This window comes from Pseudomonas sp. OV226 (assembly GCF_003148705.1).
GTDB lineage: Bacteria > Pseudomonadota > Gammaproteobacteria > Pseudomonadales > Pseudomonadaceae > Aquipseudomonas.
Window position 1 is genome coordinate 1 of sequence record NZ_QGGS01000028.1, and the last position, 56,506, is coordinate 56,506.

At 59.1% G+C, this 56,506-nt stretch carries 54 protein-coding genes and 1 pseudogene (1 of these 55 cut by a window edge); 30 read left to right on the forward strand and 25 right to left on the reverse strand.

The genetic code is table 11. The features are described from left to right. From C7534_RS28685 to C7534_RS28705, 5 genes and pseudogenes are all read right to left on the reverse strand, one after another. Positions 1-143, reverse strand: a pseudogene (locus C7534_RS28685) (peptide ABC transporter permease); the annotation flags it as partial. A 74-nt stretch (positions 144-217) separates the two neighbouring features. Beyond that, positions 218-1,813 carry an ABC transporter substrate-binding protein gene (locus C7534_RS28690; RefSeq protein WP_109787847.1) on the reverse strand — a complete coding sequence of 532 codons (1,596 nt, stop codon included), beginning with the start codon at positions 1,811-1,813 and terminating at the stop codon, positions 218-220. A 78-nt stretch (positions 1,814-1,891) separates the two neighbouring features. Beyond that, positions 1,892-3,304 (reverse strand): OprD family porin, encoded by a 1,413-nt coding sequence (locus tag C7534_RS28695; protein WP_109787848.1) that lies wholly within the window; start codon positions 3,302-3,304, stop codon positions 1,892-1,894. A 170-nt stretch (positions 3,305-3,474) separates the two neighbouring features. Further along, positions 3,475-5,076, reverse strand: a complete 1,602-nt coding sequence (locus C7534_RS28700) for an ABC transporter substrate-binding protein (RefSeq protein ID WP_077430882.1) — start codon at positions 5,074-5,076, stop codon at positions 3,475-3,477. Positions 5,077-5,382: 306 nt separating this feature from the next. Then, positions 5,383-7,008, reverse strand: coding sequence for an ABC transporter substrate-binding protein (locus C7534_RS28705; RefSeq protein ID WP_046026856.1), 1,626 nt, complete (start codon positions 7,006-7,008; stop codon positions 5,383-5,385). Positions 7,009-8,376: 1,368 nt separating this feature from the next. Between C7534_RS28705 and C7534_RS28715 the strand changes: the two genes are divergently transcribed. Beyond that, positions 8,377-8,745, forward strand: a complete 369-nt coding sequence (locus C7534_RS28715) for a DUF6124 family protein (protein WP_077430879.1) — start codon at positions 8,377-8,379, stop codon at positions 8,743-8,745. Between the two features lie 107 nt (positions 8,746-8,852). On the opposite strand, the gene C7534_RS28720 is transcribed toward C7534_RS28715, so the two are convergent. Then, positions 8,853-9,569, reverse strand: a complete 717-nt coding sequence (locus C7534_RS28720; RefSeq protein ID WP_109787849.1) for an SIMPL domain-containing protein — start codon at positions 9,567-9,569, stop codon at positions 8,853-8,855. 242 nt (positions 9,570-9,811) lie between these two features. Here C7534_RS28720 and C7534_RS28725 point away from each other — a divergent pair, with 242 nt between their 5' ends. From C7534_RS28725 to C7534_RS28740, 4 genes are all read left to right on the forward strand, one after another. Then, positions 9,812-11,074: an ATP-binding protein gene (locus tag C7534_RS28725; protein WP_109787850.1), complete on the forward strand. Its 1,263-nt coding sequence runs from the start codon at positions 9,812-9,814 to the stop codon at positions 11,072-11,074. Next, a complete protein-coding gene (locus C7534_RS28730; protein ID WP_046026852.1) occupies positions 11,067-11,627 on the forward strand; it encodes a response regulator transcription factor in 561 nt (186 codons plus the stop codon). The genes C7534_RS28725 and C7534_RS28730 overlap by 8 nt, the downstream gene beginning before the upstream one ends. A 98-nt stretch (positions 11,628-11,725) precedes the next feature. Then, the gene (locus tag C7534_RS28735) at positions 11,726-13,453 is read left to right on the forward strand and encodes an ABC transporter ATP-binding protein/permease (protein ID WP_109787851.1); all 1,728 of its coding nucleotides are present in this window, start codon (positions 11,726-11,728) and stop codon (positions 13,451-13,453) included. A gap of 188 nt (positions 13,454-13,641) precedes the next feature. Then, positions 13,642-14,391 (forward strand): FadR/GntR family transcriptional regulator, encoded by a 750-nt coding sequence (locus C7534_RS28740; protein WP_175648959.1) that lies wholly within the window; start codon positions 13,642-13,644, stop codon positions 14,389-14,391. Positions 14,392-14,547: 156 nt separating this feature from the next. Here C7534_RS28740 and C7534_RS28745 read toward each other — a convergent pair whose 3' ends face one another. Next, the gene (locus C7534_RS28745; RefSeq protein WP_109787852.1) at positions 14,548-14,739 is read right to left on the reverse strand and encodes a hypothetical protein; all 192 of its coding nucleotides are present in this window, start codon (positions 14,737-14,739) and stop codon (positions 14,548-14,550) included. Between the two features lie 14 nt (positions 14,740-14,753). Further along, the gene (locus tag C7534_RS28750; RefSeq protein ID WP_109787853.1) at positions 14,754-16,058 is read right to left on the reverse strand and encodes a phospholipase; all 1,305 of its coding nucleotides are present in this window, start codon (positions 16,056-16,058) and stop codon (positions 14,754-14,756) included. A gap of 247 nt (positions 16,059-16,305) precedes the next feature. Between C7534_RS28750 and kdgD the strand changes: the two genes are divergently transcribed. From kdgD to C7534_RS28775, 5 genes are all read left to right on the forward strand, one after another. Next, the gene (kdgD, locus tag C7534_RS28755) at positions 16,306-17,217 is read left to right on the forward strand and encodes a 5-dehydro-4-deoxyglucarate dehydratase (protein WP_046026848.1); all 912 of its coding nucleotides are present in this window, start codon (positions 16,306-16,308) and stop codon (positions 17,215-17,217) included. 61 nt (positions 17,218-17,278) lie between these two features. Further along, entirely contained in the window at positions 17,279-18,724 is a 1,446-nt protein-coding gene (locus tag C7534_RS28760; protein WP_109787854.1) for an aldehyde dehydrogenase family protein, read from the forward strand. Between the two features lie 172 nt (positions 18,725-18,896). Continuing rightward, positions 18,897-20,276: an MFS transporter gene (locus tag C7534_RS28765; protein ID WP_109787855.1), complete on the forward strand. Its 1,380-nt coding sequence runs from the start codon at positions 18,897-18,899 to the stop codon at positions 20,274-20,276. A gap of 11 nt (positions 20,277-20,287) precedes the next feature. Next, complete coding sequence (gene garD, locus C7534_RS28770) at positions 20,288-21,841, forward strand: galactarate dehydratase (protein WP_109787856.1); 1,554 nt, start codon at positions 20,288-20,290, stop codon at positions 21,839-21,841. Positions 21,842-22,022: 181 nt separating this feature from the next. After that, positions 22,023-22,964 carry an AEC family transporter gene (locus tag C7534_RS28775; protein ID WP_109787857.1) on the forward strand — a complete coding sequence of 314 codons (942 nt, stop codon included), beginning with the start codon at positions 22,023-22,025 and terminating at the stop codon, positions 22,962-22,964. Positions 22,965-23,094: 130 nt separating this feature from the next. On the opposite strand, the gene C7534_RS28780 is transcribed toward C7534_RS28775, so the two are convergent. From C7534_RS28780 to gatC, 6 genes are all read right to left on the reverse strand, one after another. Further along, the gene (locus tag C7534_RS28780; protein WP_046026843.1) at positions 23,095-23,475 is read right to left on the reverse strand and encodes a carboxymuconolactone decarboxylase family protein; all 381 of its coding nucleotides are present in this window, start codon (positions 23,473-23,475) and stop codon (positions 23,095-23,097) included. Further along, a complete protein-coding gene (locus C7534_RS28785) occupies positions 23,472-24,533 on the reverse strand; it encodes a calcium/sodium antiporter (RefSeq protein WP_077430877.1) in 1,062 nt (353 codons plus the stop codon). The genes C7534_RS28780 and C7534_RS28785 overlap by 4 nt, the downstream gene beginning before the upstream one ends. A 50-nt stretch (positions 24,534-24,583) precedes the next feature. Continuing rightward, entirely contained in the window at positions 24,584-24,958 is a 375-nt protein-coding gene (locus C7534_RS28790; RefSeq protein ID WP_109787858.1) for a septal ring lytic transglycosylase RlpA family protein, read from the reverse strand. Positions 24,959-25,104: 146 nt separating this feature from the next. After that, positions 25,105-26,550 (reverse strand): Asp-tRNA(Asn)/Glu-tRNA(Gln) amidotransferase subunit GatB, encoded by a 1,446-nt coding sequence (gatB, locus tag C7534_RS28795; protein WP_109787859.1) that lies wholly within the window; start codon positions 26,548-26,550, stop codon positions 25,105-25,107. A gap of 10 nt (positions 26,551-26,560) precedes the next feature. Then, complete coding sequence (gene gatA / locus C7534_RS28800; protein WP_109787860.1) at positions 26,561-28,012, reverse strand: Asp-tRNA(Asn)/Glu-tRNA(Gln) amidotransferase subunit GatA; 1,452 nt, start codon at positions 28,010-28,012, stop codon at positions 26,561-26,563. A gap of 16 nt (positions 28,013-28,028) precedes the next feature. Beyond that, complete coding sequence (gene gatC, locus C7534_RS28805) at positions 28,029-28,316, reverse strand: Asp-tRNA(Asn)/Glu-tRNA(Gln) amidotransferase subunit GatC (RefSeq protein ID WP_046026838.1); 288 nt, start codon at positions 28,314-28,316, stop codon at positions 28,029-28,031. Between the two features lie 211 nt (positions 28,317-28,527). Between gatC and mreB the strand changes: the two genes are divergently transcribed. The 8 genes from mreB to tldD all read left to right on the forward strand — a co-directional run bounded on the left by mreB (position 28,528) and on the right by tldD (position 40,077). After that, positions 28,528-29,565, forward strand: coding sequence for a rod shape-determining protein MreB (gene mreB, locus C7534_RS28810; protein ID WP_002555108.1), 1,038 nt, complete (start codon positions 28,528-28,530; stop codon positions 29,563-29,565). Between the two features lie 142 nt (positions 29,566-29,707). Next, the gene (mreC, locus tag C7534_RS28815; protein ID WP_109787861.1) at positions 29,708-30,841 is read left to right on the forward strand and encodes a rod shape-determining protein MreC; all 1,134 of its coding nucleotides are present in this window, start codon (positions 29,708-29,710) and stop codon (positions 30,839-30,841) included. Beyond that, positions 30,841-31,332, forward strand: a complete 492-nt coding sequence (gene mreD / locus C7534_RS28820; RefSeq protein ID WP_046026836.1) for a rod shape-determining protein MreD — start codon at positions 30,841-30,843, stop codon at positions 31,330-31,332. The genes mreC and mreD overlap by 1 nt, the downstream gene beginning before the upstream one ends. 202 nt (positions 31,333-31,534) lie before the next feature. Further along, complete coding sequence (locus C7534_RS28825) at positions 31,535-32,131, forward strand: Maf family protein (protein ID WP_109787862.1); 597 nt, start codon at positions 31,535-31,537, stop codon at positions 32,129-32,131. A gap of 57 nt (positions 32,132-32,188) precedes the next feature. Further along, on the forward strand, positions 32,189-33,646 hold the full coding sequence (rng, locus tag C7534_RS28830; protein ID WP_109787863.1) for a ribonuclease G: 1,458 nt from the start codon (positions 32,189-32,191) through the stop codon (positions 33,644-33,646). A 75-nt stretch (positions 33,647-33,721) separates the two neighbouring features. After that, positions 33,722-37,525: a YhdP family protein gene (locus C7534_RS28835; RefSeq protein WP_109787864.1), complete on the forward strand. Its 3,804-nt coding sequence runs from the start codon at positions 33,722-33,724 to the stop codon at positions 37,523-37,525. Between the two features lie 242 nt (positions 37,526-37,767). After that, positions 37,768-38,616, forward strand: coding sequence for a carbon-nitrogen hydrolase family protein (locus C7534_RS28840; RefSeq protein ID WP_109787865.1), 849 nt, complete (start codon positions 37,768-37,770; stop codon positions 38,614-38,616). An 18-nt stretch (positions 38,617-38,634) separates the two neighbouring features. Then, positions 38,635-40,077: a metalloprotease TldD gene (tldD, locus tag C7534_RS28845; protein WP_046026831.1), complete on the forward strand. Its 1,443-nt coding sequence runs from the start codon at positions 38,635-38,637 to the stop codon at positions 40,075-40,077. Between the two features lie 61 nt (positions 40,078-40,138). Here the strand turns inward: tldD and yjgA are convergent, their stop codons facing one another. Further along, entirely contained in the window at positions 40,139-40,663 is a 525-nt protein-coding gene (yjgA, locus tag C7534_RS28850; RefSeq protein ID WP_008026892.1) for a ribosome biogenesis factor YjgA, read from the reverse strand. 107 nt (positions 40,664-40,770) lie between these two features. On the opposite strand from yjgA, the gene pmbA reads away from it, so the two are divergent. From pmbA to C7534_RS28880, 6 genes are all read left to right on the forward strand, one after another. Continuing rightward, a complete protein-coding gene (gene pmbA / locus C7534_RS28855) occupies positions 40,771-42,117 on the forward strand; it encodes a metalloprotease PmbA (RefSeq protein ID WP_046026830.1) in 1,347 nt (448 codons plus the stop codon). A 135-nt stretch (positions 42,118-42,252) separates the two neighbouring features. Continuing rightward, positions 42,253-42,660, forward strand: coding sequence for a hypothetical protein (locus C7534_RS28860; protein ID WP_046026829.1), 408 nt, complete (start codon positions 42,253-42,255; stop codon positions 42,658-42,660). Further along, positions 42,641-44,017, forward strand: a complete 1,377-nt coding sequence (locus C7534_RS28865; RefSeq protein WP_109787866.1) for a class II fumarate hydratase — start codon at positions 42,641-42,643, stop codon at positions 44,015-44,017. The genes C7534_RS28860 and C7534_RS28865 overlap by 20 nt, the downstream gene beginning before the upstream one ends. A 27-nt stretch (positions 44,018-44,044) precedes the next feature. Beyond that, a complete protein-coding gene (locus C7534_RS28870) occupies positions 44,045-44,473 on the forward strand; it encodes a hypothetical protein (RefSeq protein ID WP_046026827.1) in 429 nt (142 codons plus the stop codon). Between the two features lies 1 nt (position 44,474). Beyond that, a complete protein-coding gene (locus C7534_RS28875; protein ID WP_109787867.1) occupies positions 44,475-45,086 on the forward strand; it encodes a superoxide dismutase in 612 nt (203 codons plus the stop codon). A 30-nt stretch (positions 45,087-45,116) separates the two neighbouring features. After that, a complete protein-coding gene (locus C7534_RS28880) occupies positions 45,117-46,010 on the forward strand; it encodes a ZIP family metal transporter (RefSeq protein ID WP_109787868.1) in 894 nt (297 codons plus the stop codon). 47 nt (positions 46,011-46,057) lie between these two features. Here the strand turns inward: C7534_RS28880 and C7534_RS28885 are convergent, their stop codons facing one another. From C7534_RS28885 to C7534_RS28930, 10 genes are all read right to left on the reverse strand, one after another. Continuing rightward, positions 46,058-46,333, reverse strand: coding sequence for an HPr family phosphocarrier protein (locus C7534_RS28885; RefSeq protein ID WP_046026824.1), 276 nt, complete (start codon positions 46,331-46,333; stop codon positions 46,058-46,060). Between the two features lie 15 nt (positions 46,334-46,348). Further along, positions 46,349-47,206, reverse strand: a complete 858-nt coding sequence (gene rapZ, locus C7534_RS28890) for an RNase adapter RapZ (RefSeq protein WP_109787869.1) — start codon at positions 47,204-47,206, stop codon at positions 46,349-46,351. A gap of 2 nt (positions 47,207-47,208) precedes the next feature. After that, the gene (ptsN, locus tag C7534_RS28895) at positions 47,209-47,673 is read right to left on the reverse strand and encodes a PTS IIA-like nitrogen regulatory protein PtsN (protein ID WP_046026822.1); all 465 of its coding nucleotides are present in this window, start codon (positions 47,671-47,673) and stop codon (positions 47,209-47,211) included. Between the two features lie 12 nt (positions 47,674-47,685). Then, the gene (hpf, locus tag C7534_RS28900) at positions 47,686-47,994 is read right to left on the reverse strand and encodes a ribosome hibernation-promoting factor, HPF/YfiA family (RefSeq protein WP_046026821.1); all 309 of its coding nucleotides are present in this window, start codon (positions 47,992-47,994) and stop codon (positions 47,686-47,688) included. Between the two features lie 74 nt (positions 47,995-48,068). Further along, the gene (locus C7534_RS28905; RefSeq protein ID WP_109787870.1) at positions 48,069-49,562 is read right to left on the reverse strand and encodes an RNA polymerase factor sigma-54; all 1,494 of its coding nucleotides are present in this window, start codon (positions 49,560-49,562) and stop codon (positions 48,069-48,071) included. 186 nt (positions 49,563-49,748) lie between these two features. Then, entirely contained in the window at positions 49,749-50,474 is a 726-nt protein-coding gene (lptB, locus tag C7534_RS28910; protein ID WP_045061453.1) for an LPS export ABC transporter ATP-binding protein, read from the reverse strand. Then, positions 50,474-51,022, reverse strand: coding sequence for a lipopolysaccharide transport periplasmic protein LptA (gene lptA, locus C7534_RS28915; protein WP_046026819.1), 549 nt, complete (start codon positions 51,020-51,022; stop codon positions 50,474-50,476). The genes lptB and lptA overlap by 1 nt, the downstream gene beginning before the upstream one ends. Continuing rightward, on the reverse strand, positions 51,009-51,581 hold the full coding sequence (lptC, locus tag C7534_RS28920; RefSeq protein WP_109787871.1) for an LPS export ABC transporter periplasmic protein LptC: 573 nt from the start codon (positions 51,579-51,581) through the stop codon (positions 51,009-51,011). The genes lptA and lptC overlap by 14 nt, the downstream gene beginning before the upstream one ends. Positions 51,582-51,588: 7 nt before the next feature. Continuing rightward, the gene (locus tag C7534_RS28925) at positions 51,589-52,113 is read right to left on the reverse strand and encodes a KdsC family phosphatase (protein WP_109787872.1); all 525 of its coding nucleotides are present in this window, start codon (positions 52,111-52,113) and stop codon (positions 51,589-51,591) included. Further along, positions 52,113-53,087: a KpsF/GutQ family sugar-phosphate isomerase gene (locus C7534_RS28930; protein WP_007942750.1), complete on the reverse strand. Its 975-nt coding sequence runs from the start codon at positions 53,085-53,087 to the stop codon at positions 52,113-52,115. The genes C7534_RS28925 and C7534_RS28930 overlap by 1 nt, the downstream gene beginning before the upstream one ends. Before the next feature lie 266 nt (positions 53,088-53,353). Here C7534_RS28930 and C7534_RS28935 point away from each other — a divergent pair, with 266 nt between their 5' ends. From C7534_RS28935 to C7534_RS28960, 6 genes are all read left to right on the forward strand, one after another. Then, positions 53,354-54,163, forward strand: coding sequence for an ATP-binding cassette domain-containing protein (locus C7534_RS28935; protein WP_109787873.1), 810 nt, complete (start codon positions 53,354-53,356; stop codon positions 54,161-54,163). Continuing rightward, positions 54,163-54,960 (forward strand): lipid asymmetry maintenance ABC transporter permease subunit MlaE, encoded by a 798-nt coding sequence (gene mlaE, locus C7534_RS28940; RefSeq protein WP_109787874.1) that lies wholly within the window; start codon positions 54,163-54,165, stop codon positions 54,958-54,960. The genes C7534_RS28935 and mlaE overlap by 1 nt, the downstream gene beginning before the upstream one ends. Beyond that, positions 54,960-55,427 carry an outer membrane lipid asymmetry maintenance protein MlaD gene (gene mlaD, locus C7534_RS28945; RefSeq protein ID WP_046026814.1) on the forward strand — a complete coding sequence of 156 codons (468 nt, stop codon included), beginning with the start codon at positions 54,960-54,962 and terminating at the stop codon, positions 55,425-55,427. Before mlaE ends, mlaD begins: the two co-directional genes overlap by 1 nt. An 11-nt stretch (positions 55,428-55,438) precedes the next feature. Then, positions 55,439-56,080: an MlaC/ttg2D family ABC transporter substrate-binding protein gene (locus C7534_RS28950; protein ID WP_046026813.1), complete on the forward strand. Its 642-nt coding sequence runs from the start codon at positions 55,439-55,441 to the stop codon at positions 56,078-56,080. Beyond that, positions 56,077-56,382: an STAS domain-containing protein gene (locus C7534_RS28955; protein WP_046026812.1), complete on the forward strand. Its 306-nt coding sequence runs from the start codon at positions 56,077-56,079 to the stop codon at positions 56,380-56,382. Before C7534_RS28950 ends, C7534_RS28955 begins: the two co-directional genes overlap by 4 nt. A 113-nt stretch (positions 56,383-56,495) precedes the next feature. Beyond that, positions 56,496-56,506, forward strand: partial view of a BolA family protein gene (locus tag C7534_RS28960; RefSeq protein ID WP_007912386.1) — the start only. Its footprint extends 229 nt past the window's final position; 11 of the gene's 240 nt are visible here — the first part of the coding sequence; its start codon is at positions 56,496-56,498; its stop codon lies off the right edge, out of view.

Sequence of the window (56,506 nt, forward strand, 5' to 3'; positions counted from 1 at the left end):
ATTTCGGGGTCGACGCGACGTTCGCCCATCATGACTTCCACCGGGTCGCCTGGAATCATGCGAATCAGCGCGAAAGTCAGCAAGGTGATGCCGAAAAACGTGGGGATCAATAACCCCAATCGGCGGGCAATAAAACTAAACATCTTGTGGTGTACCTCATCAGCCGGTTAGGCGTGCCTGGTGTCCCTGGAGTCAGGGACACCGGGAGTTTTCTTATTTACTTCACCTGGGTGGTGGCGAAGTTATTCGTGGTAAGCGGGCTAATGTGATAGCCCTCTACGTTGTTGCGCATTGCAGTAAACATACGGGTGTGCGCCATGCTGATCCATGGCTGGTCCTGATTGAAAACCTCCTGGGCTTGCTCGTAGAGCGCTGCACGTTCCGTCGGGTTCACTTTAGCTCGGGCTTCGTCGATCAGCGTCTGGAATTTCTCGTTGCACCAGCGCGCGTAGTTTTCGCCGTTCTTGGCTGCTTCGCAACTCAGCATAGGCGTCAGGAAGTTATCCGGGTCGCCGTTATCGCCCGCCCATCCGGCGGAAACCATGTCGTGCTCGCCGTTTTTCGCACGTTTGAGCATTTCGCCCCATTCCATGACGCGAATGTCGATCTTGATGCCGACCTTGGCCAGGTCAGCCTGCATCATCTGCGCGCCCAGCATCGGGTTCGGGTTGGTCGGCCCGCCGCCGTTACGGGTGAACAGTGTAAACGTTGTGCCTTCCGGTACGCCTGCTTCCTTGAGCAAGGCGCGGGCCTTGTCCAAGTCACGCGGCGGGTTGGTCAGCTTGTGGTTGTAGCCCAGCAGGGTGTCCGGGTACGGGTTGACCGCCACAGTCGCGTTGCCTTTGCCGAACAGCGCGTTGACATAGGCCGCCTTGTCGAACGCGATGTCGATGGCTTTACGCACGCGCACATCACTCATGTACTTGTGCGAGGTGTTCATCGCGATGTAGGAAACGGTCATCGCGTTCAGCTCATCAACCTTGAGGTTGGTGTCTTTCTTGATGCTCGGGATGTCATCCGGTTTCGGATACAGCGCGATCTGGCACTCGTTGGCCTTGAGTTTTTGCAGGCGCACGTTGTTGTCGGTCGCAATCGCCAGAATCAACGCGTCTGCCGGTGGCTTGCCACGAAAGTACTCCGGGTTGGCCTTGAAGCGAACTTGCGCGTCCTTGTTATAGCGCTGGAACACGAACGGGCCGGTGCCGACCGGTTTGTTGTTCAGGTCGCCGGCCTTGTTGGCCTTGAGCAACTGGTCAGCGTACTCGGCGGAGTAGATCGAGGAGAAGGCCATGGCAATGTCAGCCAGGAATGGCGCTTCGCGACGGGTCAGGGTGAACTTGACCGTGTTGTCGTCGACTTTTTCTACGCTTTTGAGCAGTTCTTTAAAGCCCATGCTTTCAAAGTACGGGAAGCCCACGCTCGACAGTTTGTGCCATGGGTGGTTTGGGTCCAGTTGACGCTGGAAGCTCCAGACTACGTCGTCGGCGTTCATGTCGCGGGTCGGCTTGAAGTAATCGGTGGTGTGAAACTTGACGCCTTTGCGCAGGTGGAACGTGTAGCTCAGACCGTCTTCACTGATGTCCCAGGAGTCGGCCAGCGCCGGAATCACCTCGGTGGTGCCGGGCTTGAAGTCCGCCAGGCGATTGAAGAGGGTTTCGGCCACTGCATCGGCGGTGACTGCAGTTGTGTACTGGACCATATCGAAGCCTTCCGGACTGGCTTCGGTGCAGACCACCAGGGGTTTGGCCGAGACACCAACAGCGACACTCAGCAACGCGGCAGCGATGGCCGCACGTAGGGGAAGCATTTTCATCAAGAACCCTCTGCAATCGGTTAAAGGACAAAACCCCAACGGCCGATTCGTCACTGAATCAGCCGGTGGGCAGGTGCATTACAGAATATTGAACGGAATAGTGGTCACGAGACGGAACTCGTTGATGCTGCCATCACCCTGGTTTTCACTGGCGCGGTGAGCGGTGTAGGTCGCGCGAACAGTGGTGGCCTTGAGCGGGCCGCTTTGAATGGCGTAGGTAGAACCGATGCCGTATTCGTAGTGGGTTTCGCCGTCCATGTTCTTCACGTCGTAGGCAGTACCGGTGTAGTGAGTACCGTCGATGCCCCAGCCGCGAGCCTGGTAGATGTTGAACTTCAGGCCTGGCACGCCGTATTCGGCCATGTTCAGACCGTAGGCAACCTGGAAGGATTTCTCGTTCGGGCCGTTGAAGTCCGACAGCAGGGAGTTGGCCAGGTAGATGCCGTTGGTTTCGTGCAGGTAGTCGAAGTACTCGTTACCGTTAATTTCCTGGTACGAGAAGGTCAGGGTGTGAGCCTGGTGAGTCAGGCCGAACGACAGGGAGCCGGCCTGGTTGTCGATTTCGCCCAGCAGCTTTTTACCTTCATCGACGGTCTTGTAGTAGTTCAGGCCGGTGGTCAGGCTCAGTACCGAGCTGTCACCCAATACGTGGCTGGCGCCGAAGTAGTACTGGTTCCACAAGTCTTCAGCCTGGGTGCCCCAGAAGCTGGTGGTCAGGCTGGCGAATGGCTGGTAGGTAATACCGCCGGTGCTTACGTGGTCGGCTTCGGCGCTGCTGGTACCGTATTCGGAGCGGAACTTGCGCAGGCTCTCTTCGGTACGCGGTGAGTTGCGGTCGAAGGTGCCCAGGTCGAAAGCCAGGTTGTTCAGCTCTTCGCTGTGGACTGCGACGCCCTGGAAGCTCGAAGGCAGCGCACGGTTACCGATCACATCAACTTGCGGGCTGCTGAAGTTCATGCGGCCGGCAGTCAGCGTGGTGTTGGAGACGCGCGCCTTGACGTTGGCCAGGCCCAGTTTGCTCCACTGGCCTTGAGCGTCGCCGCCCTCCTTGGTCAGGGTACGGTTGTTGCCAGCGCCTGGACGAGAAGTCGGTGCGCCACCGTTGTTGGAGGCCAGGTTCTCACGGTCGCGTTCAAGCGCGACAGCGTTGTAGGCCGCCACTTCAGTGCTGAAACCCACGGTCCCTTCAGTGAAGCCGGAGTTGTACTTGATGATGGTGCCTTGAACCCAGTTGATACGACGATCTGTCGGGGTGGCTACACCGTCTTTGCGGTAGGTGAACTTGCCGCCGCGATGCAGTTGTTCGTTGGCGTACCAGTTGCGCGTGGTGCCGCTGATGGATTGGCCTTCGACAAAGCCGGTTGCGTCGGCTTGTGCGCTTTTGGTGTTGACCGTCACCGGGGTGAATTCCTGGCTCTGGGTTTCTGCGTAAGCCGTGGCGGTTACGCTGCTGATGGCCAAGGCCAATAACGCGGTGCTGCTCAGTTTCATGGGTGAAGCTCCTTACTTTCTTTTTTTATACCGGTCTTTTTTGGTGGTCCGGCTATTTGGTTTAGAACTCATATAAGGCATCGCAAACGTTTGCTGTAGGCCGAATCGGCGAATTACGGCAATACGTTTGCATGAGGGCGCACTGCGCCCCCAGCGTTCTGGCTAATCGGTTATTGGTCGATACTGACGCCCGAGAACACGTTGCGGCCGAAGGGGCTGACTTTGAACCCTTCGACTTTGGCGCTTAACGGCTGGTTAACCGTCGAGTGGGCGACTGGCGTGATCGGCACCTGCTGTTTGAGGTACTGCTGCGCCTGTTTGTAGAGCACGGTGCGCTGGTCACGGTCGGTGACGACCTTGGCCTGCTTGATCAGCTTGTCGTAAGCCGGATCACACCACATGGAGTAGTTGTTGCCACCGATGGCGTCGCAGCTGTAAAGCGTGCCGAGCCAGTTGTCCGGGTCCCCATTGTCCCCGGTCCAGCCGATGAGGCTGATGTCGTGCTCGCCATTCTTGGTGCGCTTGATGTACTCGCCCCATTCATAGCTGACAATCTTCACGTTGAGACCGATTTTCGCCCAGTCAGCCTGGAGCATTTCGGCCATCAACTTGGCGTTCGGGTTGTAAGGGCGCTGAACGGGCATCGCCCACAGAGTGATTTCGGTGCCTTCTTTCACGCCGGCAGCCTTGAGCAGTTCCTTGGCTTTTTCCGGGTTATAGGCGGCGTCCTTGATCGTCTCGTCGTAGGACCATTGCGTTGGTGGCATGGCGTTGACGGCCAGTTGACCGGCACCCTGATAGACGGCCTTGAGAATGCTTTGTTTGTTCACCGCCATGTCGAGCGCCTGGCGCACTTCGAGCTGGTCGAAAGGCTTGTGCCGAACGTTGTAGGCGATGTAGCCGAGGTTGAAGCCAGGCTTCTCGATCAGCTTGAGTTTTGTGTCGCTCTTCAGTGCCTCCACATCGGCAGGGCGCGGGTGCAGGGTGATCTGGCACTCGTTGGCCTTGAGTTTCTGCACGCGTACCGAGGCGTCGGTATTGATGGCGAAAATCAGGTTGTCGAGCTTGACCCGGCTGGGGTCCCAGTACTGCTTGTTGCCGGTGTAACGGATGTTGGAGTCTTTCTGGTAGCTCTTGAAGACAAACGGGCCAGTGCCGATCGGCTTCTGGTTGATATCGCTCGGCTTGCCTTCGGCCAGCAGTTTGTCGGCGTACTCGGCGGACAGGATGGCGGCGAAACTCATGGCGATGTTCTGGATGAACGCGGCGTCGACGCTGTTGAGCGTCATGACCACGGTCAGCGGTCCGGTCTTTTCGACCTTGGCGATGTTCTTGTTCAGGCTCATCCCGTTGAAATACGGGAACTCGGTCGGATAAGCCTTACGGAATGGTTGTTGTGGGTCGAGCATGCGATTAAACGTGAACAGCACGTCATCGGCGTTGAAATCACGGGTCGGCGTGAAGTATTGGGTGCCATGAAACTTCACCCCTTCGCGCAGGTGAAACGTGTACTTAAGGCCGTCCTCGGAAATATCCCAGCTCGTGGCCAGGCCCGGTACGACGTTGGTCGCGCCTTTTTCAAACTCTGCCAGTCGGTTGTACAGCGGCTCGGCGGCGTCGTTATCGGTCGCAGTGGTGTACTGCGCCGTGTCGAAACCGGCGGGGCTGCCTTCGGAGCAGAACACCAGGCTGTTATTGGCGGCCTGGCTCATGGAAGTGGCGGCCAACAGGCCGGTGCCCAGTAATGCGGATAAAACCAAGGTATGGCGCATGACGCTCCCTCTTGTATTGACGAGTGTTTTGACAATGAGCCGCCGTCCCGTCCTGGGACGTGGAGGATCACTGAATTCAAACCCTGCGGGCGGCAATAACCGAGAACCCACACATAAGCTGGTCAGAACCCGACGGTAGGGGCCGTGGGTCTGGCAGTAAATGCGTAGAGTCCTAAAGACTCGTAGGAAATGGCAACGCGTCCGACACCACCGCGGTAGTACGCGGCGGAATTGGATGTAAGAGTTTTCCTACTTTCTCGGCAGATAAAACAACGGCGACGTCAGAAACGTCGCCGTTGCAACACCTTATTTGCTGACGCTGACGCCGTAGAAGGAGTTCAAGCCAAACGGGCTGATCTTGAAATCCTGCACTTCGTTGCGCATAGGTTGGAACACCGTCGAGTGAGCGATAGGTGTCATTGGAACGGCGTCTTTGAGGACGTGTTGCGCTTGTTTGTACAGTTCGGTGCGCTTGGCCTGATCGGTCGTGCGCTTGGCTTCTTTTACGATGCCGTCGAACTTCTTGTCGCACCATTTGGAGAAGTTGTTGCCTTCCAGCGAATCACAGCCGAACAGCACGTTCAGCCAGTTGTCCGGATCACCATTGTCACCGCTCCAGCCAATCAGCATTGCCTGGTTCTCGCCACCTTTGGAGCGCTTGATGTACTCGCCCCACTCGTAGCTCTGGATCTTGACCTTGAGGCCGATCTTGGACCAGTCGGACTGCAGCATTTCTGCCATCAGCTTGGCGTTCGGGTTGTATGGACGCTGTACCGGCATCGCCCACAGGACGATTTCGGTGCCTTCCTTCACGCCGGCTTCCTTGAGCAGCTCTTTGGCTTTCTCAGGATCGTACTTGGCATCTTTGATGGTGGTGTCGTAGGACCACTGGGTCGGTGGCATGGCGTTGACGGCCAGTTGGCCGGCGCCCTGGTAAACGGAGTCGATGATCTGTTGCTTGTTGACTGCCATGTCCAGTGCCTGGCGCACTTTCAGTTCAGCCAGCGGGTTGGCGTCGGTTTGACCCTTGACCTTAGGCATCACGTTGTAGGCGATGTAGCCCAGGTTGAAACCGGCCTGATCAGGCACTTTCAGGGACTTGTCTTCTTTCAGCGCCTTCAGGTCGGCCGGACGTGGGAACAGAGTGATCTGGCACTCGCCCTTCTTCAGCTTCTGGATACGCACCGACGGGTCAGTGGTGATGGCGAAGATCAGGTTGTCGATCTTCACGTCGTCCGGCTTCCAGTAGTCCTTGTTCCCGGTGTAGCGGATGTTGGAGTCTTTCTGGTAGCTCTTGAACACGAACGGACCAGTACCGACCGGCTTCTGGTTGATGTCGGCGGCTTTGCCTTCTTTCAGCAGCTGGGCTGCGTACTCGGCGGACTGGAGCGAGGCGAAGCTCATGGCCATGTTCTGGATGAACGCGGCATCAACTTCCTTGAGGGTGAACTTGACGGTTTTGTCGTCGACTTTATCGATCTTGGTGATGTTGGTGTCCATCCCCATGTCGGTGAAGTACGGGAATTCGGTCGGGTACGCCTTACGGAACGGATCATCCTTGTTAATCATGCGATTAAAGGTGAACAGCACGTCGTCGGCGTTGAAATCACGAGTCGGCTTGAAGTACGGGGTGGTGTGGAACTTGACGCCGTCGCGCAGGTGGAAGGTGTACGTCAGGCCGTCCGGGGAAATATCCCAGCTGGTCGCCAGACCAGGAATGACAGCGGTGCCGCCACGTTCGAACTGGGTGAGGCGGTTGAACATGGTTTCTGCAGAGGCGTCGAAGTCGGTCCCGGTGGTGTATTGACCTGGGTCGAAACCGGCCGGGCTCCCTTCGGAGCAGAACACCAGGTTAGTCGCGGCTTGGGCGAAGGGTGCGGCAGCTAGCATGCTGGCGCCGACTAAAAACGGAATGACCGCGTGTTTAAGCATGGTGGCCTCATGATTGTGGCTTTTTTGGAATTATAGGACGACCTCGTGAGTCGACCCTGCGGATACTTATGCAGGGGCCATACCCAATGCAAGATCCTGATCGAGCATAGGCGTTAAACAGTGGCACGTACGTACCTTAATGTCGCATTTGTATAAATTCAGGTGCATTTGACCGTTTGCGGGTGATTTTTTCGGTGCAACCGGCGCACCGGGGCGGGGCGATCTCGGTGATTTGCGCACCCCGTTGGGGCGTGGTGTTACTTATTTATACCCACACGGTGGGGGCAGAATTCCCTAGATGGCTGATTTTCGGGGTGGGGGTTTTCTTACGTCGGGGGCGGGATGGTGTTGATTGCTTGGTGAGGTGTTAGGTATTTGTTGTTTAACGGGTTTGTTGGGGGTGTGGGGGCAGTTTGACCGGTCGCTGTTTTTGGGTGGACAGTTCTTGGGTCGTGGGCTGTCTGCTTGGCGGTGGCACTGGGTGCAACCGTTGGTTCTTTCGGTGGCGCCGCTTGGTCGTGGCGGCCTTTGGGCCGACCATGTTTTTGTGGGTTGTGTGTATATCCGTTGCTGCGGTAACGGCGGCTTAGGGTTCGCCCTTACGGCGACTCACTTTTTTTTCAAACGCCAAAAAAAAGTAAGCAAAAAAAGGCTCGCCCCGAGCGTCCGGCCCCTCGCCAAGGCTCGGCGTTCCTTCGCTCCGGTATCCATCCGGGGACACTGCCCTCCGGTCGGCTTCGCTTCGACCTACATGCAGCGTGTTCGACTGCGTCGAACGGCGCTGCGCGCCACTCCCCGGATGAACACCTCCACTCAGCCTCCCGAAGGGGCGGGTGGATCAAGATCAAGAGCTGTAGGCGAGCTAACGCTCGGCCTGATGAGTGGTGAGAAGCGGCCGGTGTACTCATTCCCTGTAGGAGCATGGCTTGCCAGCGATGGCGGCCTGACAGCCGACCGATCTCTAACAGGTGTGCATCAATTGATCGTTCCCACGCTCCGCGTGGGAATGCCGCCGGGGACGCTCCGCGTTCCATCTTTGTGTTGAATGATGTGTAAAAAACGCAGTGCTTTCCCACGCATTTTTCAGGTTGCCGGGTAGGAAGAGGGCCTTCTAATCTTTGGCTGTCGCTGCGATTTCAGCGACCGGGCGTGGAAACCTGGATCTCTTAGTAGCCGCATAGCTGGACCATCGTAATCGTTGCCGATGACTTCTTTCGTCTGCAAACTGCGTTATGGCGGCTGTGCGTGGGCAGACTTCGGTCTGGCCGGGTCCTACTAACCGGTATTTCCACCCTGCGTACAGCGGCCACCTATTTGTCGTGTGGAAATGGCAATGGATGGCTCCCATCAGTAAGTAGGAGTTTTCCCATGGATAAGTTAGTACCCGATCCACCCCTCGATACCACCGCACCCGATGCCGAGACTTTGCGCACCGAGTCGCTAATCAAAGACCGCGAAGCCATAAAACGCGCTCTCGACTACTACCTCGACCCTCCATCCCAATACACCGAAAAACCCCGCCGCCCCAGCACGATGTACATGATCGCCCCGAACATGGACACCGAAAGCCTGCTGGCACAAGCCTGTGAGTCACTGGCCTCTGCCAGCGTCATGACCAGTGATTTCGCCACGAACCTGATCGGCCCGCAGCGTAATACGGCAATGGCGATTCAGCAGATCATCATGCTGGCGGAGTTGGCGGTGAATCGGGCGTTGGATAACGTTGATCCGGCATAAAACGCGAGAGCCGTGGATCAGTCGGCACAACATCTGACTGGTTCGCGACGGGCAATAAAAAACGGCGATCACTGGGTGATCGCCGTTTATATGTACGAGCTATTAAATCAAGGCATCAACACTTCAATCGACCCATCCGCCGTCATGCTGACCTGGCTGGTGCCGGCTTCCACATCCGGGGTCACCGGCGCCGAATCCATTGCGGCAGCTTTCATCATCATCGGCCCGCGCATGTAGGGTTGTGGATAACCGTTGCTGTTCAGGTTCAGGTTAACGATTTTGTAGCTCTTGCCGCCCAGTGCATCGGTCGCCAGTTGCGCGCGGGCCTTGAAGGCCGTCACGGCATCTTTGAGCAGCGCGTCTTCACTGGCCTTGCGGGTTGGCGTGGCGATGGCGAAGTCCATGCCGCCCATTTTCAGGTCGGTCAGCAGTTCGCCGGTCAATTTCGACAGGGCGGCAAAGTCGGAGCTTTCCAGGCGCAGTTCGGCGCGTTCGCGCCAGCCGGTGATTTTCTGGCCCTTGGTGTCGTAGATCGGGTAGCTGTTGCGGCTGCCCTGGCGCAAGGTGATGTCTTTGACTTGTTTGGCCTGGGCCAGCGCTTTGTTCATGGTGGTGCTGACGTCGGCGGCGAGTTTGGCCGGGTCGGTGTTTTGTTCTTCGGTGTAGAGGGTCACGATCATCAGGTCGCGAGCCACTTCCTGGCTGACTTCAGCGCGCAGGGAGATCTGGTTGTAGTGCAGCTCGTCGGCGGCCAGGGTCGGGAGGCTGGCGAGGGTGCCAATGCTCAGGGCGAGAAGGGCGGCGCTGCGGCGAAATGTGTGCATGAAAACTCCTTGGGCGGTGCGCAGGCGTCAGGTCCAAGCCTGCGTGAAACCATCAGACTCTAGCTTTAATGATCCGGTTCGCCCAGTTACAACTTCTATACAGATCAACGCGATCGCCTGTAGCTGCTACAAGGGTTTGTGTTGGCCATTGCCATGTGGCGGTTTGCCGCACTTTTGCCTGCCAGCCCCCGCGCTTGGTTATACTCCGTGCGATCCGCCTGGAGCGCTCATCAGGAGAGCTCATGCTCGCCCCCGTTCAAATCACTTCTGCTACTCGCCAGAACCTCTGGCGGCTGACGTTCATCCGCACATTGGTGCTCGCCGCTCAGGCCGGTTCCGTGGGGTTGGCCTACTGGCTGGACCTGCTGCCGCTGCCGTGGGTGCAACTGGCAATGACCCTCGCCTGCTCGACGCTGCTGTGCGTATTCACGGCGGTTCGCCTGCGCACGTCGTGGCCGGTGACGGAGCTCGAATACGCGCTGCAGCTGGCCTGCGACCTGTTTATCCACAGCGCCCTGTTGTATTTCTCCGGTGGCTCGACCAACCCGTTCGTCTCTTATTACCTGGTGCCGCTGACCATTGCCGCTGTGACCTTGCCATGGCGTTATTCGGTGATCCTGTCCGGTATCGCCTTGACGATGTACACCTTGCTGCTCGCGCGTTTCTATCCGTTGCAAACCTTCCCGATTGCCCGGGAAAACCTGCAGGTCTACGGCATGTGGCTGAGTTTCGCGCTGGCCGCGGCGGTGATTACCTTTTTTGCTGCGCGCATGGCCGAAGAGTTGCGCCGTCAGGAAGAGCTGCGTGCCATTCGTCGCGAGGAAGGCCTGCGTGACCAGCAATTGCTGGCTGTTGCGACGCAAGCGGCTGGTGCGGCTCACGAATTGGGCACGCCGCTGGCGACCATGAGCGTGTTGCTCAAAGAGATGCAACAGGATCATCCAGACCCGATGTTGCAGGATGATCTGAAGGTGCTGCAGGATCAGGTCAAGGCCTGCAAAGAAACCTTGCAGCAACTGGTGCGTGCCGCCGAAGCCAATCGCCGCTTGGCGGTGGAGATGCAGGACGTCACCGACTGGCTCGATGAAGCGCTGAACCGCTGGCACCTGATGCGCCCGGAAGCCAGTTACCGGTTCCAGCGCCTGGGGCAGGGCACCGTGCCGCGCATGGCGCCGGCACCGGACTTGACCCAGGCGTTGCTGAATTTGCTGAACAACGCCGCCGATGCTTGCCCCGAAGGGCTGCAAGTGACGCTGGACTGGGATTTTGAAAACCTGACCATCAGCATTCGTGACCACGGCGCCGGTGTGCCGCTGGCCATCGCCGAGCAGATCGGCAAACCGTTTTTTACCACCAAGGGCAAAGGTTTCGGCCTGGGCCTGTTTTTGAGCAAGGCCAGCGTGACACGCGCCGGCGGCTCAGTGAAACTCTACAGTCATGAGGAAGGCGGCACGCTCACCGAGCTGCGCCTGCCCCGTGTCGCCCGAGGAGACGAACATGAGTGACGATATCCAAGTTGAAGGCGAAGAACTGCCGCATTTGCTGTTGGTCGACGACGATGCCACCTTCACCCGCGTGATGGCACGCGCCATGGCCCGCCGCGGTTTTCGCGTCAGCACTGCAGGCTCTGCCGAAGAAGGCCTGACCATCGCTCAGGCCGATCTGCCGGATTACGCCGCGCTGGACTTGAAAATGGACGGCGACTCGGGTTTGGTATTGCTGCCCAAACTGCTTGAACTGGACCCGGAAATGCGCGTGGTGATCCTCACCGGTTATTCGAGCATTGCCACCGCCGTCGAGGCGATCAAGCGCGGCGCCTGCAATTACCTGTGCAAACCGGCCGACGCCGACGACGTGCTGGCTGCGCTGCTTTCCGAGCACGCCGACCTCGATTCCCTGGTACCGGAAAACCCGATGTCGGTGGACCGTTTGCAGTGGGAACACATCCAGCGCGTGCTGACCGAGCACGAAGGCAATATCTCTGCCACCGCTCGCGCCTTGGGCATGCACCGCCGCACCTTGCAGCGCAAACTACAGAAGCGCCCCGTGCGTCGCTGAACGGACGCTGAACGATCATCGTCAGAGTCCTCGCGATAACCCGAGCCGATCTACTATGATCGGTTCGTGCGTGTTCTTTTCTCTATCGAGCCTTATTCATGAATCAGAACGCTGAATATTCCGCGGTCAACGATGCCGTGCGCGGGCAGTTTTTCCGCAAAGTCTGGGCGATTATCACGCCCTATTGGCAAAGTGAAGAGAAGGCCAAGGCCTGGACGCTGTTGATTGCAGTGATTGCGCTGTCGCTGATCAGCGTGGGAATCTCGGTGTGGTTCAACACCTGGTACAAGGACTTCTACAACGCCTTGCAAAAGAAAGATGAAGCCGCGTTCTGGCAGCTGATTCTGTATTTCTGCGTGATTGCCGCCGTGGCGATTGTCGGTGCGGTGTACCGGCTTTATCTGACACAGATGCTGACCATCCGCTGGCGAGCCTGGCTGACGGAGAAGCACTTTGCCCGTTGGCTCGGCAACAAAAACTACTACCAGCTGGAGCAGGGCGGTTACACCGATAACCCGGACCAGCGGATTTCCGAAGACCTTAACAACTTCACCTCCAACACCCTTGAGCTGGGTATCGGGCTGCTGCGCAATATCGTCAGCCTGGTGTCGTTCTCGATCATTCTGTGGGGCGTGTCGGGCAGTATTGAAGTCTTCGGTATCACTATTCCCGGCTACATGTTCTGGTGCGTACTGGTTTACGCAGTGGTAGGCAGCTGGTTGACGCATTTGATCGGTCGCCGCTTGATCGGTCTGAACAACCAACAACAACGCTTCGAAGCCGACCTGCGTTTCTCCATGGTACGGATTCGCGAGAATGCCGAAAGCATTGCGTTATATAACGGAGAGCCGAACGAAAATCGTCGGTTGAGCGGCCGCTTCGGAATGGTCTGGCATAATTTCTGGGACATCATGAAAGTGTCCAAACGCCTGACATTCTTTACCGCCGGTTACAGCCAGGCGGCCATCATTTTCCCGTTCATTGTTGCCTCGCCGCGTTACCTCTCCGGCAAGATCGAACTCGGTGAGCTGATGCAAATCAGCTCGGCATTCGGCAATGTGCAGGAAAGCTTCAGCTGGTTTATCAGTGCGTATCAGAACCTCGCCTCATGGCGTGCCACCTGTGACCGTCTGCTCAGCTTCCGTCAGGCCATGACCGACAATGAAGAGCGCCAGCAGGCCATCGACGTGCAGAATCAAGGCACGGAACTGAAGATCCACAACCTGGGCCTCGATCTGGCGGACGGTCGTCACTTGCTGACCAACGCCGATATGGCGGTGGAAGAGGGCGAGCGTGTCATGCTCAGCGGGCGTTCCGGCAGTGGCAAGTCGACCTTGTTGCGAGCCATGGGGCACTTGTGGCCGCGCGGCCACGGCAGCATTCGCCTGCCATCGGCGCGCTACCTGTTCCTGCCGCAAAAGCCTTATCTGCCGATTGGCAGCCTGCGCGAAGTGCTGAGTTATCCACAGCCTGGCGATACCTATACGCAAGAACGCTACGTTCACGTGCTGGAAACCTGCCGATTGCCGCATCTTGTTGGACGTCTGGATGAAGCCAACCACTGGCAGCGCATGCTCTCGCCGGGTGAACAGCAACGTTTGGCATTTGCCCGCGCGCTGCTGTACGCACCGCAATGGCTGTACATGGACGAAGCGACGTCGGCGATGGACGAAGAGGATGAGGCTTCGTTGTATCAAGCGCTGATCGATGAGTTGCCAGGGCTGAGCATTATCAGCGTCGGGCATCGCAGCAGCCTGAAGCGTTTCCATCCACGGCATGTTCGCATCGAGAACGGCCATTTGGTGGACCAGACCGTGACCGCCTGAACACCACAATGCCCGTAGGAGCAAGGCTTGCCCGCGATGAACGATAACGCAGTCGCTCGGATAGACCGAGTAATGGCCATCGCGGGCAAGCCTTGCTCCTACGGCGGGCGATATTCACCGACGGTGATCGTACAACCGCGTTGAGCTATGATGCGGATTCAGCCGAATTTTCGAGACAGATGTTCACCATGGAAAACCCGATTGACGCACCCCGCCTCCCTCGCAAGCGCCGCAGCCTCGCACAGGAATTGGTGACGGTGCTGTCCGAGCAGATCCGCGACGGTCTCCTCAAGCGCGGCGACAAATTGCCCACCGAGTCGGCGATCATGGACGCCCATGGCGTCAGCCGCACCGTGGTGCGCGAAGCGATTTCCCGCTTGCAGGCAGCCGGGCAGGTGGAAACCCGCCATGGCATCGGCACCTTCGTGCTCGATACGCCAAGCCCGAGCGGCTTCCGTATTGACCCGGCGACGGTGGTGACCCTGCGTGACGTGTTGGCGATTCTGGAATTGCGCATCAGCCTCGAAGTCGAATCCGCCGGCCTCGCCGCGCAACGCCGCAGCCCTGAGCAGTTGGGTCTGATGAGAGCCGCACTGGACGCCCTGAACGAAAGCGCTTCCCACGCCAGCGATGCGGTCGCCTCGGACTTCCAGTTCCACCTGCAAATTGCCCTGGCAACCGGAAACCGCTACTTCACCGACATCATGACTCACCTGGGCACCAGCATCATTCCGCGCACGCGGCTGAACTCGGCGCGCCTGGCCCATGACGACCAGCAGCACTACATGAATCGCCTGAGTCGTGAGCACGAAGAGATTTACGACGCCATCGCTCGCCAGGATTCCGATGCGGCGCGAGCGGCGATGCGTTTGCACTTGACCAATAGCCGTGAGCGGCTGCGTCATGCGCATGAAGAGGCTGAGGCGCAGCGGGGTTAATTTTCTGGTTCGGAGTTTTCTGCTGTCTGCTGGAATGCCATCGCGAGCAAGCTCGGCTCCCACAGTGTCTTGTGTGCGTTCACACGGTTGTGATCGACACAAAACCTGTGGGAGTCGAGCTTGCTCGCGATTGGGCCAGTAGCCCTGATGAAAAAATCAGCCAGTACGCAGGATTGACCGATCCACCCTCACCGCCAATCCAGCCACCCCAGGCTTGGCATCAAACACCACGTCCCCACGCCCATTCACCACCGCCCGCGCAATCACCACGCCCTTGGACAATAACTCCAGCGGCGCACCGTTCATTGATTGGCCCGAAGCCAGTTCCAGTTTCAATTTGATCGTCATCATGGATCTCCTTATCAGGCAACGTTGCCGGTGGGTGTGTAGTCCTTGAGCAGCAAGTAGGTGCTCCAGCCCCACCAGTCGTCGACGGTGGCGGTGTCGTTCAGGTTGTTGACGTCCTTGCGTCGCAGCACTTTGCTGCCCTCGACCCTGAACAGCGGCGAGAAATTGCCCGCCGGGTTCAGCACGGCTTGCAGGTCCGGCAGCTTTTTCAAGGCGCTGAAGTTGCTCGGCGATGGAGCGACTCCGCTGAGGTACGTCGCGAAGATCTCATCCGCAGACAGTTGAACCGCTTGATTGACCTGCACGCGGTTGGCGCTGTCGATCGCGTCAAAGTAGCGTTTGTCGCCATAGGCCCGCCATTGGTCGCCATTGCCGTTGCGCACATTGAGGCCGAATTTGCTGTCTTCATCGTGCATGAAACGGGTGATTAACGAGCCCAGGTCGCTGGGTGTGACCACCGCTGCCAATTGCTTGCGCGGCACACGCAGGTGGCCGGCGGAGAACAGGTCGGTCAGGTAATGATCAGCAAAGGCATTCATCGCGTAGGCGATTTCCAGCTGTTTTTCGTCGCCACTGCTTTTCGCCAGAACCGCTTGCTGCACCGCCGCCGTATGCCCGGCGATGTAGGCCGCCAGCGCCCCTTCGGCAAAATGGTCGGTGTTGTTGGCGGCCAATTTCAGATAGCGCCCCAACGGGAACAGGGCCGAGACAAAACTGCCGCCGCCGGTGATCTTGTTCCACTCTTCCGACAACGTATCTCCCAAGGCGTCATAAACCTCGTGAGGTTGTTTGCCTTCCCGGATCGCCTGATTAACGGCGGCGATTTCCTTCTGCATCACGGCGAGGATCTGCTTGGCCTCGGCATTGGCGGCCGGCAGCATAGCGAGTGAATTGAAGGCATTGGCAAAGCGCTGGATACGCTCCGCAGGCGTGGCGCCTTCGCTGACGGGCTGATCGGGAATGCCATAGAAATCACCCCCCAACGCAACCACTTGGCCATAGGTCAGCGCCAGGCCATTGGGCAGGTGCAATTCAACTTGGGCCGCTGGAATGGCCGGGGCATCCTTGACGAAACGCAGCAGCGTGGTGTTGCCGATGGCGGTGTGTTCACCCCCCTCGAAACGTAGCTGTGGCTTGCCTTTCAGAGCACTCGCGGAGGTTGAGGCAGGCGGTTGAGGAGCCGCGATGTGTTGCTCGACAAGGTGCAGCACTACGTGTTCGTTGGCGCTGACGGTAATGCCGCGTTCAGTAAAAAGATCATCCAGATTGGCAATGACCTGTTTCGGTGTTTCCTGAGGTTTTGTGTGTAGACCTGACATTTCTATCTCCTTGATATGTCGTAGGCAGATTTCAAAATAACTGTATGTATATACAGTTAAGTCGATCTTAGCCGAGAAATTTCCTACGTCAAGGAAGGAGCCTCTCCTACATAAAAATGCAGCCGGCGATGAAATGCAGTTGACGGTTATTATTTAAGTTGTACGATGACCTACAACTCGGCGAAAGCTGAACGGTTTCTCACACACACACACACACACATACGTTGCTACCCAGGGTGTTCGAATAATGAATCCACAAGAACTGAAGTCCATCCTCTCTTCCGGTCTGCTGTCTTTCCCGGTTACCGATTTCAATGCTCAGGGCGATTTCCATCGCGCGGGCTACATCAAGCGTCTCGAATGGCTGGCCCCATACGGCGCCACGGCGTTGTTCGCCGCAGGCGGTACCGGTGAGTTCTTCTCTCTGGCGGCCAGCGAATATTCGGAAATCATCAAGACGGCCGTCGATACCTGCGAAACCAGCGTGCCGATCCTGGCCGGTGTTGGCGGTTCGACCCGTCAAGCCATCGAATACGCACAGGAAGCCGAGCGTCTGGGCGCCAAAGGCTTGTTGCTGCTGCCGCACTACCTGACCGAAGCCAGCCAGGACGGCGTTGCCGCCCACGTTGAGGCCGTGTGCAAATCGGTAAAAATCGGCGTGGTGGTTTACAACCGTAACGTCTGCCGCCTGACCGCGCCGCTGCTGGAACGTCTGGCCGAGCGCTGCCCGAACCTGATCGGCTACAAGGATGGCCTGGGCGATATCGAGCTGATGGTGTCGATCCGTCGCCGTCTCGGTGACCGTTTCAGCTACCTGGGCGGCTTGCCGACCGCTGAAGTCTACGCCGCTGCCTACAAGGCGTTGGGCGTGCCGGTTTACTCCTCGGCGGTGTTCAACTTCATCCCGAAAACCGCGATGGACTTCTACCACGCGATCGCTCGTGAAGATCACGCCACCGTCGGCAAGATCATCGACGACTTCTTCCTGCCATACCTGGACATCCGTAACCGCAAGGCCGGTTATGCCGTGAGCATCGTCAAGGCCGGGGCAAAAATTGCCGGCTATGACGCAGGTCCTGTGCGTGCACCGCTGACCGATCTGACCCGCGAAGAGTACGAAATGCTCGCCGCACTGATCGACAAGCAGGGCGCGCAGTAACACTTTCGATTAAGCAAGGCCGCTGACTCGTCAGCGGCCTTTTGCGTGAGGAGAACATCTCGTGGCAGATGCAAAGCGTTTTGATAACTACATCAATGGTGAGTGGGTTGCGGGCAGTGAATACTGCGCCAACATCAACCCGTCTGAACTGACCGACACCATTGGCAATTACGCCAAAGCCGATCTGGCTCAGGTTCACGCCGCGATCGACGCCGCTCGCGCTGCGTTCCCGGCCTGGTCCGTTTCGGGCATCCAGGCACGTCACGATTCGCTGGATAAAGTAGGTACTGAAATCCTCGCCCGTCGTGAAGAACTCGGCAACTTGCTGGCTCGGGAGGAGGGCAAGACCCTGCCTGAAGCCATTGGTGAAGTGACCCGCGCCGGTAATATTTTCAAGTTTTTCGCCGGTGAATGCCTGCGTCTGTCCGGCGACTACCTGCCGTCGGTACGCCCGGGTGTGAACGTTGAAGTGACCCGCGAAGCGCTCGGCGTGGTTGGCCTGATCACGCCGTGGAACTTCCCGATCGCTATCCCGGCATGGAAAATCGCCCCGGCCCTGGCCTACGGCAACTGCGTGGTGCTCAAGCCGGCTGATCTGGTGCCGGGTTGCGCCTGGGCCCTGGCCGAAATCATCTCCCGCGCAGGCTTCCCGGCCGGTGTGTTCAACCTGGTGATGGGCAGCGGTCGTGTGGTTGGCGATGCCATGGTGCAGAGCCCGAAAGTCGACGGCATCAGCTTCACTGGCTCCGTCGGTGTCGGTCGTCAGATCGCGGTCAGCTGTGTGTCGCGTCAGGCCAAGGTTCAGCTGGAAATGGGTGGCAAAAACCCGCAGATCATTCTCGACGACGCCGACCTCAAGCAAGCGGTCGAGCTGTCGGTGCAGAGCGCGTTCTACTCCACCGGCCAGCGTTGCACTGCTTCGAGCCGTTTCATCGTCACCGCCGGCATCCACGACAAGTTCGTCGAAGCCGTGGCCGAACGCATGAAGTCGATCAAGGTCGGCCACGCGTTGAAAGCCGGCACCGACATTGGCCCGGTCGTTTCGCAAGCGCAGCTTGAACAGGACATGAAGTACATCGACATCGGCCAGTCCGAAGGTGCGCGTCTGGTCAGCGGCGGTGGTCTGGTGACCTGCGACACCGAAGGCTACTTCCTCGCGCCAACCCTGTTTGCCGACAGCGAAGCCGCGATGCGCATCAGCCGCGAAGAGATCTTCGGCCCGGTGGCCAACGTGGTTCGCGTCGCGGATTACGACGCGGCACTGGCCATGGCCAACGACACCGAGTTCGGTCTGTCGGCGGGTATCGCCACCACGTCGTTGAAGTACGCCAACCACTTCAAGCGCCACTCCCAGGCCGGGATGGTGATGGTCAACCTGCCGACCGCTGGCGTGGATTACCACGTTCCATTCGGTGGGCGTAAAGGTTCATCCTATGGATCCCGCGAGCAAGGTCGCTACGCGCAAGAGTTTTACACGGTCGTGAAGACTAGCTACATCGGCTCCTGACACATCGCGGTATCCCCGGATACCGCACTCCCTGTAGGAGCTGTCGAGTGAAACGAGGCTGCGATCTTTGCTTTTAAAGATCAAAAGATCGCAGCCTCGTTTCACTCGACAACTCCTACAGGGATAAACAGTTTCACCCGCGCATAAAAATAATCAGTGGGAGTACATCTACATGCAAGCGACCAAGCCGACTCACGTCCGCTATTTGATTTTGCTCATGCTTTTTCTGGTGACCACGATCAACTATGCCGACCGGGCCACTATCGCCATCGCGGGCTCCAGCCTGCAAAAAGACCTCGGCATCGACGCGGTCACTCTCGGCTACATCTTCTCTGCATTCGGTTGGGCCTACGTGGCCGGGCAAATTCCCGGTGGCTGGCTGCTGGACCGTTTCGGCTCGAAAAAAGTGTATGCACTGAGCATCTTCACCTGGTCGCTGTTCACCGTGCTCCAGGGTTATGTCGGTGAGTTCGGCATGTCCACGGCGGTGGTTGCACTGTTCATGCTGCGCTTCCTGGTGGGCCTGGCCGAAGCGCCATCCTTCCCGGGTAACGCACGCATTGTCGCGGCCTGGTTCCCGACCGCTGAACGCGGCACGGCTTCGGCGATCTTCAACTCGGCGCAGTACTTTGCCACCGTGTTGTTTGCTCCGCTGATGGGCTGGATCGTCTTCACGTTTGGCTGGCAGCACGTGTTTGTGGTGATGGGCAGCATCGGCATCGTGTTCTCGCTGATCTGGCTGAAAGTCATCCACAGCCCGCGCCAGCACCCGATGATCAATGACGCAGAGTTCAAGCACATTGCTGACAATGGCGGCATGGTCGACATGGACCAGGACAAAACCAAAGGCCAGGAAGCCGGCAAGCGCGTTGAAGGCCCGAAATGGGATTACGTGCGTCAGTTGCTGACCAACCGCATGATGCTCGGCGTGTACTTGAGCCAGTACTGCATCAACGCCATCACCTACTTCTTCCTGACCTGGTTCCCGGTGTACCTGGTGCAAGAGCGCGGCATGACCATCCTCAAGGCCGGGTTCATTGCTTCGTTGCCAGCGATCTGCGGTTTCATCGGTGGTGTGCTGGGCGGGGTGATTTCCGACTATCTGCTGCGCAAGGGCCATTCGCTGACCTTCGCCCGCAAGGCACCGATCATCGCGGGTTTGCTGGTTTCCAGCAGCATCGTGGCCTGCAACTACGTCGACATCGAATGGATGGTCGTGGGTTTCATGGCCCTGGCGTTCTTCGGTAAAGGCGTTGGCGCATTGGGCTGGGCAGTGGTCTCCGACACCTCGCCGAAACAGATCGCCGGTTTGAGTGGCGGCCTGTTCAACATGTTCGGCAACATCGCGTCGATCACCACCCCAATCGTGATCGGCTACATCATCAGCTCCACCGGCTCGTTCAAATGGGCGTTGGTGTTTGTCGGTTGCAACGCACTGGTTGCGGTGTTCAGCTACCTGGTGATCGTGGGTCCGATCAAGCGTGTGGTGCTAAAAGAGCCGCCAGTCAGCGGTCCTGAAACAAATAACAAATTGTCACAAGCGCATTCCTGAGGAGCGGCGTCATGCAGTTGATTGAACATTCCGACTCGCCGCGCTACATCCGCCTGCACGAGCGGGACAACGTAGTGATCGTGGTCAATGACCAGGGCGTGCCAGCCGGCACCGAGTTTTCCGATGGCCTGGTGACCGTGGACTTCGTGCCACAAAGCCACAAAGTCACTCTGGAAGACATTCCCGAAGGCGGCCAGGTAATTCGTTACGGCCAGACCATTGGCTACGCGTTGCAGCCGATTCCGCGCGGCAGCTGGGTCAAGGAAGATCAACTGCGCATGCCCACCGCGCCACCGCTGGACAGCTTGCCGCTGTCCACCGAAGTGCCGGCGGCGCAGGCCCCGCTCGACGGCTATACGTTCGAGGGGTATCGCAACGCCGACGGCACCGTCGGCACGCGCAACATTCTTGGTATCACCACGACTGTTCAGTGCGTCACGGGCGTGCTGGACCATGCGGTCAAGCGCATCAAGGACGAGTTGCTGCCCAAGTACCCGAACGTCGACGACGTGGTGGCGCTGACCCACAGTTATGGCTGTGGGGTGGCGATTACGGCGGCGGACGCGTACATCCCGATCCGCACCGTGCGCAACCTGGCGCGCAACCCGAACCTGGGTGGCGAAGCCTTGGTGATCAGCCTGGGCTGCGAGAAATTGCAGGCCGGACAGGTCATGCACGACAACGACAGTTCCGTGGATTTGAGTGAGCCGTGGCTGTACCGCTTGCAGGACTCGAGTCACGGTTTTACCGAGATGATCGAGCAGATCATGGCGCTGGCCGAAACCCGTTTGAAAAAGCTCGATCAGCGTCGCCGGGAAACCGTGCCGGCGTCCGAGCTGATTCTGGGCATGCAGTGCGGTGGCAGCGATGCGTTTTCCGGCATCACCGCCAACCCGGCCTTGGGGTATGCCTCGGACCTGTTGCTGCGCGCCGGTGCGACGGTGATGTTTTCCGAAGTCACTGAAGTGCGCGATGCGATTTACTTGCTGACCTCCCGTGCCGAAACCGAGGAAGTTGCCCAGGAACTGGTGCGGGAAATGGATTGGTACGACCGCTACCTGGCCAAGGGCGAAGCGGATCGTAGTGCCAACACCACACCGGGTAACAAAAAGGGCGGGCTGTCGAACATTGTCGAGAAGTCTCTGGGCTCGATCGTCAAGTCCGGCAGCAGTGCGATCAACGGGGTGCTTGGCCCTGGCGAGCGCTTCAAGCGCAAAGGGCTGATCTTCTGCGCGACCCCGGCCAGTGACTTTGTCTGCGGGACATTGCAGTTGGCGGCGGGGATGAACTTGCATGTGTTCACCACTGGGCGTGGCACGCCGTATGGCTTGGCGATGGCGCCGGTGGTGAAGGTCTCGACCCGCACGGAACTGGCGCAACGCTGGCCGGACCTGATCGACATCGATGCCGGGCGGATTGCCACCGGGCGGGCATCGATCGAAGAGCTTGGCTGGGAGTTGTTCCACTACTACCTGGACGTGGCCAGCGGCAAAAAACAGACGTGGGCCGAGCAGCACAAGCTGCATAACGACATCACGTTGTTTAACCCGGCGCCGATTACGTAAGACCGAGTCGCCTGCATCGCGGGCAAGCCTTGCTCCTACGGTTTTATGTCGTTCACGCCATTGCGTACGACGCCGACCTGTAGGAGCACGGCTTGCCCGCGATAGCGGTCTACCAGACGCCGATGCTCTGGGTGGCTTATCATTAGCCCCCTAACGACGCTCACCCAAGGTTATCCCCGGCATGCTGGCAATCTTCCTCGAAACCCTGAACATCACCGCGCCGGTGTTTGCCATGCTGTTTTTGGGGGTGTTGCTCAAGCGCATCAACTGGATCAACGACAACTTCATCCACACCGCGTCGGCCCTGGTGTTCAACGTCACCATGCCGGCGTTGTTGTTTCTGGGCATCCTGCATGCCGACCTGAACGCCGCGTTGCAACCGGCGCTGCTGATCTACTTTTCGATTGCGACCCTGGCAAGTTTCGCCATTGCCTGGGGCTGGGCGATCTGGAAGTGCCCGCGTGAAGACCGGGGGATTTACACCCAGGGCGCCTTTCGCGGCAACAACGGGGTAATCGGCCTGGCACTGGCGGCGAGCATGTACGGCGCTTATGGGATTTCCCTCGGGGCGATTCTCGCGGCGCTGGTGATCCTGTTTTACAACACGCTCTCGACCATTGTGCTGGCAGTCTACAGCCCGGTGATCAAGTCCGATCCGTGGAGCATCTGCAAAAGCGTCATGGTCAATCCGCTGATCATGAGTGTGTTTGCGGCGGCGCCGTTTGCCTATTTCAAGATCGCCTTGCCAGGTTGGCTCGAGACATCCGGGCAGTACCTGGCGCAGACCACGTTGCCACTGGCGTTGATCTGTATTGGCGGCACGTTGTCGCTGGCTGCGTTGCGCAAGAGCGGCAACATTGCGCTCAGCTCCAGCCTGGTGAAGATGATCGGCCTGCCGGTGCTGGCGACCCTTGGGGCCTGGCTCTGGGGCTTTCGTGGGGCGGAATTGGGGATTCTGTTTCTGTACTTCGGCAGCCCGACCGCGGCCGCCAGTTTTGTCATGGCTCGCCAGGCCGAGGGCAATCATGAACTGGCGGCGGCGATTATTGTGATTACCACGTTGATGGCGGCAATCACGACCAATATCGGGATCTTCTTATTGCAGTGGGGCGAGTGGATTTAGCCCAGGGATTTGTAGTGTTTTATAGGGCCTCATCGCGGGCAAGCCCGCTCCCACAGGGGAATGCATTCCAAACTGTGGGAGCGGGCTTGCCCGCGATGGCGGTAGTCCTGCCGCCGCAAATACCGAAGATTTACTCCGGCTTCTGATAGCTCTCAATCACTTCCTGCGCCGCCCGAAACGCATCAATCGCCGCGGGCGCGCCGGCGTACACCGCGCAATGCAGCAACGTTTCACGAATCTCTTCCACGGTGCAGCCGTTGTTCAGGGCGCCGCGTACGTGGCCTTTCAATTCTTGCGGACACTTCAGTGCAGTCAGGGCGGCAAGGGTGATCAGGCTGCGGGTTTTCAGCGGCAGGCCTTCGCGATTCCACACACCGCCCCAGGCGTGTTCATTGACGAAATCCTGCAGCGGCTGGGTGAACTCGGTGGCATTGCCCAGTGCGCGGTCGACGAAGGCGTCGCCCATCACTTGGCGGCGGACTTCAACGCCAGATTTTTTATTATCGGTCATGACACATCCCTCTTGTGGTGTTGGCGATGCCAGGCGCGCAGCGACGAGAACAGCAGAAACGCCACGAGCGCCGGCAGAACGAAAAACAGCATCAGGTGTTCAAGCTTGCCGGCCAGTGGCATGCCGGTGGTGAATGACACCACGTGCAGCCCGTAAGCCAGGTACAAAGCCAGGCACAACAAACCTTCGGCCCGGGTTACCCGATAGCCGGTGTAGAACAACGGCAGACAGAACACCGCAACGCCGAGCATCACCGGCAAGTCGAAATCCAGGGCATTGGGTGACACCGACAATGGCGACGGCGCGAACAGCGCCGTCACGCCAAGCACGCCCAGCAGGTTGAACAAGTTGCTGCCGATCACGTTGCCCACGGCAATGTCCCGCTGACCGCGCAGGGCGGCGATCAATGAGGTGGCCAACTCCGGCAGGGATGTGCTGATGGCGACGATGGTCAGGCCGATGATTCGTTCCGACAGGCCAAGGTCGGTCGCCACGACAACCGCCGCCCCCAGCAGCAAGTGTCCGGCGTAGATCAACATCGCCAGCCCGGCGACGATCATCAACAGGCTGCTGATCCAGGGCGCGGTGTGACTGTGCGGGTCGCTCGATGGTGGACGGGCCGAGTGCCGGGACTGGCGTAGCAACAGGCCCAGATACAGGGCCAATGCTGCCAGCAGTATCACGCCATCGGTTCGGGTCAGTTCTTCATTCCACGCCAGGACAAACACCAGCAGGCTGGCGCCGATCATCAACGGAATATCCAGGCGCACCAGTTGCCGCGAGACACGCAGCGGAATGATCAGTGCCGAAAGCCCGAGGGTGACGAGGATGTTGAAGATGCTGCTGCCGATCACGCTGCCGACGGCGATGTCGGCATTGTCCGCCAGGGTGGCTTGCAGGCTGATCGCCATCTGCGGCGCACTGCTGCCAAGGGCGACGATGGTCAGGCCGATAATCAGCGGCCGCACGTGCAACCGCGCCGCCAGGCGCACGGCGGCACGCACCATCAGTTCGGCGCCTGCGATCAGTAAAAGCAGGCCACTGAGCAGTTCAATCACACTGATCAGGGGTATATCGGCAAGTCCGAAAATGATGGGTGCTCCGTCTGTCAGTCGTCGAGGGCTTGCACGCGAACCTTGGCGGTGCCGCTCTTGACCATGCCCAAGCGCTCCGCGGCTGCATGGGACAGGTCGATCAGACGTCCACGGGTATGTGGCCCGCGGTCGTTAATGCGGACCACGCAGGACTTGTCGTTGTTCAGATTGGTGACTTTCACCCGCGTGCCAAAGGGTAGCTGGCGATGGGCGGCGGTCATGGAATTCTTGTCGAAACGCTCGCCACTGGCGGTGCGTTTACCTTGGTGTTTGGCGCCGTAAAAGGACGCCGTGCCGTTCTTGTCGTAGCCGTGTGGATCGACGATATCGTTGCTGGCGCAACCGGCCAGCAGAGAGAGCAGGGCGCAGGCGCCGAGCAGATGTTTCATTTGAAAGCTCCCGAGTGATCGTTCCCACGCTCACGCGTGGGAACGCTTCCCGTGACGCTCCGCGTCACATTGCGATGGACGCGGAGCGTCCGGGGCGGCATTCCCACGCAGAGCGTGGGAACGATCCTCGGGCGCAAGACCACGATTTAGCCTTCGAGCTTGCTTTTGAGCAATTCGTTGACCTGTTGCGGGTTGGCCTTGCCTTTGGAGGCTTTCATGGCCTGGCCGACGAAGAAGCCGAACATCTTGCCGCGTTTGGCTTCGTCTGCCGCGCGGTACTGTTCAACCTGTTCGGCATTGGCGGCGAGCATTTCGTCCAGCACCGCCGAGATCGCGCCAGTGTCGGTCACTTGCTTGAGGCCGCGCTTGTCGATGATCTCGTCCGCGCTGCCTTCGCCGTTCGCCATGGCTTCAAACACCACCTTGGCAATCTTGCCGGAGATGGTGTTGTCCTTGATGCGCAGCAGCATGCCGCCCAGAAGCTCTGCGGACACCGGCGAGTCTTCGATATCCAGGCCTTGCTTGTTGAGCAGGCTGCCCAACTCGACCATCACCCAGTTCGCCGCCAGCTTGGCGTCGCCGCCGATGCTCGCGACTTTCTCGAAGTAATCGGCTTGTTCGCGGCTGGTGGCCAGCACGCTGGCGTCGTAGACCGACAGACCGAATTGCTCCTGGAAACGCTCGCGTTTTTGCGGTGGCAGTTCCGGCAGGGTGGCCCGCACGTCGTCGAGGAACGAGTCTTCGATGACCACTGGCAGCAGGTCCGGATCGGGGAAGTAACGGTAGTCGTTGGCTTCCTCTTTGCTGCGCATCGGACGCGTTTCGTCCTTGTTCGGGTCGTACAGGCGCGTTTGCTGGATCACCTTGCCGCCGTCTTCGATCAGCTCGATCTGGCGCTGCACTTCGCTGTTGATCGCCTTCTCGATGAAACGGAACGAGTTGACGTTCTTGATCTCGCAGCGGGTGCCGAATTCAACCTGGCCCTTTGGACGGATCGACACGTTGCAGTCGCAGCGCAGCGAGCCTTCGGCCATGTTGCCGTCGCAGATGCCGAGGTAACGCACCAGTGCGTGGACCGTCTTGACGTAAGCCACGGCTTCCTTGGCGCTGCGCATGTCCGGCTCGGAGACGATTTCCAGCAGCGGCGTGCCAGCACGGTTCAGGTCGATGCCGGTGGCGCCGTTGAACTCTTCGTGCAGGCTTTTACCGGCGTCTTCTTCCAGGTGCGCACGGGTAACGCCGACACGTTTGATCGTGCCGTCTTCCATGGCGATGTCCAGGTGGCCCTTGCCGACGATCGGCAATTCCATCTGGCTGATCTGGTAGCCCTTGGGCAGGTCCGGGTAGAAGTAGTTCTTACGGGCGAACACGTTGTGCTGGCCGATCTCGGCGTCAATCGCCAGACCGAACATTACCGCCATCCGCACCGCTTCCTGGTTCAGCACCGGCAGTACGCCGGGCATGCCCAGGTCTACCAGGCTGGCCTGGGTGTTCGGCTCGGAACCGAACGTGGTCGAACTACCGGAAAAGATTTTCGACCGGGTGGTGAGCTGGGTATGAATCTCCAGCCCGATCACGACTTCCCATTGCATGTGTGTCTCCTCAGAAGCCGGTTGGGGTGCGGGTGTGCCAGTCAGTGTTCAACTGATACTGGTGGGCAACGTTCAACAGGCGACCTTCCTGGAAATATGGCGCGAGCAGTTGCACGCCCACCGGCAGGCCATCGACGAAACCGGCTGGCATGGACAGGCCCGGCAGGCCGGCGAGGTTGGCGGTGATGGTGTAGACGTCTTCCAGGTAAGCAGCGACCGGGTCGCTGTTCTTGGCGCCAAGCTTCCAGGCCGGGTTCGGCGTGGTTGGGCCGAGGATGATGTCGACCTCATTAAAGGCTGCCATGAAGTCGTTCTTGATCAAGCGACGAATCTTCTGGGCCTTCAGGTAGTAGGCGTCGTAGTAACCGGCCGACAGCGCGTAGGCACCGACCATGATCCGGCGCTGTACTTCCGGGCCGAAGCCTTCGCCACGGGAGCGCTTGTACAGGTCGATCAAGTCTTTCGGGTCTGCGCAGCGGTGGCCGAAACGCACGCCGTCGAAACGCGACAGGTTGGACGAGGCTTCCGCCGGGGCGATCACGTAGTACGCAGGAATCGCATGCTGCATGTTCGGCAGGCTGATTTCCTTGATCACGGCGCCGAGTTTTTCCAGCTCCTTGACGCTGTTGTGGATCAGCTCGGCGATGCGCGGGTCGAGACCGGCGCTGAAATACTCTTTCGGCACGCCGATGCGCAGGCCTTGCAGCGAGCCGTTGAGGCTGGAGCGGTAATCCGGCACGGGTTCGTCAATGCTGGTGGAGTCATTCGGATCGAAGCCGGCCATACCTTGCAACAAAATCGCGCAGTCTTCGGCGGTGCGCGCCATCGGGCCGCCCTGATCGAGGCTGGACGCGTAGGCAATCATGCCCCAGCGCGAAACACGACCGTACGTCGGTTTCAGGCCGGTGAGGTTGGTCAGGGCCGCGGGCTGACGGATCGAGCCGCCGGTATCGGTGCCCGTGGCCGCAGGCAGCAGGCGCGCGGCAACCGCAGCCGCCGAACCGCCGGATGAACCACCCGGAACGTGTTCCAGGTTCCACGGGTTTTTCACCGCGCCGTAGTAGCTCGACTCGTTGGCCGAACCCATGGCGAATTCGTCCATGTTGGTCTTGCCCAGGGTCACGGTCCCGGCAGCGGCCAGTTTGGCGACTACGGTGGCATCGTACGGTGCTTTAAAGTTGTCGAGCATTTTCGAACCGCAGCTGGTGCGGATGCCCTGGGTGCAGAACAGGTCTTTGTGCGCAATCGGCGCGCCGAGCAGGGCACCGCTCTCACCATTGGCCCGGCGTGCGTCAGCGGCTTTCGCCTGCTGGAGCGCCAGGTCTTCGGTGAGGCTGATGAAACTGTTGAGCTGAGGATCGAGCAGGGCGATACGCGCCAGCAGGGTTTTGGTCAGCTCTTCGGAAGAAAACTTTTTATCGGCGAGTCCGCGAGCGATCTCGGCCAGAGTCAATTGATGCATTGCAGGCTCTTTCCCTTTAGTCGATGACTTTCGGAACCAGGTACAGGCCGTTTTCGACCGCTGGTGCGATGGACTGATAGGCCTCGCGATGATTGGTCTCGGTCACGACGTCTGCGCGCAGGCGCTGGCTGGCTTCCAGTGGGTGGGCCAGCGGCTCGATACCGTCGGTATTGACCGCCTGCATTTCGTCGACCAGACCCAGAATGCTATTCAGGGCCGAGGTGATTTGTGGAAGATCGGCATCATTGAGGCCCAGGCAGGCCAAATGAGCGATTTTTTCCACGTCGGAGCGTTCAAGCGCCATTGCGATTCTCCAGTGGAAAACAGAACGGACGGCGTCCGTGTGTTAGATTGTCGGAACACTACCGCATTTCTACGGTCATAAGGCCGCGATTGTGGGGGTTGGTGCACAGAAAAGCGGTCAATTTAACATATTGGCGCCTTGCCCAAAATCCCTGTCGTTGTTAGAGTTTGCCGCACTTTTTTACCCACGCGTTGCCTAGGGTCCCTTTCCCATGTTCAAGAAACTGCGTGGCATGTTTTCCAGCGATCTCTCCATTGACCTGGGCACTGCCAACACCCTTATTTACGTGCGCGAGCGCGGAATCGTCCTGAATGAGCCATCGGTTGTGGCTATTCGGACACACGGTAACCAGAAAAGTGTCGTTGCTGTCGGCACCGAGGCGAAGCGCATGCTCGGCCGAACGCCGGGCAACATTGCTGCCATTCGTCCGATGAAGGACGGCGTGATTGCCGACTTCAGCGTCTGCGAAAAGATGCTGCAATACTTTATCAACAAGGTTCACGAAAACAGCTTCCTGCAGCCTAGCCCTCGTGTGCTGATCTGCGTTCCGTGCAAATCGACTCAAGTTGAGCGTCGTGCCATCCGTGAATCGGCCCTTGGTGCCGGTGCTCGTGAAGTGTTCCTGATCGAAGAGCCAATGGCTGCTGCGATTGGTGCCGGCCTGCCGGTTGAAGAAGCACGCGGTTCGATGGTGGTCGATATCGGTGGTGGTACTACCGAAATCGCCCTGATCTCCCTGAACGGTGTGGTTTATGCCGAGTCCGTACGGGTTGGCGGCGACCGCTTCGACGAAGCGATCATCACCTACGTGCGTCGCAACTACGGCAGCCTGATCGGCGAATCCACCGCCGAGCGCATCAAACAGGAAATCGGTACAGCCTACCCAGGCGGCGAAGTTCGCGAAGTCGACGTTCGTGGCCGTAACCTGGCCGAAGGCGTTCCACGCGCATTCACCCTGAACTCCAATGAAGTGCTGGAAGCTCTGCAAGAGTCCCTGGCCACCATCGTTCAGGCTGTGAAAAGCGCACTGGAGCAATCGCCTCCGGAGCTGGCGTCCGATATCGCCGAGCGTGGCCTGGTTCTGACCGGTGGTGGCGCCTTGCTGCGCGACCTCGACAAGTTGCTGGCCCAGGAAACAGGTCTGCCGGTGATCGTCGCCGAAGACCCGCTGACCTGCGTTGCTCGCGGCGGTGGCCGTGCATTGGAAATGATGGATAAACACACCATGGACCTGCTATCCAGCGAGTGATCTCGCCGGTTGCATCTATGCTGTTGGCGCGCAGGCAGCACTTTGCAGTGCTGCCTGTTGGCGTTTATCTTCTGTCAGTCTGCATCCAGGCCGGTTTGATGCCGTATGAATAAAGAGAACATTTGCCTGGGAGGAGCGGCTTATTAAACCGCTTTTCACCAAAGGGCCTTCACTGGGCGTGCGCTTATTAGTGCTGGTCGTGCTATCGGTCGCGCTGATGGTGGTCGATGCCCGCTTCACACTGCTCAAGCCAGTGCGTAGCCAAATGTCGCTGGTGCTGATGCAGTCTTACTGGATCACCGACCTGCCGCAGCGGCTATGGCAGGGTGTGGCCAGCCAATTTGGCAGCCGTACCGAGCTCGTCGCCGAAAACGAAAAACTCAAAAGCGAAAACCTGCTGTTGCAGGGACGCATGCAAAAGCTTGCCTCCCTGACCGAGCAGAACGTTCGGCTGCGCGAGTTGCTCAATTCTTCCGCGCTGGTCAACGAAAAGGTCGAAGTGGCCGAGTTGATCGGCATGGACCCGAACCCCTTCACCCATCGCATCATCATCAATAAAGGTGAGCGCGACGGGGTGATCCTCGGTCAGCCGGTGCTCGATGCCCGCGGCCTGATGGGGCAGGTGGTCGAATTGATGCCCTACACCTCCCGTGTATTGCTGCTGACCGACACCACCCACAGCATTCCGGTGCAGGTGAACCGCAACGGTCTTCGGGCGATTGCCAGCGGCACCGGCAACCCGGAGCGCCTGGAACTGCGTCACGTTGCCGATACTGCAGACATCAAGGAAGGCGACCTGTTGGTCAGCTCCGGCCTCGGTCAGCGGTTCCCGGCTGGTTACCCGGTGGCGACCGTCAAGGAAGTGATTCACGACTCCGGCCAGCCGTTTGCCATTGTTCGCGCCGTGCCGACCGCTGCCTTGAACCGCAGTCGCTACTTGCTGTTGGTGTTCAGCGACGGCCGTACTGCCGAAGAGCGTGCCAACGAAGCGGCCCAGGCTCAGGAAGCACTGGACCAGCATGGTGGCGGGCCGATCATTCCGGCCACCGTACCCAAACCAGTGCCGGCGACCACGGTGGTGCCCGCCGCCAACGCAGCGCCTGCCACGCCTGTCGCGCCTCCAGCTGCACCGGCCGCACCGGCACCGGCGGCAACCCCGGCCAAACCCGCTGCCGCCAAACCGCACGCGTCGCAACCTGCCGCCGCTAAACCGGCCGTGAAGCCTGCCGCCAAACCGCCTGTCCCCGCGCCGGCTTCTACTGGGAGAGAAGAATAATGGTCGGCGTCAAAGCTTCCCGAAATAGCTGGATTGTCTGGCTGACGTTCGCTATCGGCCTGTTGCTCAGTATCTCGCCCCTGCCGCAATTCATGGAAATCCTTCGCCCGCTGTGGCTGGCATTGCTGCTCGCGTTCTGGGCGCTGACCCTGCCGCAAAAGGTCGGCATGGTCACCGCATGGTGCCTGGGCTTGGCTGAAGACGTGCTTTACGGCACGTTGCTTGGCCAGAATGCGCTGATCCTGACGTTGATCACTTTTCTGGTGTTGTCACTACAACAGCGCTTGCGCATGTTCCCGATGTGGCAACAGAGCCTGGTGATCCTGGTGATCTTCGGCCTCGCGCAGCTGGTTCAGCTGTGGCTGAGCGCCTTGACCGGCAATCGCCAGCCAACCCTGGCGCTGGTGCTGCCGGCACTGGTCAGTGCGTTGCTCTGGCCTTGGGTCAGCTACGGTTTGCGTGGTCTGCGTCGACGCTACAAAATCAATTAATTCGGTCAGGCATTTGCCCGCGCCGGTGCCCTGTCTCGCAAATACGTTCCTTTTTTGGCGAGTGGCTGTTGTTGCCAGACAAGGCGCCATGCCAAGTCATAGCTCGCTATGGCGAGAAGCGGCAACGCAGTATGGCAACAACAGACGCCGCCAAAAAGGAACAGTATTTGTGAGACAGGGCACTGGACAGGGAGACGTCTTGATGAAAAAGCTATACCTCGCCTCAGGCTCGCCGCGTCGGCGTGAACTGCTCACGCAGATCGGCGTGCCATTCTCCGCCATCAGCGCGGACATCGATGAAACCCCTTTACCTCAAGAATCCCCGTCGGCCTATGTCGAGCGCCTGGCGCGCGGCAAGGCCGAAGTCGGGCGCGGAACAGTTGTTTCCGACGTCGATTTTTGCGTGTTGGGTGCCGACACCGCCGTGGTGCTGGACGGCAAAATTCTGGGAAAACCGGTGGACGAAGCCGATGCGTGCGCCATGCTTATGCTGTTGGCCGGTCGTGAGCATGAGGTGCTGACCGCCATCGCCGTACTCGACGCCGAGCGCTGCGAGTCGCTGGTGGTGCGCAGTCTGGTGCGGTTTCGCAACATCAGTCGCGAAGAAGCGGCAGCCTACTGGGCCAGCGGTGAGCCTCGTGACAAGGCGGGTGGCTACGGAATTCAGGGGGTGGGTGCGGTATTTGTTGCCGGGCTCGATGGCAGTTACTCGGCGGTGGTCGGGTTGCCGCTGTGCGAAACCGCGGAACTGCTCGGCCATTTCGGCATACCCTGTTGGCAAACACTTAACGCGCGCTAAGCGTCGTACTGACAAGATGCAGCCACTATCGTGAACATGCCCGAACGAGACCCTGCCATGAGTGAAGAGATTCTGATCAACATCACGCCGATGGAATCGCGCGTGGCGGTGGTCGAAAACGGTGTTCTGCAAGAGGTCCACGTCGAGCGTACGCAAAAGCGCGGGATCGTCGGCAACATCTATAAAGGCAAGGTTGTGCGGGTTCTACCCGGCATGCAGGCAGCGTTCGTCGACATCGGCCTGGACCGCGCCGCGTTCATCCATGCCTCGGAGATCTCCCTGCGTGAAGGCCCGGTGGTCGAGAGCATCAGCGCTCTGGTCCATGAAGGCCAGAGCCTGGTGGTCCAGGTCACCAAGGACCCGATCGGCTCCAAAGGCGCACGCCTGACGACTCAGTTGTCGATTCCATCACGCTATCTGGTGTACATGCCGCGTACCGCCCACGTCGGTATTTCGCTGAAGATCGAAGACGAGGCCGAGCGCGAGCGCCTCAAGCAAGTGGTCACCGATTGCGTGGCCAAAGAAGGCATCAAGGAGGCTGGCGGTTTCATTTTGCGCACCGCCGCCGAAGGGGCGGGCGCCGATGAGATCCTCATGGACATCCGCTACTTGCGCAGGCTCTGGGATCAGATCAACGAGCAGATCAAAACCGTCAGTGCGCCGAGTGTGATCTACGAAGACCTCGGCCTGGCGTTGCGGACCTTGCGTGACCTGGTGAGCCCGAAGATCGAGAAGATTCGCATCGACTCCCGGGAAACCTTTCAGAAAACCACGCAGTTCGTCGCCGAACTGATGCCGGAAATCGCTGATCGTCTTGAACACTACCCAGGCGAGCGGCCCATTTTCGACTTGTACGGCGTGGAAGACGAAATCCAGAAAGCCCTGGAGCGCAAAGTCCCGCTCAAGTCCGGCGGTTACCTGGTGGTCGATCCGGCGGAAGCCATGAGCACCATCGACGTCAACACCGGGGCCTTCGTCGGCCATCGCAACCTTGAAGAAACCATCTTCAAGACCAACCTCGAAGCCGCCACCGCGATTGCCCGTCAGCTGCGCCTGCGCAATCTGGGCGGGATCATCATCATCGACTTCATCGACATGGAAGACGAAGAACACCAGCGCCAGGTATTGCGCACGCTTGAGAAGCAACTGGAACGCGATCACGCCAAAACCAACATCATCGGCATCACTGAGTTGGGCCTGGTGCAGATGACCCGCAAGCGCACCCGCGAAAGTCTCGAACAGGTGCTGTGCGAGCCGTGCAGCAGCTGTCAGGGGCGCGGCAAGCTGAAGACCCCTGAAACGGTCTGCTACGAAATTTTTCGAGAAATTCTCCGCGAGGCTCGCGCCTATCAGGCGGAGGGCTATCGTGTATTGGCGAACCAGAAAGTTGTCGACCGCTTGCTCGACGAAGAGTCAGGTAACGTTGCCGAGCTGGAAGGATTTATCGGACGCACCATTCGATTCCAGGTGGAAACCATGTATTCCCAGGAACAATACGACGTGGTGTTGCTCTGAATCGCGGTGTTCCAACCTTACTAGAACGGCTGGCCTCAGCTTTTTGCAGCATTTTTGCCATGGGAGCCAACTGACATGGAGCGTCTGACACGCATTTTGGTCGCACTCACCCGCTGGGGGCTGGGCCTGTGCGCGTTGGCATTGGTGTTGATGGCGTTGTACGTCAGCCTCGGCCGGGAGCTGACGCCACTGGTGGCTGAATACCGGGCCGAGGTCGAAACCAAAGCCCGTGAGGCCTTCGGCGTGCCATTGCAAATCGGCGAGCTTGAAGGCAGCTGGAGTGGTTTTGCGCCGATCCTGTTCGCCCATGACGTAACGGTCGGCGAAGGTGCCAATGCCTTGCGCCTGGATCAGGTGCGTGCGGTGCCTGACCTTTGGGGAAGCCTGTTGGCTCGTCAGTTGCGCATCGCTCACCTGGAGCTCAATGGCCTGAAGATCAGCCTCAAGGAAGGCACCGACGGGCAGTGGGCGCTGGAAGGGTTGCCGGTGCAGAAGGATCAGCCGCTGGATCCCGAGCAACTGCTCAATCGCCTGCAGATCGTCCAGCAGTTGTCGGTGATCGACAGTCAGGTGACCTTGCAACCACTGGATCAACCGGCGCTGACCTTGACCTACGTCGGCTTCACTCTGAAAACCGGAGCTTCGCGGCAGCGTCTCGATGCCCGAATGACCCTGCCTGATGGCCAGCCAGTGGCCATGAGCCTGCGTACCCGTATCCGCGCCAGCCAGTGGCAGGATGGGGAGGCCGAGGCCTATCTGAGCCTGCCGCAAAGCGATTGGTCGAAATGGCTGCCCGAGCGCCTGACCCAGCAATGGAATTTTTCCGAGATCAAGGCCGGCGGCGAGCTCTGGATCAATTGGGGCCAGCGCACATTGCAAAGCGCGGCGATTCGCCTCAACGCGCCGCAACTCAAAGGGGCGTACGCCGAGCGCAAGCCGATCCAGATCAACAACCTGGCGCTCAATGGCTATTTCCAGCGCAATGCCGAAGGCTTCTTGGTGACCCTGGATTCGCTGGCCATGAGCTTCGGCGAGACGCGCTGGGAGTCGCATCTGCAACTCAAACAGACGTCGGCCACTGACAAGGTCGAAGAACTCTGGCACCTGCAAGCCGATCGACTCGACCTCACCCCGCTCACGCCGCTGCTGAACGCCTTGGGCCCACTGCCCAAAGGTGTCGCCACGGCAGTCGAAAAACTCAAAGTGACCGGTGGGCTGCGTAATGTGCTGATCGACATGCGGCCCAATGCCACTGACGACAGCAAGTTCAGCTTCGCCGCGAACCTTGACCGGGTAGGTTTTGATGCCTATGCCGGCGCCCCGGCGGCGCGAAATGTAAGCGGCAGCATCAGCGGTGACCTCGGCAAGGGTGAGCTGCGCATGGACAGCAAGGACTTTGTCCTGCACCTGGACCCCATTTTCGCCAAGCCATGGCAGTACATCCAGGCCAACGCCACGTTGACCTGGAAACTCGATAAAGAAGGCTTCACCCTGATCGCGCCCTACCTCAAGGTGCTTGGCGAAGAGGGCAAGATTGCCGGCGATTTTCTGATTCGCCTGTATTTTGATCCCGCCAAGGAAGATTACATGGACCTGCGGGTGGGTATGGTGGAAGGCGATGGGCGCTACACCGCCAAATACCTGCCGACCGTCCTCAGCCCCGCACTCGACGAATGGTTGCGTACGGCCATTCTCAAAGGCGCGGTGGATGAAGGTTTCTTCCAGTATCAGGGGTCGCTGAACCATGGCGTCGCTGATACCGCCCGCAGCATCAGCCTGTTCTTCAAGGTGCACGATGCCGAGCTGGCGTTCCAGCCAGGCTGGCCGCATGTCAGCAAGGTCACGGGTGATGTGTTTGTCGAAGACAGTGGTGTGCGGATTCTGGCCAGCAAGGGCCAGTTGCTCGACACTCAGGTCAAGGACATCTACGTCAATATTCCCCATGTGCCGGATGGAAAAAGCGTCCACCTGTTCCTTGACGGCGAGTTTGCTGGCGGCTTGGGTGATGGGCTGAAGATTCTTCAGGAGGCCCCCATCGGTACAGCTGAAACCTTCGCCAAATGGGAAGGTGAGGGCGAGCTGCAAGGCAAACTGAAACTGGATATCCCGCTGGTCAAAGACGAGAAGCCGAAAATTCTGGTTGACTTCAAAACAGCCAAGGCGCGTCTGAAACTTCCCGAACCACCGCTGGAGCTGACTCAGCTCAAGGGCGATTTCCGCTTCGACAGCACCAAGGGTCTGAGCGGGCAGAACATCAGCGCCCGTGCCTTTGATAAACCGGTCACCGCGCAGATTTTCGCTGATGGCAACGCCAGCAATCTCAAGACTCGCGTTACGGCTTCCGGTCATGTCGAAGTCAAAAAACTCACTCAGTGGTTGAACGTGACTCAGCCGTTGCCGGTGTCCGGGGTGATCCCGTATCAATTGCAACTGACCCTGGATGGCGCCGACAGCCAGTTGATGGTCAATTCCAACCTCAGAGGCGTGACGGTTGATCTGCCGGCTCCGTTCGGCATGGCAGCCGATGCGGGGCGCGACACGACATTTCGCATGACCTTGCAAGGTGCGGAGCGTCGTTATTGGGTCAACTATGGTGAGTTGGCAAACTTCACGTTTGCAGCCCCGAACGGCAATTTTGCCGAAGGTCGTGGTGAGCTGTTCCTCGGTGGTGGCAATGCCGTGTTGCCCGGTACCAAAGGCCTGCGCGTGCGTGGCGTACTGTCGGAACTGGATGTCGGCCCCTGGAAGGATTTGGTGGACAAGTACGCTGGCCAGGATCCGGGTGGCAATGCCAAGCAGTTCTTCAGCGGTGCAGACTTCCAGATTGGCAAGCTCAGTGCACTGGGCAGTACCCTCGACAAGGCATCGGTGCAGATAAACCGAAAGCCCGCCGCCTGGGCTTTGCAGCTCGACAGCCAGCAGGTCAAAGGCACGGTCGGTGTGCCTGACGCGAAAGGCGCGCCGATCACGGTCAATCTGCAATACGTGCGGCTACCCGCGCCGGATCCCAAGGCACTGACCGACGATAATGCGCCCGACCCTCTGGCCACGGTTGACCCGACAAAAATTCCGGCGCTGGACATCACCATCAATCAGCTGTTCCTGGGCCAGGATCTGGTGGGTGGCTGGTCGCTGAAAGTCCGTCCGACGCCGCGGGGCATTGCATTCAATAACCTGGACATGGGGCTCAAAGGCATTCTGTTGCAGGGCAGTGGCGGTTGGGAAGGTGCGCCAGGGAGTTCCAGCAGTTGGTACAAGGGGCGAATCAGCGGCAAGAATCTAGCCGATGTGCTCAAGGGCTGGGGGTTTGCACCGAGTGTCACCAGCGAAGAGTTCCATATGGATGTTGACGGTCGCTGGCCCGGTTCGCCGGCGTGGCTGGCCAGCAAACGGTTCTCCGGCACCCTTGATGCCTCCCTTACCAAGGGCCAGTTTGTTGAAGTCGACGGCAGTGCCCAGGCGCTGAGAGTCTTCGGCTTGCTTAACTTCAATTCCATCGGTCGCCGTTTGCGCCTGGACTTTTCCGACCTGTTCGGCAAAGGGTTGAGTTATGACCGGGTCAAAGGTTTGCTGGTCGGTACCAATGGCGTCTACGTCACCCGTGAACCGATCCGGATGACCGGTCCGTCCAGCAATGTTGAACTCGATGGCACGCTCAATCTGGTGGGTGATCAGATCGACGCCAAATTGCTGGTGACGTTACCGGTTACCAACAACTTGCCGATTGCCGCGTTGATCGTTGGCGCGCCGGCCGTTGGCGGCGCGCTGTTCCTGATCGACAAACTGATTGGTGATCGCATGGCGCGGTTTGCCAGTGTGAAATACACCGTCAAAGGCCCGTGGAAAGAGCCGAAAATCACCTTCGACAAACCTTTTTGAGTCGCTTTTCGAAAAGGCACTCGCCAAGGCGATGGAGTAGCATGGCCGAACACATTTCAATCAGCGACGCAGATCCTGTAGCAGCTGGCGAAGCCTGCGTCCGGCTGCGCAGCAGTCGTGAACCCGGTCAACATGGTCTTGCAGGTAAACCGTGCAATCCGGTGTTACGACTGCTGCGCAGCCGGACGCAGGCTTCGCCAGCTGCTACAGGTTGGCGGACACTTCTCAAGTAAGGAAAGGCCATGTCTGTAGCGGTGATTCAAATGGTCAGCCAGAGCGATGTGCTGGCCAATCTGGCCCAGGCTCGCCGCCTGCTTGAGCAAGCGGCGGCCGGTGGCGCGCAACTGGCCGTGCTGCCGGAAAACTTCGCCGCGATGGGCCGTCGCGACATCGCCGATATCGGCCGCGCCGAGGCGTTGGGCGACGGGCCGATCCTGCCATGGTTGAAACAGACCGCCCTCGACCTCAAGTTATGGATAGTCGCCGGCACATTGCCGTTGCCGCCGGTGGATCAACCGACGGCGAAGGTGCATGCCTGTTCGCTGTTGGTGAATGACCATGGCGAAACGGTGGCGCGCTACGACAAGCTGCACTTGTTTGATGTGGACGTTGCGGACAATCGCGGGCGTTATCGCGAGTCCGATGACTATGCTTATGGCAGTGGCGTGGTGGTTGCGGATACGCCGGTCGGTCGAGTCGGCCTGACGGTGTGTTACGACCTGCGCTTCCCGGAGTTGTACAGCGAATTACGGGCTGCCGGGGCGGAATTGATTACCGCACCGTCGGCGTTTACCGCGGTGACCGGGGCGGCGCATTGGGATGTGCTGATTCGCGCCCGAGCCATCGAGACTCAATGTTATGTGCTGGCGGCCGCGCAGGGTGGGACTCATCCGGGGCCGCGAGAAACCTGGGGGCATGCCGCCATCGTCGACCCTTGGGGCCGGATACTGGCGCAACAGGATCAAGGCGAGGCCGTGCTGCTGGCCGAACGAGATAGCAGCGAACAGACGTCCATCCGGGCGCGGATGCCGGTGTCCAGTCACCGGCGCTTTTTCTCGCAGGGCGCTCAGCGACCTGCCTCAGAACGATGAATTGAAGGCGTAAAGCATATGAGCGAGTTGTTGTCCTCAGTCAGTGAACACCTCCTGGCGCCCGGTGGCGTAACGATCGAGAGCTTGCAAGGCGTGCTCGGCGACCTGGCTGGCCCGGGTATCGATGCTGCCGACCTGTATTTCCAGGGGCAGATTTCCGAGTCCTGGGCGCTGGAAGACGGGATCGTCAAGGAAGGCAGCTTCAACCTCGACCAGGGCGTCGGCGTACGCGCGCAATCGGGTGAAAAGACCGGTTTTGCCTACAGCAATGCCATCACCCTGGAAGCCCTCGGTGCCGCGGCCCGTGCCGCGCGCTCAATCTCCCGCGCCGGGCAGAACGGCACGGTGCAGGCTTTCACGACCCAGGACGTCGCCCAGTTGTATGGGCCGGACAACCCGCTGGAAGTGATCAGCCGCGCCGAAAAAGTCGAACTCCTTAAACGCATCGATGCGGCTACTCGTGCTCTCGATCCGCGTATCCAGCAAGTCACTGTGAGCATGGCCGGTGTCTGGGAGCGGATTCTGGTGGCCTCTACTGACGGCGGCCTGGCTGCGGATGTACGGCCATTGGTGCGCTTCAATGTCAGTGTGATCGTCGAACAGAACGGTCGCCGCGAGCGTGGCGGTCATGGTGGCGGTGGTCGTACCGATTACCGTTATTTCCTCAGCGATGACCGCGCCATGGGTTACGCCCGTGAAGCATTGCGTCAGGCACTGGTTAACCTTGAAGCCATTCCGGCGCCGGCCGGTACGTTGCCGGTGGTGCTGGGTTCCGGCTGGTCTGGCGTGCTGCTGCACGAAGCGGTCGGCCATGGTCTGGAAGGTGACTTCAACCGCAAGGGCAGCTCTGCCTACAGCGGGCGCATGGGCGAAATGGTTGCGTCCAAACTGTGCACCATCGTCGATGACGGTACGTTGGCGGGCCGTCGAGGTTCCCTGAACGTCGACGACGAAGGCACCCCGACCGAGTGCACCACGCTGATCGAAAACGGCGTACTCAAAGGCTATATGCAGGACAAGCTCAATGCGCGTCTGATGGGCGTGGCTCGTACCGGCAACGGTCGTCGCGAATCTTATGCGCACCTGCCGATGCCGCGCATGACCAACACCTACATGCTGGCGGGCGAAAGCGATCCGGCAGAAATCATCGCCTCGGTGAAGCGCGGCATCTACTGCGCCAATCTCGGCGGCGGACAGGTGGACATCACCAGCGGCAAATTCGTGTTCTCGACCAGCGAGGCGTACCTGATCGAAGACGGCAAGATTACTGCCCCGGTCAAAGGCGCGACGTTGATCGGCAACGGGCCGGAAGCCATGAGCAAGGTGTCGATGGTCGGTAACGATCTGGCGCTGGACAGCGGCGTGGGTACGTGTGGCAAGGATGGGCAGTCGGTGCCGGTGGGTGTCGGCCAGCCAACGCTGAAAATCGATGCGATCACTGTGGGTGGCACAGGCGCATAAGTGGCTTTTGAGAAAAGAGAAGCTTCGGGTGAGCCGCTTGGCGACTCACCCGAGAAGGGACTTAACGCAGGCCGCGTTGAGTCTCATCCAGCTCACGGATGTACTTGAAGATTTTACGGCTCGATGCCGGTGGCTTGTTGGTCGCCAGTTCGTGCTGGGCCTGACGGATCAGGGAGCGCAATTGCTGACGATCAGCTTCCGGGTAGTCGAGCACGAACTTCTCCAGGACTGCATCGTCGCCCGCGATCAAGCGATCGCGCCAGCGTTCCAGGCCATGGAAACGTTCGTTGTACTGCCGAGTGGAGGCATCGAGTTGATCGAGCAAGGTCAGAATGGCGTCAGTGTCCTGATCGCGCATCAGTTTACCGATGAACATGAGGTGCCGTTTACGCGCGATATTCGCGGTGTGCTTGGGGGCATCGCCCAGAGCCCGGCGCAAAGCGTCGGTCAACGGCAGTTTTGCCAGCAAGTCAGGCTTGAGTGTTGTAAGGCGCTCGCCAAGGTCAACCAGAGCATGAAGCTCACGTTTAACCTGGGATTTGCTTTTTTCTCCCGTATCGAGGGAGTCGTCGTAAGAATCAACCATGGTGGCCGTCCGCAAAGAAACGCCGCCATGATAACCAGTCGGGGGCCGCTTGTCCGGCCCGGTCGCTCGAAGGCCATACCGAAAGCAGAATTTGAGTGGAGAACAGCATGAGTGCAGTTGAAAGCGTCGGCCCACAAGCGTTGCCGGCACTGCAAGAACAAGTCGAGCAGATCATTGCTGAAGCCAAGCGTCAGGGCGCCAGTGCCTGCGAAGTCGCCGTGTCCCTGGAACAGGGCCTGTCGACGTCGGTGCGCCAGCGCGAGGTCGAAACCGTCGAGTTCAACCGCGATCAGGGCTTTGGCATCACCTTGTATGTCGGCCAGCGCAAGGGCTCGGCCAGCACCTCGGCCAGCGGCCCTGACGCCATTCGGGAAACCGTCGCGGCGGCGCTGGCCATCGCCAAGCACACGTCCGAAGACGAAGCCTCGGGCCTGGCCGATGCTGCGTTGATGGCCCGCGACCTGCAGGATTTCGACCTGTTCCACCAATGGGACATCACTCCGGAACAAGCCATCGAGCAAGCGCTGGCTTGCGAAGCCGCAGCGTTTGCCACCGATAGCCGAATCAAGAATGCCGACGGCACCACGCTCAGCACCCATCAGGGCTGCCGCGTGTACGGCAACAGTCATGGGTTTATCGGCGGCTACGCGTCGACCCGACACAGCTTGAGTTGCGTGATGATTGCCGAGGCCGATGGCCAGATGCAGCGCGATTACTGGTACGACGTAAACCGCCAGGGCAACTTGCTGACCGATCCGGCGATCATCGGTCAGCGTGCCGCGCAGCGGGCGGCGAGCCGTCTGGGCGCGCGTCCCGTACCGACCTGCGAAGTACCGGTGTTGTTTTCCGCTGAACTGGCCGGTGGTTTGTTCGGCAGCTTTCTCTCGGCCATTTCCGGCGGCAGTCTGTACCGCAAGTCGTCGTTCCTTGAAGGCACACTGGGGCAGAAGTTGTTTCCGGAGTGGTTGACCATCGATGAGCGTCCGCATTTGATGCGCGCCATGGGCAGTTCCGCGTTCGATGGCGACGGCCTGGCGACTTACGCCAAGCCGTTCGTCGAAAAGGGTGAGTTGGTGTCCTACATCCTCGGCACGTACTCCGGGCGCAAGCTCGGGATGCCGAGTACTGCCAACGCCGGCGGTGTGCACAACTTGTTTGTCACCCATGGCGATGAAGATCAGGCCGCGTTGCTGCGTCGCATGGGCCGTGGCCTGCTGGTCACAGAGCTGATGGGGCAGGGCCTGAACATGGTCACCGGCGATTACTCCCGTGGCGCAGCGGGTTACTGGGTCGAGAACGGCGAAATCCAGTTTGCCGTGCAGGAAGTGACCATCGCCGGCAACATGCGTGACATGTTCAAGCAGATCGTTGCGGTCGGTAATGATCTGGAATTGCGCAGCAACATTCGCACAGGTTCGGTGCTGATCGAACGCATGACGGTCGCGGGTAGCTAACGCTTAACCGTTACGCAAAAAGGCGCGTTACCCGGCTGTGGGAAACGCGCCTTTTTTATGCCTCGATTTTATCGGGGTTGTTTTGGTTCTCATTATCATCTAATAATTAATCTCATTACCGAATGAGCCCGGATCATGAGTTCTGCCTTGCACGAGCAGCCTTACCTCGAAAGCTGGCGCTGGATGAGTCGCCAGATCCGTTGCGCCATGGACCCTGACGAACCACGCCTGATCGCCCATTACCTGGCTGAAGGCCGGTATTTGGCCTGTTGCACGGCAACGTCTCCCTGGACCATCGCCGAAACTTCCTTCCGTTTGTTACTCGACACTGCCGCCGATGTCGCGCTGCCCTGGCATTGGCGCACTTACTGCCTCGACCAGGCCTGGCGCCCGCTGCGTGAACTCGAACGCCTCTCTCTGTGCAAGTGCCGCCTCACGCGCTGGCAACGCTACACCTGGCAACTGGCGACCTGCGAGTTGCAGCCCTCGATTCCCCTCATAGAACTGGTGCAAGGATTTTCTGATGACCAAGACACGCATTGAACGCGACAGCATGGGCGAGCTTCAGGTCCCGGTGGATGCGCTCTATGGCGCGCAGACCCAACGGGCGGTGGATAACTTCCCGATCAGCGGCAAGCCGATGCCCGTGCAGTTCATCCGCGCGCTGATCCTGGCCAAAGCGGCCGCCGCCCGGGCCAACGTCAAGCTCAAGCAAATCAGCGAAGCTCAGGGCGGTGCCATTGTCGAGGCGGCATTGGGTCTGCTCAACGGCGATTTCATGCAGCACTTCCCGGTGGACATCTTCCAGACTGGCTCGGGCACCAGCTCGAACATGAATGCCAACGAAGTGATCGCCACCCTGGCCAGCCGTGTACTCGGTGAGCCGGTGAACCCCAACGATCACGTCAATTGCGGTCAAAGCAGCAACGACATTATCCCGACGACGATCCATGTCAGCGCGGCGCTGGCGTTGCATGAACAGCTGCTGCCGGCGCTGCTGCGCCTGGTGCAGGTGATCGAGCACAAGGCTGAGACCGTTCACCATCACGTCAAGACCGGTCGCACTCATTTAATGGACGCGATGCCGGTGCGCATGAGCCAGGTGCTTAACGGATGGGCGCAGCAACTCAAAGCCAACATCGGCCATCTGCAAAACCTGCTGCCAAGCCTGCAATCCCTGGCGCAGGGCGGCACCGCGGTGGGCACCGGCATCAACGCGCATCCCGAGTTCGCCGCGCGTTTCAGTCAACAACTGAGCGAGCTGACCCACGTCCCATTCAAGCCCGGTACCGATCTGTTTGCGCTGATCGGCTCCCAGGACACGGCCGTTGCGCTCTCCGGGCAGCTCAAGGCGACGGCGGTGTCCTTGATGAAAATTGCCAACGACCTGCGCTGGATGAATTCCGGTCCGCTGGCCGGTCTGGGGGAGATCGAACTCGAAGCCTTGCAGCCGGGCTCGTCGATCATGCCCGGCAAGGTCAACCCGGTGATCCCGGAAGCCACCGCGATGGTCGCCGCTCAGGTGATCGGCAACGACACCGTGATCACCATCGCCGGTCAGTCAGGCAATTTCGAACTGAACGTGATGCTGCCAATCATCGCCCAGAACCTGCTCAGCAGCATTGAATTGCTGGCCAACGCCAGCCATCTGCTGGGTGAAAAAGCGATCTCCAGCTTCAAGGTCAACGAAGCCAGACTCAAGGAAGCGCTGTCGCGCAATCCGATACTGGTCACCGCACTCAACCCGATCATTGGTTACCAAAAAGCCGCCGAGATTGCCAAGAAGGCTTATCAGCAAGGTCGGCCGGTTATCGACGTGGCACTGGAACACACCGACATGACCCGCAACCAGCTTGAGGTTTTGCTGGACCCGGAAAAACTAACCGCAGGCGGCGTGTAATCACTGCCACCGCTTTGGAGGCTCACCATGGAGCACTGGAAACGCACGATCGAAAGGGCTAATCACTGTTTCATGCTGGGCGAACTGGTCGATGCCCGCGAGGCTTACTTGCAGGCACTGGCCCTGGCTCAAGTGTTGTTTGAGCGTTGGGCGGATGCCGACGAAGCGGTGGCGGCTTGCGTGATTTCCCACCACAACCTAGCGGACCTGCATCTGCGGCTGAACCAGCCGGAGGAGAGCGCCGAGTATTTGTGTGCGATCCACCAACGGTTGTTGCAGACCCTGCAGGATCCGCGTCTGGCACCGGCCCTGCGCGATGCCGCACTGCGCCAAAGCAGCAAAACCTATGTCGAACTGCTGAATTTCATCAGCGAGCACGGCGAGTATCCGCGCACCCATCGTTTGCTGCACAGCCCGGCGGTCGCGCCTGCGCCTTTACATCATGGAGTCCATTGAAATGGCTTTTACCTTGCCTGCCTTGCCATACGCCTATGACGCCCTGGAACCGCACATCGATGCGCAGACCATGGAAATCCATTACACCAAGCACCACCAGGCCTACATCAACAACCTCAACGCCGCGGTTGAGGGCACGGAGTTCGCCGAGTGGTCAGTTGAAAAGCTGGTCGCCAGCGTCCGGCAACTGCCGGAAACACTGCGTGCCGCTGTCATCAATCAGGGCGGTGGCCACGCGAACCATTCGCTGTTCTGGGAAGTGATGGCACCTCACGGCGGCGGCAATCCCGAAGGTGCACTGGCCAAGGCGATCGATGAGCATCTGGGTGGTCTGGACAGTTTCAAAGAGGCGTTCACCAAAGCGGCGCTGACCCGTTTCGGCAGTGGTTGGGCCTGGCTGAGTGTCACGCCACAAAAAACGCTGGTGGTGGAAAGCAGCGGCAACCAGGACAGTCCGCTGATGAACGGCAATACGCCGATTCTTGGTCTGGATGTGTGGGAACACGCCTATTACCTGCGCTATCAGAACCGCCGTCCGGAATATATCAATGCGTTCTACAACGTCATCAATTGGCCCGAAGTCGCTGCGCGCTATCAAGCCGTGCTGGTTTAAGTCCTCTATAAAAACAATCCAAGGCTGACTATGGGCACTGAAACACTGGCGATCGGAAGTGGGCGGATGTTTCGTTACGCTGTGGGATCGCTATTACTGATGGCAGGCATGGCCTTGCTGGTGGCTCAAGGGCTCGCCTGGCTGGACCTTGAGCCGAGACTGTCGCGTGCGTTGCAGGGCGGTGCGATCTGCGCGCTCGGCACCGCGCTCGGTGCGGTGCCGGTGCTGGTCATTCGGCGCATGCCCCAGGCGCTCAGTGACACATTGCTGGGGTTCGGTGCCGGCGTGATGCTGGCGGCGACGGCGTTTTCGCTGATCGTGCCGGGCATTTCCGCCGCTGAAGGCCTCGGCCTGACGCCGTGGTCAGCCAGTGGACTGATCTGTTTCGGCATCATGCTCGGGGCGTTTGGTCTGTATTTGGTTGATCGCAAGGTGTCGAGCGCTTCACCGGAAATGCTCATCGGCACGCTTGAACATCCGGTGATTCCTCCACGCATCTGGCTGTTCGTGTTCGCCATCATTGCCCATAACATCCCTGAAGGCATGGCTGTCGGCGTTTCTGCCGGCGGCGGCATGCCGGACGCGGACAGCCTGGCCATGGGCATCGCGCTGCAGGATGTGCCGGAAGGGCTGGTGATTGCGTTGGTGCTGGCTGGGGCAGGGATGTTTAGGATCAAGGCATTTCTGATTGGTGCGGGATCAGGTCTGGTCGAGCCGGTATTCGCGCTGTTGTGCGCGTGGCTGGTAAGCCTTGCCGAACTGTTGTTGCCGTTGGGATTGGCGTTGGCGGCGGGGGCGATGCTGTTGGTGGTGACCCACGAAGTGATCCCGGAGTCGCGACGCAATGTTCATGACAAACTCGCGAGCCTTGGCTTGTTGATCGGATTTTGTTTGATGATGGTGATGGATACGGCGCTGGCGTAACGCTGAGCTGTAGCAGCAGGTTTCGCCAGCTGCTACAGGGCGAGGTGTTACTCGCCTTCGTCGAAGAAGTTATTGATCAATGCCACGAGCGCATCCAGTGCTTCCTGCGCTTGCTCACCTTCGGTACTCAGGTGGATTGTGGTGCCCTTGCCGGCGGCGAGCATCATCATCGCCATGATGCTTTTACCGTCGACCGTGGATTCTGGGGCACGTCCTACCCTGATCGTGCAGTCCTTGAACTGACCCGCCACTCCAACGAATTTTGCAGAAGCGCGGGCATGCAGGCCCAGCTTGTTGATGATTTCAATTTCCAGAGCAGGCATCGCGATGTGGATCCTTTAGCTGAGGTCGCGGTGGCGGACCTGGACGTTCTTCAGGGATTGTTGCAGGACCTGGCCCAGACGTTCGGTCAGGTAGACGGAGCGGTGATGCCCGCCGGTGCAGCCAATGGCGATGGTGACATAAGCACGATTGCTGGCAGCAAAGCGCGGCAACCACTTGAGCAAGTAGGTGGAAATGTCCTGGAACATCTCTTCGACGTCCGGTTGAGCCGCCAGGTACTCGGCCACCGGTTGATCAAGCCCGGACTGCGCTCGCAGTTCCGGCTTCCAGTAAGGGTTGGGCAGGCAGCGCACATCGAACACCAGGTCCGCGTCCACCGGCATGCCGCGCTTGAATCCGAAGGACTCGACCAGGAACGCGGTGGCGGCTTCCGGCTGGTTCAGCAAGCGCAGCTTGATGGTGTCGCGTAGCTGATACAGGTTCAGGTTGGTCGTGTTGATTTTGAGATCGGCCAGGTCGGCAATGGGGCCCAGCAGATTGCTTTCGTCCTCGATCGCCTCGGCCAACGAGCGATTGGCGGTGCTCAGCGGGTGACGACGGCGGGTCTCGGAAAACCGCTTGAGCAAGGTTTCTACGTCGGCGTCCAGGTACAGCACATCGCATTTGATATGCCGGCTACGGACTTCCTCGAGTAACTCGGGAAACCGCGAAAGATGGCTCGGCAGATTGCGCGCATCGATAGATACGGCGACCAGTGGTTGCGACAATTCGGTATGAATCAACGCACGCTCGGCCAGTTCCGGCAGCAGTCCGGCGGGCAGGTTGTCGATGCAGTAGTAGCCGTTATCCTCGAGAACATCGAGTACGGTGCTTTTACCCGAGCCGGAGCGGCCGCTGACGATGATCAAGCGCATGATTACTGACCGTTTTGCTCTTCCAGAACAACCTTATACAAGGCTTCGTTGCTCGGAGCACTACGCAGTTTTTCCCGCACTTCCTTGCGATCAAGCATGCTGGCTATTTGACGAAGCAATTCAAGGTGCGCATCGGTGGCGGCTTCCGGGACCAGCAGTACGAACAGCAGGTCAACCGGGGCCCCGTCGATGGCATCGAAATCGATGGGCGCGTCAAGGTGCATCAAGGCGCTGATGGGCGAGATGCAGCCCTTCAGACGGCAGTGGGGGATGGCGATGCCGTTACCAAAACCGGTCGAGCCGAGTTTTTCACGGGCGATCAATGCTTCGAAGACATCTTGCATCTCCAGATCCGGCACTTCCCGGGCGATCAGGTTGGCAATTTGCTCGAGGGCTTTCTTTTTACTGCCGCCCGGCACGTTCACGAGGGAACGGCCGGGGGTCAGGATGTTTTCAAGTCGGATCATGGGTTGGGAGTGTTAACGACCGGTTGCACCCTGGAGGAGGCTCTGGGTCTTTTCCTTATGCTTTTTGAGTTGTTTATCCAGCTTGTCGGTCAGTGAATCGATCGCTGCGTACATGTCGGTATGTTCCGCGTTGGCGACCACTTCATTGCCGGGAATATGCAGGGTGGCTTCGATTTTCTGCTTCAGCTTCTCGACGGTCATCGTGACCTGCACGTTGGTGATCTTGTCGAAATGCCGCTCTAATCGTTCGAGTTTTTCGCCGATGTAGGTGCGCAGGGGTTCGGTCACTTCCAGTTGGTGTCCACTGATGTTGACTTGCATACAGCTTCTCCTTCGTTGCCAGTGCATAAAGCGGCAGGCAGAAATGCCTGCCACTGGAACGCTGTGGCGTGGCCCTACATCAACCGCTTACGTTCGCTCGAAGGCGCGATCCCCAGGGATTCGCGATACTTGGCGACGGTGCGGCGAGCCACCTGAATGCCTTGTGCCTCCAGTAAACCAGCGATCTTGCTGTCACTCAACGGCTTTTTCTGATTTTCCGCGGCAACCAGTTTTTTGATGATCGCGCGAATCGCTGTGGACGAGCATTCACCGCCTTCGGAGGTACTTACGTGGCTGGAGAAAAAGTATTTCAACTCATAAATGCCCCGAGGGGTATGCATGAATTTTTGCGTGGTTACCCGTGAAATCGTCGATTCGTGCATGCCCACCGCTTCGGCAATGTCATGCAGGACCAAAGGCTTCATGGCTTCGTCGCCGTATTCCAGGAAACCGCGCTGATGCTCGACGATCTGGGTGGCAACTTTCATCAAGGTTTCATTGCGGCTTTGCAGGCTCTTGATGAACCAGCGGGCCTCTTGCAGCTGATTGCGCATGAAGGTGTTGTCAGCGCTGGTGTCGGCACGGCGGACAAATCCGGCGTATTGCGCGTTGACCCGCAACTTTGGCACCGATTCCTGGTTGAGCTCTACCAGCCAGCGCTCGTTATCCTTGCGCACGATAACGTCAGGCACGACGTACTCGGCTTCGCTGGATTCGATCTGCGAGCCGGGACGCGGGTTGAGGCTCTGGACCAGTTCGATGACCTGGCGCAGTTCGTCTTCCTTGAGCTTCATGCGGCGCATCAACTGGCTGTAGTCGCGGCTGCCCAGCAGATCGATGTAGTCAGTGACCAGACGCTTGGCTTCGGCCAGCCAAGGCGTCTTGGCTGGCAGCTGGCGTAGTTGCAGCAGCAGGCATTCGCCCAGGTTGCGAGCGCCGATGCCGGCAGGCTCGAATTGCTGGATGCGGTGCAGGACGGCTTCGATTTCGTCCAGTTCGATGTCCAGTTCCGGATCGAAGGCTTCGAGGATTTCCTCGAGGGTTTCATCCAGATAGCCCTGATTGTTGATGCAGTCGATCAGGGTCACGGCGATCAGGCGATCGGTGTCGGACATCGGTGCCAGGTTCAGTTGCCACAACAGGTGGCTTTGCAGGCTCTCGCCGGCCGATGTGCGAGTGGTGAAATCCCATTCGTCGTCATCGTTGCTCGGCAGGCTGCTGGCGCTGGTCTGGTAAACGTCTTCCCATGCGGTATCGACCGGCAGTTCATTGGGAATGCGTTCGTTCCAGTCACCTTCCTCGAGGTTGTCCACCGTGGGGGCGGTTTCCTGATAGGAGGGTTCCTGAATGTCGGCGTTGGGTGGCTGCTCGGCTTTGTCGGCCAAGGGGTCGGCGTTGTCGAAGTCGTCGCCTTCTTCCTGGCGTTCGAGCATCGGATTGGACTCCAAAGCCTCCTGGATTTCCTGTTGCAGGTCCAGGGTCGACAATTGGAGCAGGCGGATGGCCTGTTGCAGCTGCGGTGTCATCGTCAGCTGCTGGCCCATTCTCAAGACTAGCGATGGTTTCATGGCAGGGGCTTAACACCTTATTCGCCGGCGCACATGCGCCATCCACTACAGGGCGCCGGAGCGCCAAACATAAGCAAATTATATGCCTGAAACTGAAGTGTTTGCCTAGAGCGCCGTAACAATAAAAAACACACTGCTGTGTTAATTGCGCCAGGAGCTCAGTCGACTAGCCAGACACCTCGATGCTTACAGGCGGAACTCATGGCCCAGATAGACTTCTTTCACCAGGTCGTTTGCAAGGATGGTGGCAGAGTCGCCCTCGGCGATCAGTTGGCCATCGTTGACGATGTACGCGGTTTCGCAGATATCCAGGGTTTCACGGACGTTGTGGTCCGTGATCAGCACGCCAATGCCCTTGGCCTTGAGGTGGTGGATAATCTGTTTGATGTCGCCGACCGAAATCGGGTCCACGCCGGCGAAAGGTTCGTCGAGCAGGATGAATTTTGGGTTAGTCGCCAGTGCCCGGGCAATTTCCACGCGGCGGCGTTCGCCACCCGACAGGCTCATACCAAGGTTGTCGCGGATGTGGCTGATATGGAATTCCTGCAGCAGGCTTTCCAGCTCTTTGCGACGTCCGGCCTTGTCGAGCTCCTTGCGGGTCTCGAGGATCGCCATGATGTTGTCGGCCACCGAAAGTTTGCGGAAGATCGACGCTTCTTGCGGCAGATAGCCGATACCGGCTTTCGCACGACCGTGCATGGGCTGGTGGCTGACGTCCAGGTCGTCGATCAGTACGCGCCCCTGATCGGCCTGTACAAGGCCGACAATCATGTAGAAGCAGGTGGTCTTGCCGGCGCCGTTAGGGCCCAGCAGGCCGACGATTTGACCGCTGTCGATCGACAGGCTGACATCGCGCACGACCTGGCGGCTCTTGTAGCTCTTGGCCAGATGCTGAGCTTTCAGAGTTGCCATTACTGGGCCTTTTGCTCGTCGGTTTTCTTCTTCGGCTGGATCACCATGTCGATGCGCGGGCGCGCCTCAGTGACCTTGCTGCCCGTGGCGCGACCAGCGCTCGCAAGCTTTTTGGCCGTGTCGTAGACGATCTTCTCGCCTTGGGTGACGTTGTTGTCCTTGTCGACAACTTTTGCCTTGTCGATCAGCACGACACGGTTTTGCGAGGCGTGGTACTGGATGGTGACGCCCCAGCCCTGAACAGGCTTGGTGTCGCCCTGGGTTTGCAGTTGTTCGAAGTAAGCGAGGTTGCCCACCGAAGTCACCACGTCGATGTCGCCAGTCGGAGTGCGGGTCATGGTCACTTTGTTGCCGGTGACCTTCATCGTGCCCTGGGTGATGATTACGTCGCCCGTATAGGTGGCGATGCCGTTCTTGTCGTCCAGTTGGGCGTCGTCGGCCTGTATGCGGATAGGCTGGGATTGGTCGGTCGGCAGAGCCCAGGCGCTCACGCTTCCCAGTGCTGCGCCCAGACTGAGCAAAATAGGGAGAGTTTTAACGAGCCTCATACTGTCCTCTTACGTTCGATAGCAGGTGTATCCTGCTTTCTTTCAAGTACGCTTTCATTCCGTTGCCTGTCGATACACCGCCAGCGCCGTCGATTCTAACGGGTTGGTCGGTCTGCGCATATTGTTGCTGCGGGAACACAGTCATACGGGTGGTGGTAATCAGGGTCCTGCGGTTTTTTTCGTCGAAACGGGTGATGCGTACCGAATCGATCAGCTCGACCTGAGTGCCGTCAGGGTTGACCTCTCCGTGCTCGCTCTGGACATGCCAGGGAAACTGGGTGCCGCGAAACATGTTCAGGTCGGGATTGGTCAGTAGCGTGACTTCGGACGCTTTCAGGTGTTCGACTTTGTCGGACGTCATTTCGTATTGCAATTTGCCGTCCGGCAGGAACTGCACGCTATGGGCGTTGAGCGCGTAATAGTCGATCGCGCTTTCATCGACCTTGACCACAGGTTTGTCGAGGAAGCGTTCCGGGCTGATGTTCCAGTAGCCGACTGCGGCGAACAGCGCCGCAATGCAGCCGAACAACAGAATGTTGCGAAACTTTTTGCTTAGCATAATGGGCTCACAGGTACGCAGCGTTGGCCGCATCAAGGCGGCCCTGGGCACGCAGGATCAATTCGCAGAATTCGCGAGCGGCACCCTCGCCACCACGGGCCTGGGTGATGCCGTGGGCGTGTTCTCGCACGAAGCTGGCTGCGTTGGCGACCGCCATGCCCAGGCCGACGCGGCGAATCACCGGTAGGTCTGGAAGGTCGTCGCCGAGGTAGGCCACTTGTTCATAGCTTAGATTGAGTTGGGCAAGCAGTTCGTCGAGCACCACCAGTTTGTCATCACGACCCTGGTACAGGTGGGGAATGCCAAGATTCTTTGCGCGCCGCTCAACGACCGGGGTCTTGCGACCGCTAATGATAGCGGTCTGCACGCCGGCTGCCATCAACATCTTGATGCCTTGGCCGTCCAGTGTGTTGAACGTCTTGAATTCACTGCCGTCTTCAAGGAAATACAGGCGCCCGTCGGTCAGCACGCCATCGACGTCGAACACTGCCAGCTTGATCTGTTTGCCGCGTTGAAGCAGGTCCGAGCTCATTACATTACTCCCGCACGCAGCAAGTCGTGCATGTTCAAGGCGCCGACCGGACGGTCTTCGCTGTCGACCACGACCAGCGCGTTGATTTTGTGGTCTTCCATGATTTTCAGGGCTTCGGCGGCGAGCATCTCTGCGCGGGCAGTCTTGCCGTGGGCGGTCATGACCTGATCGATGGTAGCGCTATGGATATCGATGCTGCGGTCCAGCGTGCGGCGCAAGTCACCGTCGGTGAAGATCCCGGCCAGCTTGCCGTCCGCTTCCAGAATCACGGTCATGCCCAGGCCTTTGCGGGTCATTTCCATCAAGGCGTCCTTGAGCAAGGTGCCGCGTTGAACCTGTGGCAGCTCTTGTCCGGCGTGCATGACATTTTCCACTTTCAGCAGCAAACGTCGACCCAGCGCGCCACCCGGGTGGGAAAAGGCGAAGTCTTCAGCGGTAAAGCCGCGAGCTTCCAGCAATGCAACGGCCAGGGCATCGCCCATGACCAGCGCGGCGGTGGTGGAGGAGGTCGGTGCCAGATTCAGCGGGCAGGCCTCGTGTTCGACGTGAACATTGAGGTTGACCTCGGCAGCCTTGGCCAGCGGTGAATCCGGGTTGCCGGTCACGCTGATCAATTGGATGCCCAGACGCTTGATCAGGGGCAGCAGGGTGACGATTTCGTTGGTGGAGCCGGAGTTCGACAGGGCCAGGATGATGTCGTCGCGCGTGATCATGCCCATGTCGCCATGGCTGGCTTCGGCCGGATGCACGAAAAAAGCCGTGGTGCCGGTGCTGGCCAGGGTGGCGGCGATCTTGTTGCCGATGTGCCCTGATTTGCCCATGCCGACCACTACCACGCGGCCTTTGCTGGCCAGAATCATCTCGCAAGCGCGTACGAAATCAGCGTCGATATGGGGCAGCAAGCCTTCTACGGCTTCCAGTTCGAGGCGGATGGTGCGTTGTGCTGATTGAATCAGGTCGCTGGATTGGCTCATGTCAGAAATCGTATAGCCTGATGAAAAGGCGGCGATTATAGCGGTAATGATCAAAACCCTCACGCAAGTTCGTCACGCTTTGTCATTCCCGCTTGCCGAATACCCTCTAAACGAGGCTTTTTGCCACAAGATGGTCTGGCTTGGGCCTTTGGCGCTTGGCCTTTGCAGTGATATAGTTCGCCGCCAGTTCGGCCTGCCCGGGGAGGTATGTGCTTTCGTCAGAGAGCCAGGCGTCCGAGTGAGAGGCTGCATCGCAAGGAGTTTAGATGAGTGCCGATAACGCCTACGCGGTCGAGCTGAAGGGACTGTCCTTCAAGCGCGGAACGCGCAGCATTTTCAATAACGTCGATATCCGTATCCCGCGCGGCAAGGTCACCGGCATCATGGGGCCTTCCGGGTGTGGCAAAACCACGCTGCTGCGATTGATGGGCGCACAATTGCGTCCATCAAAGGGCGAAGTCTGGGTCAACGGCCAGAACCTGCCCAAGTTGTCGCGCAGTGATCTGTTCGATGCGCGCAAGCACATGGGGGTGCTGTTCCAGAGCGGCGCCCTGTTTACCGACCTCGATGTGTTCGAGAACGTCGCCTTCCCGCTGCGCGTTCATACCGAGCTGCCGGAAGAAATGATCCGCGACATCGTCCTGCTTAAATTGCAGGCCGTGGGCTTGCGTGGCGCCATCGACCTGATGCCTGACGAGTTGTCCGGCGGCATGAAGCGTCGTGTCGCGCTCGCCCGGGCGATTGCTCTCGATCCGCAGATTCTCATGTATGACGAGCCATTTGTCGGCCAGGATCCTATCGCCATGGGGGTGCTGGTGCGTCTGATCCGTCTGCTTAACGATGCCCTGGGCATCACCAGTATCGTGGTGTCCCACGATCTGGCCGAGACAGCGAGCATCGCCGACTATATCTATGTCGTCGGCGAAGGTCAGGTATTGGGGCAGGGGACTCCCGAGGAGCTGATGAACTCCCAGGAACCACGGATCCGCCAATTCATGACCGGTGAACCTGACGGCCCTGTTGCATACCACTTTCCAGCGACGGACTACCGCGCAGATCTTCTGGGGAAGCGTTGATGCGCAAGATTTCATTAATAGAACGCGTGCGCCGGTTCGGCCACTCTGCCATCGACGCACTGGCGGTGTTCGGACGTTCGACGATTTTCCTGTTTCATGCCTTGCTCGGTCGCGGTGGCATCGGCGGCGGTTTTGGCCTGCTGATCAAGCAGTTGCATTCCGTTGGCGTGATGTCCCTGGTGATCATTGTGGTCTCCGGGGTGTTCATCGGGATGGTGCTCGCGCTGCAGGGCTTCAATATCCTGTCCAGCTACGGCTCGGAACAGGCGGTGGGGCAGATGGTCGCGCTGACGCTGTTGCGTGAGTTGGGACCGGTCGTGACGGCCTTGTTGTTCGCCGGGCGTGCCGGTTCGGCGCTAACGGCCGAAATCGGCAACATGAAGTCCACCGAGCAGCTGTCCAGTCTGGAAATGATTGGTGTCGACCCGCTCAAATACATCGTTGCCCCGCGCCTGTGGGCCGGCTTCATTTCCCTGCCGGTGCTGGCGATGATTTTCAGCGTGGTGGGTATCTGGGGTGGTTCGTGGGTGGCCGTCGACTGGCTGGGCGTCTATGAAGGTTCCTACTGGTCGAACATGCAAAACAGCGTGACGTTCACTGACGATGTGCTCAATGGCATCATCAAAAGCATCGTCTTCGCGTTCGTCGTGACCTGGATCGCCGTATTCCAAGGCTATGACTGTGAGCCCACTTCCGAGGGGATCAGTCGTGCCACTACCAAGACCGTGGTGTATGCCTCTTTGGCAGTGCTCGGCCTGGACTTTATTCTGACCGCCTTGATGTTTGGAGATTTCTGATGCAAAACCGCACCCTGGAAATCGGTGTCGGCCTTTTCTTGCTGGCTGGCATCCTGGCTTTGCTGTTGCTGGCTTTGCGGGTCAGTGGCCTGTCCCCGAGCCCGAGCACCGACACGTATAAACTTTATGCATACTTCGACAATATCGCCGGTTTGACGGTCAGAGCTAAAGTGACCATGGCCGGTGTGACCATCGGCAAGGTCACGGCGATCGATCTGGACCGCGACAGCTTCACCGGTCGGGTGACCATGCAACTGGAAAAGCGCGTAGATAACCTGCCGGCTGACTCCACTGCATCTATCCTGACGGCTGGCCTGTTGGGCGAGAAGTACATCGGTATCAGCGTGGGCGGCGAAGAAGCCTTGCTCAAGGATGGTGGAACCATCCATGACACCCAGTCGTCGCTGGTACTCGAAGACCTGATCGGTAAATTCCTGCTCAATACCGTTAGTAAAGACGCCAAATGAGGAGCTTTTGAATGATCTCTACCTTGCGACGTGGCCTGTTGGTATTACTCGCGGCGATGCCGTTGGTGGCTAACGCCGTGGCGGCGCCTTCCGCGCACGATCTGGTACAGGACACCACCACCCGGATGCTTGCCGATCTGTCGGCGAATAAAGAGAAGTACAAGCAGGACCCGCAGGATTTCTACACGGCGTTGAACACCATCGTCGGACCTGTGGTGGATGCCGAGGGTATTTCCAAGAGCATCATGACGGTCAAGTACTCGCGCAAAGCCACACCGGCACAGATGAAAACCTTCGAAGAAAACTTCAAGAAGGGCCTGTTCCAGTTTTATGGCAATGCTTTGCTCGAATACAACAACCAGGGCATCACCGTCGATCCTGCCAAGGACGAGTCGGGTGACCGCACCAGTGTTGGCATGACGGTCAAGGGCAACAACGGCGCGATCTACCCGGTGTCTTACACGCTGGAAAAGATCAACGGCGAGTGGAAACTGCGTAACGTCATCATCAATGGCATCAACATTGGCAAGCTGTTCCGCGATCAGTTCGCTGATGCGATGCAGCGAAATGGCAACGACCTGGACAAGACCATCAACAACTGGGCCGGGGAAGTCGCCAAAGCCAAGGCATCGACCGAGACCACTAACCAATGAGTGTGTCGGCCATTCGCATGAGTGAAACCGGCGAGCTTCGGCTCAGCGGCATGCTGGATTACCTGACCGGCCCCGACTTGCGCAAGCAGGGACAGGCGCTGATCAAAGCCAGTACCGCGACCGAAGTGGTGGTCGATTGTTCGGCGGTGTTGAAGTCCAGCAGTGTCGGCTTGTCGCTGCTGCTGTGCTTCATCCGTGATGCGCAGGCCGCCGGCAAGGCGCTGAGCATTCGCGGGATGCCGGAAGACATGCGTGAAATCGCTCAGGTCAGCGAATTGACCGAGCTGTTGGCGCATCCCTAAACGCATCTATTAAGAAGCCCCCCGTCAGAGTCCTGCTTCGCGGGGTTCGCAGGCGCGGGGCTTTTTTGTATGATGTCCGACCCGCGCGCACAGGGCGCCGATTGAGGTTGAGCATGCAGGCCGT

What these genes read in the sequence shown, in the direction of transcription:
- C7534_RS28690 (WP_109787847.1), bottom strand. Translation starts at nt 1,813, where the DNA reads ATGAAAATGCTTCCCCTACGTGCGGCCATCGCTGCCGCGTTGCTGAGT.
- C7534_RS28695 (WP_109787848.1), bottom strand. Translation starts at nt 3,304, where the DNA reads ATGAAACTGAGCAGCACCGCGTTATTGGCCTTGGCCATCAGCAGCGTA.
- C7534_RS28700 (WP_077430882.1), bottom strand. Translation starts at nt 5,076, where the DNA reads ATGCGCCATACCTTGGTTTTATCCGCATTACTGGGCACCGGCCTGTTG.
- C7534_RS28705 (WP_046026856.1), bottom strand. Translation starts at nt 7,008, where the DNA reads ATGCTTAAACACGCGGTCATTCCGTTTTTAGTCGGCGCCAGCATGCTA.
- C7534_RS28715 (WP_077430879.1), top strand. Translation starts at nt 8,377, where the DNA reads ATGGATAAGTTAGTACCCGATCCACCCCTCGATACCACCGCACCCGAT.
- C7534_RS28720 (WP_109787849.1), bottom strand. Translation starts at nt 9,569, where the DNA reads ATGCACACATTTCGCCGCAGCGCCGCCCTTCTCGCCCTGAGCATTGGC.
- C7534_RS28725 (WP_109787850.1), top strand. Translation starts at nt 9,812, where the DNA reads ATGCTCGCCCCCGTTCAAATCACTTCTGCTACTCGCCAGAACCTCTGG.
- C7534_RS28730 (WP_046026852.1), top strand. Translation starts at nt 11,067, where the DNA reads ATGAGTGACGATATCCAAGTTGAAGGCGAAGAACTGCCGCATTTGCTG.
- C7534_RS28735 (WP_109787851.1), top strand. Translation starts at nt 11,726, where the DNA reads ATGAATCAGAACGCTGAATATTCCGCGGTCAACGATGCCGTGCGCGGG.
- C7534_RS28740 (WP_175648959.1), top strand. Translation starts at nt 13,642, where the DNA reads ATGGAAAACCCGATTGACGCACCCCGCCTCCCTCGCAAGCGCCGCAGC.
- C7534_RS28745 (WP_109787852.1), bottom strand. Translation starts at nt 14,739, where the DNA reads ATGACGATCAAATTGAAACTGGAACTGGCTTCGGGCCAATCAATGAAC.
- C7534_RS28750 (WP_109787853.1), bottom strand. Translation starts at nt 16,058, where the DNA reads ATGTCAGGTCTACACACAAAACCTCAGGAAACACCGAAACAGGTCATT.
- kdgD (WP_046026848.1), top strand. Translation starts at nt 16,306, where the DNA reads ATGAATCCACAAGAACTGAAGTCCATCCTCTCTTCCGGTCTGCTGTCT.
- C7534_RS28765 (WP_109787855.1), top strand. Translation starts at nt 18,897, where the DNA reads ATGCAAGCGACCAAGCCGACTCACGTCCGCTATTTGATTTTGCTCATG.
- garD (WP_109787856.1), top strand. Translation starts at nt 20,288, where the DNA reads ATGCAGTTGATTGAACATTCCGACTCGCCGCGCTACATCCGCCTGCAC.
- C7534_RS28775 (WP_109787857.1), top strand. Translation starts at nt 22,023, where the DNA reads ATGCTGGCAATCTTCCTCGAAACCCTGAACATCACCGCGCCGGTGTTT.
- C7534_RS28780 (WP_046026843.1), bottom strand. Translation starts at nt 23,475, where the DNA reads ATGACCGATAATAAAAAATCTGGCGTTGAAGTCCGCCGCCAAGTGATG.
- C7534_RS28790 (WP_109787858.1), bottom strand. Translation starts at nt 24,958, where the DNA reads ATGAAACATCTGCTCGGCGCCTGCGCCCTGCTCTCTCTGCTGGCCGGT.
- gatB (WP_109787859.1), bottom strand. Translation starts at nt 26,550, where the DNA reads ATGCAATGGGAAGTCGTGATCGGGCTGGAGATTCATACCCAGCTCACC.
- gatA (WP_109787860.1), bottom strand. Translation starts at nt 28,012, where the DNA reads ATGCATCAATTGACTCTGGCCGAGATCGCTCGCGGACTCGCCGATAAA.
- gatC (WP_046026838.1), bottom strand. Translation starts at nt 28,316, where the DNA reads ATGGCGCTTGAACGCTCCGACGTGGAAAAAATCGCTCATTTGGCCTGC.
- mreB (WP_002555108.1), top strand. Translation starts at nt 28,528, where the DNA reads ATGTTCAAGAAACTGCGTGGCATGTTTTCCAGCGATCTCTCCATTGAC.
- mreD (WP_046026836.1), top strand. Translation starts at nt 30,841, where the DNA reads ATGGTCGGCGTCAAAGCTTCCCGAAATAGCTGGATTGTCTGGCTGACG.
- C7534_RS28825 (WP_109787862.1), top strand. Translation starts at nt 31,535, where the DNA reads ATGAAAAAGCTATACCTCGCCTCAGGCTCGCCGCGTCGGCGTGAACTG.
- rng (WP_109787863.1), top strand. Translation starts at nt 32,189, where the DNA reads ATGAGTGAAGAGATTCTGATCAACATCACGCCGATGGAATCGCGCGTG.
- C7534_RS28835 (WP_109787864.1), top strand. Translation starts at nt 33,722, where the DNA reads ATGGAGCGTCTGACACGCATTTTGGTCGCACTCACCCGCTGGGGGCTG.
- C7534_RS28840 (WP_109787865.1), top strand. Translation starts at nt 37,768, where the DNA reads ATGTCTGTAGCGGTGATTCAAATGGTCAGCCAGAGCGATGTGCTGGCC.
- tldD (WP_046026831.1), top strand. Translation starts at nt 38,635, where the DNA reads ATGAGCGAGTTGTTGTCCTCAGTCAGTGAACACCTCCTGGCGCCCGGT.
- yjgA (WP_008026892.1), bottom strand. Translation starts at nt 40,663, where the DNA reads ATGGTTGATTCTTACGACGACTCCCTCGATACGGGAGAAAAAAGCAAA.
- pmbA (WP_046026830.1), top strand. Translation starts at nt 40,771, where the DNA reads ATGAGTGCAGTTGAAAGCGTCGGCCCACAAGCGTTGCCGGCACTGCAA.
- C7534_RS28860 (WP_046026829.1), top strand. Translation starts at nt 42,253, where the DNA reads ATGAGTTCTGCCTTGCACGAGCAGCCTTACCTCGAAAGCTGGCGCTGG.
- C7534_RS28865 (WP_109787866.1), top strand. Translation starts at nt 42,641, where the DNA reads ATGACCAAGACACGCATTGAACGCGACAGCATGGGCGAGCTTCAGGTC.
- C7534_RS28870 (WP_046026827.1), top strand. Translation starts at nt 44,045, where the DNA reads ATGGAGCACTGGAAACGCACGATCGAAAGGGCTAATCACTGTTTCATG.
- C7534_RS28875 (WP_109787867.1), top strand. Translation starts at nt 44,475, where the DNA reads ATGGCTTTTACCTTGCCTGCCTTGCCATACGCCTATGACGCCCTGGAA.
- C7534_RS28880 (WP_109787868.1), top strand. Translation starts at nt 45,117, where the DNA reads ATGGGCACTGAAACACTGGCGATCGGAAGTGGGCGGATGTTTCGTTAC.
- C7534_RS28885 (WP_046026824.1), bottom strand. Translation starts at nt 46,333, where the DNA reads ATGCCTGCTCTGGAAATTGAAATCATCAACAAGCTGGGCCTGCATGCC.
- rapZ (WP_109787869.1), bottom strand. Translation starts at nt 47,206, where the DNA reads ATGCGCTTGATCATCGTCAGCGGCCGCTCCGGCTCGGGTAAAAGCACC.
- ptsN (WP_046026822.1), bottom strand. Translation starts at nt 47,673, where the DNA reads ATGATCCGACTTGAAAACATCCTGACCCCCGGCCGTTCCCTCGTGAAC.
- hpf (WP_046026821.1), bottom strand. Translation starts at nt 47,994, where the DNA reads ATGCAAGTCAACATCAGTGGACACCAACTGGAAGTGACCGAACCCCTG.
- C7534_RS28905 (WP_109787870.1), bottom strand. Translation starts at nt 49,562, where the DNA reads ATGAAACCATCGCTAGTCTTGAGAATGGGCCAGCAGCTGACGATGACA.
- lptB (WP_045061453.1), bottom strand. Translation starts at nt 50,474, where the DNA reads ATGGCAACTCTGAAAGCTCAGCATCTGGCCAAGAGCTACAAGAGCCGC.
- lptA (WP_046026819.1), bottom strand. Translation starts at nt 51,022, where the DNA reads ATGAGGCTCGTTAAAACTCTCCCTATTTTGCTCAGTCTGGGCGCAGCA.
- lptC (WP_109787871.1), bottom strand. Translation starts at nt 51,581, where the DNA reads ATGCTAAGCAAAAAGTTTCGCAACATTCTGTTGTTCGGCTGCATTGCG.
- C7534_RS28925 (WP_109787872.1), bottom strand. Translation starts at nt 52,113, where the DNA reads ATGAGCTCGGACCTGCTTCAACGCGGCAAACAGATCAAGCTGGCAGTG.
- C7534_RS28930 (WP_007942750.1), bottom strand. Translation starts at nt 53,087, where the DNA reads ATGAGCCAATCCAGCGACCTGATTCAATCAGCACAACGCACCATCCGC.
- C7534_RS28935 (WP_109787873.1), top strand. Translation starts at nt 53,354, where the DNA reads ATGAGTGCCGATAACGCCTACGCGGTCGAGCTGAAGGGACTGTCCTTC.
- mlaE (WP_109787874.1), top strand. Translation starts at nt 54,163, where the DNA reads ATGCGCAAGATTTCATTAATAGAACGCGTGCGCCGGTTCGGCCACTCT.
- mlaD (WP_046026814.1), top strand. Translation starts at nt 54,960, where the DNA reads ATGCAAAACCGCACCCTGGAAATCGGTGTCGGCCTTTTCTTGCTGGCT.
- C7534_RS28950 (WP_046026813.1), top strand. Translation starts at nt 55,439, where the DNA reads ATGATCTCTACCTTGCGACGTGGCCTGTTGGTATTACTCGCGGCGATG.
- C7534_RS28955 (WP_046026812.1), top strand. Translation starts at nt 56,077, where the DNA reads ATGAGTGTGTCGGCCATTCGCATGAGTGAAACCGGCGAGCTTCGGCTC.